This is a genomic window from Acidovorax radicis N35 (assembly GCF_000204195.1).
Classification (GTDB): Bacteria; Pseudomonadota; Gammaproteobacteria; order Burkholderiales; family Burkholderiaceae_C; genus Acidovorax; species Acidovorax radicis.
On sequence record NZ_AFBG01000008.1, the window covers coordinates 57,672 to 115,342 of the forward strand.

46 protein-coding genes (2 of these 46 cut by a window edge) are annotated in these 57,671 nt (G+C 64.8%); 25 read left to right on the top strand and 21 right to left on the bottom strand.

The window, feature by feature from the left end:
* Positions 1–2,211, top strand: the 3' portion of a protein-coding gene (locus ARADN35_RS0103215) for a phytanoyl-CoA dioxygenase family protein (protein WP_081474559.1). It extends 339 nt beyond the left edge of the window; only the last 2,211 of its 2,550 coding nucleotides appear in the window; its start codon lies off the left edge, out of view; the stop codon is at positions 2,209–2,211.
* Positions 2,212–2,238: 27 nt separating this feature from the next.
* Here the strand turns inward: ARADN35_RS0103215 and ARADN35_RS0103220 are convergent, their stop codons facing one another.
* Entirely contained in the window at positions 2,239–3,729 is a 1,491-nt protein-coding gene (locus ARADN35_RS0103220; RefSeq protein WP_029413095.1) for a methyl-accepting chemotaxis protein, read from the bottom strand.
* A 178-nt stretch (positions 3,730–3,907) separates the two neighbouring features.
* Here ARADN35_RS0103220 and dapC point away from each other — a divergent pair, with 178 nt between their 5' ends.
* The 6 genes from dapC to ARADN35_RS0103250 all read left to right on the top strand — a co-directional run bounded on the left by dapC (position 3,908) and on the right by ARADN35_RS0103250 (position 11,546).
* A complete protein-coding gene (dapC, locus tag ARADN35_RS0103225) occupies positions 3,908–5,113 on the top strand; it encodes a succinyldiaminopimelate transaminase (RefSeq protein ID WP_010458908.1) in 1,206 nt (401 codons plus the stop codon).
* A gap of 31 nt (positions 5,114–5,144) precedes the next feature.
* Positions 5,145–5,978, top strand: a complete 834-nt coding sequence (gene dapD / locus ARADN35_RS0103230) for a 2,3,4,5-tetrahydropyridine-2,6-dicarboxylate N-succinyltransferase (RefSeq protein WP_010458910.1) — start codon at positions 5,145–5,147, stop codon at positions 5,976–5,978.
* Positions 5,979–6,046: 68 nt separating this feature from the next.
* On the top strand, positions 6,047–7,210 hold the full coding sequence (locus ARADN35_RS0103235) for a PilT/PilU family type 4a pilus ATPase (protein WP_010458912.1): 1,164 nt from the start codon (positions 6,047–6,049) through the stop codon (positions 7,208–7,210).
* Positions 7,211–7,260: 50 nt separating this feature from the next.
* Positions 7,261–8,454: a succinyl-diaminopimelate desuccinylase gene (gene dapE / locus ARADN35_RS0103240; RefSeq protein ID WP_010458914.1), complete on the top strand. Its 1,194-nt coding sequence runs from the start codon at positions 7,261–7,263 to the stop codon at positions 8,452–8,454.
* A complete protein-coding gene (prmB, locus tag ARADN35_RS0103245) occupies positions 8,451–9,386 on the top strand; it encodes a 50S ribosomal protein L3 N(5)-glutamine methyltransferase (RefSeq protein ID WP_010458916.1) in 936 nt (311 codons plus the stop codon). Before dapE ends, prmB begins: the two co-directional genes overlap by 4 nt.
* A 111-nt stretch (positions 9,387–9,497) precedes the next feature.
* Positions 9,498–11,546 (top strand): ABC-F family ATP-binding cassette domain-containing protein, encoded by a 2,049-nt coding sequence (locus ARADN35_RS0103250; RefSeq protein WP_029413097.1) that lies wholly within the window; start codon positions 9,498–9,500, stop codon positions 11,544–11,546.
* A 176-nt stretch (positions 11,547–11,722) separates the two neighbouring features.
* On the opposite strand, the gene ARADN35_RS27780 is transcribed toward ARADN35_RS0103250, so the two are convergent.
* The 4 genes from ARADN35_RS27780 to ARADN35_RS0103265 all read right to left on the bottom strand — a co-directional run bounded on the left by ARADN35_RS27780 (position 11,723) and on the right by ARADN35_RS0103265 (position 16,050).
* Positions 11,723–11,923, bottom strand: a complete 201-nt coding sequence (locus ARADN35_RS27780) for a hypothetical protein (RefSeq protein ID WP_139019160.1) — start codon at positions 11,921–11,923, stop codon at positions 11,723–11,725.
* Positions 11,924–12,029: 106 nt separating this feature from the next.
* Positions 12,030–12,767 (bottom strand): acetoacetyl-CoA reductase, encoded by a 738-nt coding sequence (gene phbB, locus ARADN35_RS0103255; RefSeq protein ID WP_010458920.1) that lies wholly within the window; start codon positions 12,765–12,767, stop codon positions 12,030–12,032.
* Between the two features lie 329 nt (positions 12,768–13,096).
* On the bottom strand, positions 13,097–14,275 hold the full coding sequence (locus ARADN35_RS0103260; RefSeq protein ID WP_010458922.1) for an acetyl-CoA C-acetyltransferase: 1,179 nt from the start codon (positions 14,273–14,275) through the stop codon (positions 13,097–13,099).
* A 74-nt stretch (positions 14,276–14,349) separates the two neighbouring features.
* Entirely contained in the window at positions 14,350–16,050 is a 1,701-nt protein-coding gene (locus ARADN35_RS0103265; protein WP_010458924.1) for a PHA/PHB synthase family protein, read from the bottom strand.
* A 124-nt stretch (positions 16,051–16,174) separates the two neighbouring features.
* Here ARADN35_RS0103265 and ARADN35_RS0103270 point away from each other — a divergent pair, with 124 nt between their 5' ends.
* The gene (locus ARADN35_RS0103270) at positions 16,175–16,513 is read left to right on the top strand and encodes a hypothetical protein (RefSeq protein ID WP_010458925.1); all 339 of its coding nucleotides are present in this window, start codon (positions 16,175–16,177) and stop codon (positions 16,511–16,513) included.
* Here ARADN35_RS0103270 and ARADN35_RS0103275 read toward each other — a convergent pair.
* The 3 genes from ARADN35_RS0103275 to ARADN35_RS0103285 form a co-directional block, all read right to left on the bottom strand.
* Complete coding sequence (locus ARADN35_RS0103275; RefSeq protein ID WP_010458927.1) at positions 16,433–17,308, bottom strand: purine nucleoside phosphorylase YfiH/LACC1 family protein; 876 nt, start codon at positions 17,306–17,308, stop codon at positions 16,433–16,435. The genes ARADN35_RS0103270 and ARADN35_RS0103275 overlap by 81 nt on opposite strands.
* Positions 17,305–17,973 (bottom strand): maleylacetoacetate isomerase, encoded by a 669-nt coding sequence (gene maiA / locus ARADN35_RS0103280; RefSeq protein WP_010458928.1) that lies wholly within the window; start codon positions 17,971–17,973, stop codon positions 17,305–17,307. Before maiA ends, ARADN35_RS0103275 begins: the two co-directional genes overlap by 4 nt.
* A 109-nt stretch (positions 17,974–18,082) precedes the next feature.
* Positions 18,083–18,538, bottom strand: coding sequence for a MarR family winged helix-turn-helix transcriptional regulator (locus ARADN35_RS0103285; protein WP_029413102.1), 456 nt, complete (start codon positions 18,536–18,538; stop codon positions 18,083–18,085).
* Between the two features lie 169 nt (positions 18,539–18,707).
* Here ARADN35_RS0103285 and ARADN35_RS0103290 point away from each other — a divergent pair, with 169 nt between their 5' ends.
* The 3 genes from ARADN35_RS0103290 to ARADN35_RS0103300 all read left to right on the top strand — a co-directional run bounded on the left by ARADN35_RS0103290 (position 18,708) and on the right by ARADN35_RS0103300 (position 20,311).
* Entirely contained in the window at positions 18,708–19,403 is a 696-nt protein-coding gene (locus tag ARADN35_RS0103290) for a fumarylacetoacetate hydrolase family protein (protein WP_010458932.1), read from the top strand.
* A gap of 123 nt (positions 19,404–19,526) precedes the next feature.
* Positions 19,527–20,078 carry an NUDIX hydrolase gene (locus ARADN35_RS0103295; protein ID WP_010458934.1) on the top strand — a complete coding sequence of 184 codons (552 nt, stop codon included), beginning with the start codon at positions 19,527–19,529 and terminating at the stop codon, positions 20,076–20,078.
* 8 nt (positions 20,079–20,086) lie between these two features.
* A complete protein-coding gene (locus ARADN35_RS0103300) occupies positions 20,087–20,311 on the top strand; it encodes a DUF1737 domain-containing protein (RefSeq protein WP_010458935.1) in 225 nt (74 codons plus the stop codon).
* A gap of 57 nt (positions 20,312–20,368) precedes the next feature.
* Here the strand turns inward: ARADN35_RS0103300 and ARADN35_RS0103305 are convergent, their stop codons facing one another.
* From ARADN35_RS0103305 to ARADN35_RS0103340, 8 genes are all read right to left on the bottom strand, one after another.
* Positions 20,369–20,740 carry a collagen-like domain-containing protein gene (locus ARADN35_RS0103305; protein ID WP_010458936.1) on the bottom strand — a complete coding sequence of 124 codons (372 nt, stop codon included), beginning with the start codon at positions 20,738–20,740 and terminating at the stop codon, positions 20,369–20,371.
* 236 nt (positions 20,741–20,976) lie between these two features.
* The gene (locus tag ARADN35_RS0103310) at positions 20,977–23,310 is read right to left on the bottom strand and encodes a penicillin-binding protein 1A (RefSeq protein ID WP_010458937.1); all 2,334 of its coding nucleotides are present in this window, start codon (positions 23,308–23,310) and stop codon (positions 20,977–20,979) included.
* A 28-nt stretch (positions 23,311–23,338) separates the two neighbouring features.
* Positions 23,339–25,426, bottom strand: coding sequence for an NAD-dependent DNA ligase LigA (gene ligA / locus ARADN35_RS0103315; protein WP_010458938.1), 2,088 nt, complete (start codon positions 25,424–25,426; stop codon positions 23,339–23,341).
* Positions 25,419–25,886 carry a GNAT family N-acetyltransferase gene (locus ARADN35_RS0103320; protein ID WP_010458940.1) on the bottom strand — a complete coding sequence of 156 codons (468 nt, stop codon included), beginning with the start codon at positions 25,884–25,886 and terminating at the stop codon, positions 25,419–25,421. Before ARADN35_RS0103320 ends, ligA begins: the two co-directional genes overlap by 8 nt.
* Positions 25,887–25,894: 8 nt before the next feature.
* On the bottom strand, positions 25,895–27,013 hold the full coding sequence (locus ARADN35_RS0103325) for a cell division protein FtsZ (RefSeq protein ID WP_010458942.1): 1,119 nt from the start codon (positions 27,011–27,013) through the stop codon (positions 25,895–25,897).
* A gap of 16 nt (positions 27,014–27,029) precedes the next feature.
* Positions 27,030–30,554, bottom strand: a complete 3,525-nt coding sequence (gene smc, locus ARADN35_RS0103330; RefSeq protein WP_010458943.1) for a chromosome segregation protein SMC — start codon at positions 30,552–30,554, stop codon at positions 27,030–27,032.
* Positions 30,555–30,840: 286 nt separating this feature from the next.
* Positions 30,841–34,005 carry a bifunctional diguanylate cyclase/phosphodiesterase gene (locus ARADN35_RS0103335; RefSeq protein WP_035198023.1) on the bottom strand — a complete coding sequence of 1,055 codons (3,165 nt, stop codon included), beginning with the start codon at positions 34,003–34,005 and terminating at the stop codon, positions 30,841–30,843.
* A 249-nt stretch (positions 34,006–34,254) separates the two neighbouring features.
* Positions 34,255–35,721, bottom strand: a complete 1,467-nt coding sequence (locus tag ARADN35_RS0103340; protein WP_010458947.1) for a short-chain fatty acyl-CoA regulator family protein — start codon at positions 35,719–35,721, stop codon at positions 34,255–34,257.
* A gap of 134 nt (positions 35,722–35,855) precedes the next feature.
* On the opposite strand from ARADN35_RS0103340, the gene ARADN35_RS0103345 reads away from it, so the two are divergent.
* The 9 genes from ARADN35_RS0103345 (at position 35,856) to ARADN35_RS0103385 (ending at position 45,222) form a co-directional block, all read left to right on the top strand.
* Positions 35,856–36,251: an acyl-CoA thioesterase gene (locus ARADN35_RS0103345; RefSeq protein ID WP_010458949.1), complete on the top strand. Its 396-nt coding sequence runs from the start codon at positions 35,856–35,858 to the stop codon at positions 36,249–36,251.
* Positions 36,248–37,405, top strand: coding sequence for a bifunctional 2-methylcitrate synthase/citrate synthase (gene prpC / locus ARADN35_RS0103350; protein ID WP_010458951.1), 1,158 nt, complete (start codon positions 36,248–36,250; stop codon positions 37,403–37,405). The genes ARADN35_RS0103345 and prpC overlap by 4 nt, the downstream gene beginning before the upstream one ends.
* Before the next feature lie 33 nt (positions 37,406–37,438).
* Positions 37,439–40,108: a Fe/S-dependent 2-methylisocitrate dehydratase AcnD gene (gene acnD / locus ARADN35_RS25775; protein WP_010458953.1), complete on the top strand. Its 2,670-nt coding sequence runs from the start codon at positions 37,439–37,441 to the stop codon at positions 40,106–40,108.
* A complete protein-coding gene (locus ARADN35_RS27150; RefSeq protein ID WP_010458955.1) occupies positions 40,080–40,637 on the top strand; it encodes a hypothetical protein in 558 nt (185 codons plus the stop codon). Before acnD ends, ARADN35_RS27150 begins: the two co-directional genes overlap by 29 nt.
* A gap of 51 nt (positions 40,638–40,688) precedes the next feature.
* Positions 40,689–41,873: a 2-methylaconitate cis-trans isomerase PrpF gene (prpF, locus tag ARADN35_RS0103365; protein ID WP_010458957.1), complete on the top strand. Its 1,185-nt coding sequence runs from the start codon at positions 40,689–40,691 to the stop codon at positions 41,871–41,873.
* 66 nt (positions 41,874–41,939) lie between these two features.
* Positions 41,940–42,803 (top strand): isocitrate lyase/PEP mutase family protein, encoded by an 864-nt coding sequence (locus ARADN35_RS0103370; protein ID WP_010458959.1) that lies wholly within the window; start codon positions 41,940–41,942, stop codon positions 42,801–42,803.
* Positions 42,804–42,969: 166 nt separating this feature from the next.
* On the top strand, positions 42,970–44,361 hold the full coding sequence (locus ARADN35_RS0103375; protein WP_010458961.1) for a sensor domain-containing protein: 1,392 nt from the start codon (positions 42,970–42,972) through the stop codon (positions 44,359–44,361).
* Positions 44,358–44,702 (top strand): hypothetical protein, encoded by a 345-nt coding sequence (locus ARADN35_RS0103380; protein WP_139019161.1) that lies wholly within the window; start codon positions 44,358–44,360, stop codon positions 44,700–44,702. The genes ARADN35_RS0103375 and ARADN35_RS0103380 overlap by 4 nt, the downstream gene beginning before the upstream one ends.
* A 52-nt stretch (positions 44,703–44,754) precedes the next feature.
* Positions 44,755–45,222 carry a CopD family protein gene (locus tag ARADN35_RS0103385; RefSeq protein ID WP_010458966.1) on the top strand — a complete coding sequence of 156 codons (468 nt, stop codon included), beginning with the start codon at positions 44,755–44,757 and terminating at the stop codon, positions 45,220–45,222.
* A 59-nt stretch (positions 45,223–45,281) separates the two neighbouring features.
* On the opposite strand, the gene ARADN35_RS0103390 is transcribed toward ARADN35_RS0103385, so the two are convergent.
* Positions 45,282–46,286 (bottom strand): zinc-dependent alcohol dehydrogenase family protein, encoded by a 1,005-nt coding sequence (locus tag ARADN35_RS0103390; RefSeq protein ID WP_010458968.1) that lies wholly within the window; start codon positions 46,284–46,286, stop codon positions 45,282–45,284.
* Between the two features lie 152 nt (positions 46,287–46,438).
* On the opposite strand from ARADN35_RS0103390, the gene ARADN35_RS0103395 reads away from it, so the two are divergent.
* The 3 genes from ARADN35_RS0103395 to ARADN35_RS0103405 all read left to right on the top strand — a co-directional run bounded on the left by ARADN35_RS0103395 (position 46,439) and on the right by ARADN35_RS0103405 (position 49,743).
* A complete protein-coding gene (locus tag ARADN35_RS0103395; RefSeq protein ID WP_010458970.1) occupies positions 46,439–47,317 on the top strand; it encodes a LysR family transcriptional regulator in 879 nt (292 codons plus the stop codon).
* A 140-nt stretch (positions 47,318–47,457) separates the two neighbouring features.
* Complete coding sequence (locus ARADN35_RS0103400) at positions 47,458–49,302, top strand: ABC transporter ATP-binding protein (RefSeq protein ID WP_010458972.1); 1,845 nt, start codon at positions 47,458–47,460, stop codon at positions 49,300–49,302.
* Between the two features lie 114 nt (positions 49,303–49,416).
* Entirely contained in the window at positions 49,417–49,743 is a 327-nt protein-coding gene (locus ARADN35_RS0103405; RefSeq protein WP_010458973.1) for an EthD family reductase, read from the top strand.
* A gap of 28 nt (positions 49,744–49,771) precedes the next feature.
* Here the strand turns inward: ARADN35_RS0103405 and ARADN35_RS0103410 are convergent, their stop codons facing one another.
* Positions 49,772–51,757 carry a tetratricopeptide repeat protein gene (locus ARADN35_RS0103410; protein ID WP_010458975.1) on the bottom strand — a complete coding sequence of 662 codons (1,986 nt, stop codon included), beginning with the start codon at positions 51,755–51,757 and terminating at the stop codon, positions 49,772–49,774.
* A 212-nt stretch (positions 51,758–51,969) separates the two neighbouring features.
* Between ARADN35_RS0103410 and ARADN35_RS0103415 the strand changes: the two genes are divergently transcribed.
* Complete coding sequence (locus tag ARADN35_RS0103415) at positions 51,970–52,278, top strand: helix-turn-helix domain-containing protein (protein ID WP_010458977.1); 309 nt, start codon at positions 51,970–51,972, stop codon at positions 52,276–52,278.
* Between the two features lie 112 nt (positions 52,279–52,390).
* On the opposite strand, the gene ARADN35_RS27155 is transcribed toward ARADN35_RS0103415, so the two are convergent.
* The 3 genes from ARADN35_RS27155 to ARADN35_RS0103430 all read right to left on the bottom strand — a co-directional run bounded on the left by ARADN35_RS27155 (position 52,391) and on the right by ARADN35_RS0103430 (position 56,779).
* Complete coding sequence (locus tag ARADN35_RS27155; RefSeq protein WP_010458979.1) at positions 52,391–54,328, bottom strand: cadherin-like beta sandwich domain-containing protein; 1,938 nt, start codon at positions 54,326–54,328, stop codon at positions 52,391–52,393.
* Between the two features lie 279 nt (positions 54,329–54,607).
* Positions 54,608–55,600 carry a Bug family tripartite tricarboxylate transporter substrate binding protein gene (locus ARADN35_RS0103425; protein ID WP_010458981.1) on the bottom strand — a complete coding sequence of 331 codons (993 nt, stop codon included), beginning with the start codon at positions 55,598–55,600 and terminating at the stop codon, positions 54,608–54,610.
* An 81-nt stretch (positions 55,601–55,681) separates the two neighbouring features.
* Positions 55,682–56,779 carry a lactonase family protein gene (locus ARADN35_RS0103430; RefSeq protein ID WP_010458983.1) on the bottom strand — a complete coding sequence of 366 codons (1,098 nt, stop codon included), beginning with the start codon at positions 56,777–56,779 and terminating at the stop codon, positions 55,682–55,684.
* A gap of 370 nt (positions 56,780–57,149) precedes the next feature.
* On the opposite strand from ARADN35_RS0103430, the gene ARADN35_RS0103435 reads away from it, so the two are divergent.
* Positions 57,150–57,671, top strand: partial view of a Bug family tripartite tricarboxylate transporter substrate binding protein gene (locus ARADN35_RS0103435; RefSeq protein ID WP_010458985.1) — the 5' portion only. Its footprint extends 450 nt past the window's final position; only the first 522 of its 972 coding nucleotides appear in the window; its start codon is at positions 57,150–57,152; its stop codon lies beyond the right edge, outside the window.

A 57,671-nucleotide genomic window follows, 5' to 3' on the forward strand; every position in this document is an offset into this window, starting at 1 on the left:
GATGATTTTTCCAACCAGGCAGAAGCCATTTTGCATACGCTGGAAGCGGGTATCCAGCTTGGCAAGCCGGCAATTATTCTGAGCTGTGGATTTGAACCTCTCAGCGTTCGCAGCCTTTCTCAGAAGATGGTGGGCGTATTTCCTCTTCTGAGTCTGGTCGTGTGCCGAGAATCCCAGCAAAGTCCGATGGTGGCGAGATCCCACGGTGTTCCAGAACAACGCTTGATCGTGGCCGCAGACGAGGCGATTGAACTGGCGTTTGACTTGCGCCCTTCCATGTTGGGCGAATCTCTGGGTATCAATGTCCGCCAAGCGGACTACGCTGGTGTTGATGCCAGTACCCTTTTGCGTCTGCGCGAAGGGTTGGGCCTTGCCATTGCACGCCTGGGTGTGCCCATTACCGGTGTGCCCATTTCGCTTTCCGGGCCTTCAGACCCTGACGCCATTGCCTCTCTCCTCCAGGGCATTGCAGGTATCCAATACGTCCCCAGCCTCGTCTCGACGCCGCAGGACGTGGTGCGGGAGATCGGTGCATGCCGAATGGTCATTACCGGCAGTTACCACGCAGCGGTGTTCGCGCTATCGCAAGGCGTTTCGGTGATCGCGCTGGTGGCGTCTCCGCACTACCGGTCGAAAATGCAAGGGCTTCAAGCCCAGTTTGGCGCCGCCTGCCGCATCGTATTTCTGGATCGGGAGAACACTGCTGCGCACCTGGCCACCGCCATACAGGATGTGTGGGGTGCAGCCGTGTCCGAACGGCCGCGATTGCTGGAAGCGGCGCGGCAGCAGGTCAGTGTGGGGCGGGCCGCCTACGCGCGATTGGCCGAGCTGATGGAGCGCGTTCCTGCCAACCAGCAAGACAGCGCGACGCCGCAATTGACTGACATTTCTACGCAAGCACCCATGAACAAAGACACTGCTGAAGTCTCTTTCTCTTTGTCTCCCGAAGAAATTGAGCAATTCCGGACACAGGGCTATGTGGGGCCGTTCACGGCATTCACGCCCCACGAAATGGAACAATTCCGCAAAACGGTGTCTGAGCGGGTGTTGCCGACACCTACGCCCTATTGCCCGTTTGGCCTGCGCGTGCGGCATCTCGACAGCGAGGCGGTCTATGCAATGTGCTCGGCTCCGGCCATTGTGGAGCGCATGGCTTCTCTCTATGGGCCGGATCTCGTTCTGTGGAATTCCAACCTGTTCAACAAGCCTCCTGCCCGGCCAGAACAGCAAGAGGAATACCCATGGCACCAGGATCACTACAACTGGAACATGGAACCCATCCTGAACATTTCAGCCTGGCTGGCGATTACGCCGGCAACGCTGGAAAATGGGTGTGTGGAAATCATCCCGGGTTCACACCGGCAGATCATCCCTCCGGCCGTCGATATCGATCCTGCCAAAAGCCTTCGGTTCGGAGGCATCGCTTCAGACCCGGCCTACGTGGACGAGACCAGCAAGTTGGCCATGGTGCTGGAACCCGGTCAGTTTTTTCTCTTCAACGAACGGCTGCTGCATCACTCCAACCCCAACCGGACTACGGAACACAGGCTTGGATTGGCTGTCAGAGTCACGGTCCCCATCGCAAAGGTCAGCGAACCTTTTCCCTGCGTCATGTTGCGGGGCGAAGACCGCATGGGCTTCAACCGGTACCTTCAAGCGCCCTTGGACGAACCCGATTCCCATTGGCTCGATTCATTGCCACCAGGGCAAGACTACCTCTTTGACCGCCCCATCCCTGGAAGGGGCTGGCATGTGCGCGAGGCCGAGGGGCAACGCCACTTCGCTTGGACAGGTCTGGAGCCCGAGGCGTGGATTGACTTCCGCCCCACGGCTGGCGGCGATCATTGGCTGCGGCTAGAGGTCATTCACATGCTGACGATGGCGGCCGTCAGCGAGCTTCAGTTGATGGTGAATGGGCAAGCGATTGCCCTCAGGCACGAACAGGTGGGTGATACGCTCGTCCTGGAGGCACACGTTCCCGACGCCATCTTGCGAAGCCGTACCGACCGGGTGCGGGTGGCACTCCTGGGTTCATCCCTGGTACGACCCTGCGATCTGAATCCGGAGAGCACGGACAAGCGCTCTCTTGGATTGGGAATTCACCGAATAGCGCTCATGCCCATTGATACACCCAAAGTGGCTCCTGAGGCGCCCAGCGCAACAAACCCTGTGCCGCCACCTGCAGCCTGGTATCGCAGGCTGCTTGGGTGAATTTGTCCGTGCCAAAGACCCGGCAACTCAGCGTGCCGCAAGTGCCTTGTACACCCCGCATCCCACATACAGATCGCCTGCGCGGCTGACATAAGACATCTTCGTCTGCACCACGCCTGTGGAGGGATTGGTGATGTCGTATTCCACCCATCCCGGCTCACGGTCCGCCTGGGAAACAATGTCACTCACGAGCCGGTCGCCCGCAATGCCGGGGATGTCCTGCACACGCGTCCCCACCTTGGCGGTGTTGCCCCCAAAGGCAAGGTAGGTACCTGCCGTGTCGAGCACAAACACGTACATATCCCGGTCGTGGTACGGCTGGTTCTTGTCAGTAACGCTGCGCAGGAACTGATCCCGCGAGCTGCTCTTGTGCAATGCCACGGCCTTGCCCACCAACACCACGGCCTCCTCGGCTGTGCCCTGCTGCAAACGGAATGCGGAGACCGCACGCGACAAGGTGGATGCGCGGTTTTCGAGGGCCTCGGCCTGTTGCACGGCATGGCCCACCATCTGGGCGTTGTGCTGGGTGATCTGGTCCAGTTGCTGCACCGCAGCACTTACCTCGCGCAGCCCCGTGCTTTGCTCGGCGCTCGATCCGGAGATCTCGCTCATGCTGGCCGCAACGCTGCGAATGCCCCCGGCCATGTCGGAGATGCCCTCCCCGGCTGACCGGATCAGGCCGGCACTGGTTTCGACCTGGCTGACTGAGGCACCAATCAACTCGCGGATTTCGTGCGCTGCGTCACTGGATCGTTTGGCCAGCGTGCGCACCTCTGCCGCCACCACGGCAAAACCACGGCCCTGCTCTCCTGCGCGCGCAGCCTCGACTGCAGCGTTCAAGGCAAGGATATTGGTCTGAAACGCAATGCTGTCGATCACGCCGATGATTTCGGTCATGCGGCGCGCGCCTTGCTGAATGGCTTCGACCGACTGCACAGCGCGCGCCATGGCCTGGGCGCCCACGTCGGCCGCGTCCCGCACCTGCGCGGCCCGTGCATCCGCACTGTGGGCGGTCTGGGCGTTGTTCTGCACCGCAGATGACAGTTGCTCCACACTGGCTGCGGTCTGCTCCAGGTTGGCGGCCTGTTGCTCGGTGCGGTCGGCCAGCGAGCGGTTGCCCTCGGCCAGGCTCTGCCCAGCATGGGCGACCAGCGCTGCATTGCTGCGGATATCGGCCACCATCGACGAAAGGGTGATCACCATGCGCTCAAGCGACTGCGCCATATCGCCCACCTCGTCTTGTCCGTAGTCTCGGCGGGGCTGCGCACGCAGATCTCCGACCTGGGTCAACTCAATGGTTTGTGCCAAGCCTGCGAGGTCTGTCGAAAGGCTGATGTAAAGCACCAACAGCGCATACGCCACGACGAACCCACCCAGCGCAAGCAACCACCAGGGCGCCCCAAACGCAGCAATGGCCAGCGCAGCCCCTACCAGGAGGCTCAGCGAGAGCAGCTTGCCAGGCAAATGCCACCTGCGCATCCACCAGAGCCCCGGACGCAGCGGTAGGAATCCTGACATCGTGTCTCCTCTTATCGTTCTTGCCAAATGGCACGAATCCTAGGTGCATGCACTTACGGCGGATTGACAGACCAAAAGGTGTATCGCCGCTGCGGGGGTTCCTGTCGGCCAACCCATGCAGGCCACACCCGCTCCAGCGCCGGACTGATCGGGGGACCATCGCCCATAATGGCGCCCCATGAATCCCCTGCTTTCCCATCTCCAGCCCTACCCTTTCGAGCGGCTGCGACAGCTCTTTGCGGGGGTCACGCCCCCGGCCGCCTTCAGCCCCATCAGTCTGGGCATGGGCGAGCCACGCCATCCTACACCGCAGTTCATCAAGGATGCACTCAGTAACAACCTCAGTGGACTGGCGAGCTACCCCGCCACGGCAGGTGAACTGGGGTTGCGCGAGGCCTTCACCCGCTGGCTGGATCTGCGGTATGCCATTGCGCTGGACCCAGCCACCCAGGTGCTGCCCGTGAATGGTTCACGCGAAGCGCTTTTCTCCTTTGCCCAGACCGTCATCGACCCTTCGCGGGGCCGACCACTGGTGGTCTGCCCCAATCCGTTCTACCAGATCTATGAAGGCGCAGCCCTGCTGGCGGGCGCCGAACCCTACTACGCGGCCAGCGATCCGGAACGCAACTTCGCCGTGGACTGGGACGCAGTGCCGGAGACGGTGTGGCAGCGGACCCAGTTGCTCTTCGTATGTTCGCCCGGCAACCCTACCGGCGCCGTCATGCCGCTGAGTGAGTGGAAGAAGCTGTTTGAACTGAGCGACCTCCATGGCTTTGTCATCGCTTCGGACGAGTGCTACAGCGAAATCTACTTCCGCGATGAACCACCGCTGGGGGGCCTGCAGGCTGCAGACCAGCTCGGCCGCAGCGACTACAAAAACCTGATCTCCTTCACCAGCCTCTCCAAACGCAGCAACGTTCCCGGCATGCGCAGCGGTTTTGTGGCAGGCGACGCTGCGTTGATCAAGTCCTTTCTGCTGTATCGCACGTACCACGGCAGCGCAATGAGCCCCATCGTGCAGGCAGCCAGCATTGCCGCGTGGGGTGATGAGCAGCATGTGGTGGAAAACCGCATGCGCTACCGCAAGAAGTTCGCCCAGGTCACCCCCCTGCTGGCGGGCGTGATGGAAGTCGCCCTTCCGGATGCCGGCTTCTACCTGTGGGCCAAGGTTCCCGACGCGCTGGGCATGGATGACGCCGAGTTCGCGCGAGCCCTTCTGGCTCAATACAATGTCACGGTGCTCCCTGGCAGCTACCTGGCCCGCGAGGCCCAGGGCAGCAACCCCGGTGCCCAACGCATTCGCATGGCCCTCGTGGCAGAAACCGAAGAATGCGCGGAAGCCGCGCTGCGCATCGTGCAATTCATCCAATCCCGTACTGCCTGACCGACAGACCTAGAGACTGACTGACAACAACATGACCCAACAACTGCAAACCCTTATCGACAACGCCTGGGACAACCGTGCCAGCCTCTCGCCCGCCGCCGCCCCCAAGGAGATCCAGGACGCTGTCGAGCATGTGATCGCCGAGCTGAACAACGGCACCCTGCGCGTGGCCACGCGCGAGGGCGTGGGCCAATGGACAGTGCACCAGTGGATCAAGAAGGCCGTGCTGCTGTCGTTCCGCCTCAAGGACAACGAAGTGGTCAAGGCCGGTGACCTGGGCTTCTACGACAAGGTGCAGACCAAGTTCGCCCACCTGACCGAAGAAGAAATGAAGGCCACTGGCGTGCGTGTGGTGCCACCCGCCGTGGCCCGCCGCGGCAGCTTCATCGCCAAAGGCGCTATCCTGATGCCGTCTTACGTGAACATCGGCGCCTATGTGGGCGAAGGCACCATGGTTGATACCTGGGCCACTGTGGGCTCGTGCGCACAGATCGGCTCCAACGTGCACCTCTCGGGTGGTGTGGGCATTGGCGGCGTGCTGGAGCCCCTGCAGGCCGGCCCCACCATCATTGAAGACAACTGCTTCATCGGGGCCCGCTCCGAAGTGGTCGAAGGCGTGGTCGTCGAAGAAAACTCGGTGCTGGGCATGGGCGTATACCTGGGCCAGAGCACCCCCATCTTCAACCGCGCCACAGGCGAAATCAGCTATGGCCGCGTGCCATCGGGTTCGGTGGTGGTCAGCGGAAACCTGCCCAAGACCGCCGCCAACGGCACGCCGTACAGCATGTACGCTGCCATCATTGTCAAGCAGGTGGACGCGCAGACCCGCTCCAAGACCAGCATCAACGACCTGCTGCGCGACTGACAGCGTACCCTGGGGGCAGGCCCTCCCGCCTGCCCGCCGACAGATACCGACAACAAGAGGGAAACACCATGAGCACGATGGAGCGGATTCTTCGCCTGATGAGCGAAAAAAAGGCATCAGACGTCTACCTGTCGGCCAATGCCCCGGCGCTGATCAAGATCAACGGCGAGTGCGTGCCGATCAACAACCAGATCCTGCCGCCCGACGCGCCGCGCAACCTGCTCTCCGAGGTGGTTCCCCCGGACCGCATTGAGGAGCTGGAAGAAACAGGCGAACTCAACATGGGGGTTCCGCTCAGTGGTGTGGGCCGCTTCCGTGTGAGCGCCATGCGCCAACGTGGCAGCTATGCGGTGGTGATCCGTTTCATCTCGCAGCAGATTCCCGAATTCGACTCCCTGGGCCTGCCGCCCGTGCTGCGCGAACTGATCCTCGAAAAACGTGGCCTGATCCTGATGGTCGGCGCCACGGGCTCGGGCAAGAGCACGTCGCTGGCGTCGATGATCGATACCCGCAACGAAGCGCTCACGGGCCACATCCTCACCATTGAAGACCCGGTCGAATACCAGTTCAGGAACAAGAAGTCCATCGTCAACCAGCGCGAAATTGGCAGCGACACGCAGTCGCTGCAAACAGCGCTGAAGAACGCGCTGCGCCAGGCGCCCGACGTGATCCTGATCGGCGAAATCCGCGACCGCGAAACCATGTCGGCCGCCATTGCCTACGCCCAGTCGGGTCACCTGTGCCTGGCCACGCTGCACGGCAACAACAGCTACCACGCGCTCAACCGGATCTTGTCGTTCTATCCCGTCGAAGTCCGCCCCACCATGTTGGGTGACCTGGCATCCGCCATGAAGGCCATCATCTCCCAGCGGCTGGTGCGCACCATCGACGGGAGCCGCGCACCTGCGGTGGAGGTCATGCTCAACACCAAGCTCGTTTCCGACCTGATCGAAAAAGGCGATTTCTCCGGCGTGAAGGAAGCCATGGAAAAATCCATGGCGGAAGGCTCGCAGACCTTTGAGGAAGCGCTGGCCCGACTCATCATGGATGCCAAGATCGACCGCAAGGAAGGTATGTCGTATGCCGATTCGCCCACCAACCTGATGTGGCGCCTGCAAAACGACTTCTCCCTGGCCGCCAACGCTGCCAAGGCCCAGAAGGAAGCGCGGGACACACCCGACGATGCACCTTCGTTCACCGAGATCGTGCTGGATGTCAAGCCCGCAGCGTGACTCCCTGAGTCGCCTTCGGCACCTCCCTCCCCCTTTTTTCGACGCCTCTGATGTCCCGCACCCTGCACCTCGCCGAACAGCTCATCTCCCTGCCCTCCATCACCCCGGAGGATGCGGGTTGCCTCGACCTGCTGGCGGCGCGACTGGTGCCACTGGGTTTTGTGTGTGAACGGCTGGACAGTGGCCCGGCAGACTTCCGGGTCAGCAATTTATGGGCAAAAAGGCCCGTAGCGCTTGATGGAAAAGCGCAAATAGCTATCAAAAACATAGTATTTGCAGGACACACCGATGTGGTCCCCACGGGCCCCCTGACCCAATGGAGCAGCGACCCGTTCATCCCCACCCACAAAGACGGCAAGCTCTATGGCCGGGGCGCCAGCGACATGAAAACCTCCATCGCTGCCTTCGTCGTGGCCGTGGAGGAGTTTTTGGCGGCCACGCCCGATCCGCAGATCGAGCTGGCCTTCCTTCTGACCAGTGACGAGGAAGGACCCTCGGTGGATGGCACCAAGGTCGTGATCGAGCAGCTCAAGGCACGCGGCGAAAAGCTCGACTACTGCATCGTGGGGGAACCCACCTCTGTCGAAAAAACCGGCGACATGATCAAGAACGGACGGCGCGGCACGCTCAGCGGCAAGCTCACCGTGCGCGGCATCCAGGGGCACATCGCCTACCCGCAACTGGCGCGCAACCCCATCCACCAGGCCCTGCCCGCCTTGGCGGAGTTGGCGGCTACCGTGTGGGACCAAGGCAACGCGTTTTTCCCGCCCACCAGTTGGCAGATCAGCAACATACATGGCGGTACCGGCGCCACCAATGTGATTCCAGGCGATGTGGTGGTGGACTTCAACTTCCGCTTCTCCACCGAATCCACGGCGGAAGGCCTGCAGCAGCGTGTACACGCATTGCTGGACCGCCATAGTCTCGAATACGACCTGCGCTGGACGCTGGGCGGGCAACCCTTCCTGACCACCCCGGGCGAGCTGGTCACTGCCGTGCAGCAGGCCATCACGGCAGAGACCGGTCTGACCACCGAACTCTCTACCACCGGCGGAACCAGCGACGGCCGCTTCATCGCCCAGGTGTGCCCCCAGGTGATTGAGCTCGGCCCCCCCAACGCCAGCATCCACAAGATTGATGAGCACATCGTCGTGGCCGACATCGAACCGCTCAAGAACATCTACCGCCGCACGCTAGAGAACCTGCAGGCCCAGGCCCTTGCATTGGGCAAGGTGTCGGCATGAGCGTGCAGCAGCAACCCCTCATTCCGGCGGGCAATACCGTGGGTGCCCTGGTGGAATCCGGTGCGCAATGCCTGGTGGCAGCAGGCGTCTCCTTCGGCCACGGCACAACCAACGCGCACGATGAAGCCGCCTGGCTCGTCTTGTGGCGCCTGGGCCTGCCGCTGGACAGTGACCTGTCGGACGCCCCTGATTCCATCAAAAATCAGCCCGTAGCGCCCGCCGATCAAGCGCGAGTAGCTATACTTTTTGAAGAGCGTATCCGCACCCGCAAACCCGCCGCCTACCTCACGCAGGAGGCCTGGCTGCAAGGCGTGCCCTTTTACGTCGATGAGCGCGCCATTGTCCCGCGCAGCTTCATCGCAGAGTTGCTGGTCGATGGTGGTGCGGACGAGTACCTGAGCGACCACACCCACCGGGTGTTGGACCTTTGCACCGGCAACGGCAGCCTGGCCGTGCTGGCGGCCATGGCCTGGCCGGAGGTTCAGGTGACGGGCGCTGACATTTCAGCCGATGCGCTGGCCGTGGCACGCATCAATGTGGACAGACACAGCCTGCAAGACCGCATCCAGCTGCAACTCTCCGATGGTCTCACTGCACTGCCGGGGCCCTGGGATCTGATCCTGTGCAATCCGCCCTACGTGAACGCGGCCAGCATGGCAGCGTTGCCCGCCGAATACCGCGCAGAACCCGAGCTGGCCCTGGCCGGTGGCAACGATGGCATGGACTTCGTGCGCCAGCTGTTCGCTGCGGCTCCGGCCTGCATGAGCGAAGATGCGGTGATCATTCTGGAGATCGGCAACGAGCGCGCCTACTTCGAAGCCGCGTTCCCCCAACTGCCTGTTTTCTGGCTCGATACCAGCGCTGGCGAAGACCAGGTTTTACTGGTGACCCGGCAGGCTTTGACCGCCCAATCCCGGCTCACGGCACAATAGAGGGTTGCGCGCCACCGCCTTTTGCATCGGTTGCACCGTTTGCAACGGCCCTGGCCCCCTGCTTTTTCATGCCACCCGCCCAGCGCGGGTGCGCTTTTTTCTGAGCTCCGGATGATCACCCTTAAGAACGTTACCTTGCGACGCGGCGCCAAAGTCGTGCTCGACAGCGTTTCCGCCACCATCAACCCTGGCGAAAACGTTGGACTTGTGGGCCGCAATGGCGCGGGCAAGTCCAGCCTGTTCGCCTTGCTCAGCGGCAAGCTGCACGAAGACGGGGGGGATTTCTACATCCCCACCAGCTGGCGCATGGCCGAGGTTGCGCAGAACATGCCCGAAACCGACCAGCCAGCCACCGAGTTTGTGCTGGAGGGAGACACGCGCCTGGCCGAGGTGCAACGCCAACTGGTAGAAGCCGAGGCCAGCGATGACGGCATGGCCATTGCCCACGCCTATTCAGACCTGCACGATGCCGGCGCGCACGATGCAGTCGCACGCGCACAGGCGCTGATCCTGGGCCTGGGCTTTCGGGTCAGCGAGCTGGACCAGCCGGTCAACAGCTTCTCTGGCGGCTGGCGCATGCGCCTGCAGCTGGCACGCGCGCTGATGTGCCCCAGCGACCTGCTGCTGCTGGATGAACCCACCAATCACTTGGACTTAGATGCCCTGGTCTGGCTCGAAGCCTGGCTCAAGCGTTACGCAGGCACCATGATCGTGATCAGCCATGACCGCGAATTTCTCGATGCCATCACCAACGTCACCCTGCAGATCCAGCAAGGCGAATTGAACCGCTACGGCGGCAACTACAGCAAATTCGAAGAATTGCGCGCGCAGCAACTTGAACTGCAACAGGCCAGCTTCTCCAAGCAGCAGGAGAAGATGGCCCACCTGCAGAAGTTCATCGACCGCTTCAAGGCCAAGGCCAGCAAGGCCAAGCAGGCGCAAAGCCGCGTCAAGCAGCTCGAACGCATGGAGAAGATTGGACCGGTGCTGGCCGAGGCCGACTTCACGTTCGAATTCAAGGAACCCGCCAACCTGCCCAACCCGATGCTGGCCATCAGCGATGCATCGTTCGGCTATGTGGACGACGAAGGCACGCCCACCACCATCCTCACGGGCGTCAACCGCTCGGTGCTGGCCGGCCAGCGCATCGGCATCCTGGGGGCCAACGGCCAGGGCAAGTCCACCCTGGTCAAAACCATCGCCCGCACCATGAAAGCCCTGGGCGGCAGCGTGACCGAGGGCAAGGGACTGAACATCGGCTACTTTGCGCAGCAGGAACTCGACGTGCTGCGTCCTGCAGAAAATCCGCTGGAGCACATGATCCGCCTCGCCAAGGAGCTAGGCCCCGACCTCAAACAGCCGAGCCGCGAACAGGACCTGCGCAGCTATCTGGGCACGTTCAATTTCACGGGCGACATGGTCAAGCAGGCCGTGGGCACCATGAGCGGTGGCGAAAAGGCCCGCCTGGTGTTGGCCATGATCGTCTGGCAGCGCCCCAACCTGCTGCTGCTCGACGAGCCTACCAACCACTTGGATCTGGCCACCCGCGAGGCGTTGGCCATGGCGCTCAACGACTTCGACGGCACCGTCATGCTGGTCAGCCACGACCGCTCGCTGCTGCGCTCGGTCTGCGAGGACTTCTGGATGGTGGGACGAGGTGTTGTAGGCCCCTTCGATGGCGATCTGGACGACTACCAGCGCTACCTGCTCGAAGAGTCCAAGCGCCTGCGCGAAGAGGCACGCCTGGCCGAGCAGGCACAGACCTCGGTGGCGAGTTCTGCGCCTCCATTGGCCGCTGCACCGTCACCTACTGCCAATCCAGCCCCTGTCGCCGCACCGGTGCCTGCGCCAGCTCCGGCCGCATTACCGTCGCGGGATGGACGAGAGCAGCGCAAGCTCGATGCCCAGGCGCGCCAACAGCAGGCGGAAGTAACCCGGCCCCTCAAAAAAGAGCTGGAACACATCGACAAGCGCCTGATTGCCTTGGCGGCTGAGCGCACCGCTTTGGAGCACAAGCTCACCCAAGCCCTTGCCCCTGCCGAGATCGCAGAATGTGGCCGCGCCCTCAAGGCGGGAAATGACGAGACGGCCCAACTGGAGGAGCGGTGGCTGGAAATTTCTTCTGCACTGGAAGAAATTTCGGCGTCGGTTGCGGGATAAAAATGTAATTCGATGTAATTGAAAGGGCCACATTTTGTGGCCCTTTCGCTTATGCAGAAACAATTTTATGCTTCTTTTTTGATAGCAAACTACATTCTCAATGTGCGGGCACTTGCGGTTGCATTTTTTTGCGAAGCGCTGTCAACGGACTGTGGATTGACCGCGTTGTTGGTACATCACAGGAGTTTTTCAGCATGAATACCACCGCAATCTTGTCCGCTTGGCCCGAAGACGAACGCGATCGCAAGCGCGCTCCAGCCCGCTTCTGAAGGCGTGGCAGCCAATTCTCGAAATTCGTAGGCCAACCCAATGCCCGCCACCAAAGTGAAGCACAAAACGTACCAAGGCACGGTATGTGTTTCCACCGAATGGCCCATTTCATAGGCCCATCGAAGCAAGATACCCGGCAGCCCCTTCCCTCTTGCTCCTTTCAACAAAAAACCCCGCAATGCGGGGTTTTTGTTTTTCTGAAGCCTCAGGGCATCAACCCATGTGCAGACCGCCGTTGACCGAGAAATCGGCACCGGTCGCGTAGCCACCTTCTTCCGAAGCCAGCCACGCAATGATCGAAGCGATTTCGCTGGGTTCACCCAGGCGCTTGACAGGAACAGTGGCCACGATCTTTTCGAGCACGTCAGGACGGATCGCCTTGACCATGTCAGTGCCGATGTAGCCAGGGCTCACCGTATTGACCGTCACACCCTTCGTGGCCAGTTCTTGTGCCAGGGCCATCGAGAAGCCATGCATACCGGCCTTGGCTGCCGAGTAGTTGGTCTGGCCCGCCTGGCCCTTTTCGCCATTCACCGAGCTGATGTTGACGATGCGGCCCCAGCCCTTTTCCACCATGTCGGCCACGACCTGCTTGGTGACGTTGAACATGCTGTTGAGGTTGGTTTCAATCACTGCATCCCAGTCTTCGCGCGACATCTTGAGGAACATGCGATCACGGGTGATGCCAGCATTGTTCACCAGCACGTCGATGGTGCCGTGCTCGGCCTTGGTCTTGCCGAAAGCCTCCACCGTGGAGTCCCAATCGCCCACATTGCCCACCGACGCATAGAAGGTGTAGCCCAGGGCTTTTTGCTCCGCCAGCCATTTGGCATGGTCACGGGTAGGGCCACAACCTGCGATGACCTTGAAGCCCTCCTTGTGCAGGCGCTGGCAAATGGCAGTCCCGATGCCGCCCATGCCGCCGGTGACGTATGCAACTTTCTGGCTCATGTGATTTCTCCTTGTTGGTGATTTGCTCAGCAGCCACTCTACCGAAGAAATTCACCACTGCCGTGAAGGAAAACACTGAAGCCCTTTTCTTTTTGGCATATCGCCATGCACCGCACACCTGACGTACCAGGCCCCTTTTCCAATCACGGTTTTGGTGCAGGCTGCAGCCTGCAGTTCATCGGAAAGAAAAGAGAAACATCTTGCGACAACGTTCTCCCCTGAAGTTGGGGCTGCCGCCAGCAGGAACAAAAAAGCCGCGTCGCAACGCGGCTTTGATTTTGGCCTTGCACCCGAGAAACAGCTAAACCACAGGTGCGAAAAGGCGCGTGTTAACGCTCCAAGGCCAGTGACACACCCATGCCGCCACCAATACACAGCGCCGCCAGACCCTTCTTGGCATCGCGGCGCTGCATTTCGTGCAACAGCGTCACCAAGATACGGCAACCCGAGGCGCCGATGGGGTGACCGATGGCGATGGCACCACCATTCACATTGACCTTGGCCGGATCAATCGCCAGCTCCTTGTTCACGGCGCAGGCTTGCGCAGCAAAGGCTTCATTCAGTTCGAAAAGATCCACATCGGCAGCGTTCCAGCCCGCGCGTTGCAAGGCCTTGCGCGATGCGGGCACGGGGCCCATGCCCATGGTGGCGGGGTCCAGGCCGCTGGTGCCAAAGGCTGCGATGCGGGCCAGAGGCTTGAGGCCCAGGGCGGCAGCCTTCTTCGCGCTCATCACCACCACGGCGGCTGCGCCATCGTTCAGGCCCGATGCGTTGCCAGCAGTCACGCTGCCCGCCTTGTCAAACGCGGGACGCAGGCCTGCCAGCGCTTCAGCGTTGGTCTTGCGGTTCAGGTATTCATCCGCGTTGAACAGGATGGGGTCGCCCTTCTTCTGCGCCAGGCTCACACCCACGATTTCATCCACGAACTTACCGGCGTCTTGCGCGGCGGCGGCCTTTTGCTGGCTGCCCAATGCCAGGGCGTCCTGCATTTCGCGCGTGATGCCATGGGCCTTGGCCACGTTTTCAGCCGTGATGCCCATGTGGTACTGGTTGTACACGTCCCACAGGCCGTCCACGATCATGGTGTCGATCAGCTTCCAGTCGCCCATGCGCTGGCCGTCACGCGAGCCTGGCAGCACGTGCGGTGCCAGGCTCATGCTTTCCTGGCCACCGGCCACCACAATCTCGCTGTCGCCCCAGGCCACAGCCTGGGCGGCGAGCATCACGGCCTTGAGGCCGGAGCCGCACACTGCGTTGATCGTGAGCGCCGGGGTTTCCTTGGCCACACCGGCCTTCATCGAGGCCTGGCGTGCAGGGTTCTGGCCCACGCCAGCCGCCAGCACCTGGCCCATGATGACCTCACCAATCTGGTCGGACGAGAGGCCCGCGCGCGCGATGGCTTCGCGGATCACGATGGCGCCCAGTTCGGTCGCAGGCGTCTTGGCCAGCGCACCACCAAACTTGCCCACAGCGGTGCGGGCGGCCGAAACGATGACGATGTCTTCCATGGAATGTCCTTGTGGTTGGAGGTTGTTGGTTGCTTGGTAATTCTCGCAGTGCTGAAAGTCAGGACTTTTGCGTATCAGGATTTCTGCTTCACATAGCTGCCAGGTGCGGGCTCAATGGCCTTGAATTTGGTGCCCTTGCCATAGCCCTTGGGCGCTGCAATCTGCTTGCCTGCATGGCCTTTGAGCCAGCCGGCCCAGTCGGTCCACCAGCTGCCGGAGTGTTCGGTGGCGCCGTCCAGCCATTGGTCGAGCGTGGCGGGCAGCTTGCCATCGGCGCGGATCCAGTGGCTGCGCTTGCCTTTGGCGGGTGGGTTGATGACGCCCGCGATGTGGCCCGAGGCCCCCATCACAAAACGCTTCTTGCCGGGCAGCACCTGGGTGGAGGCATAGGCGGCATTGATGGGCACGATGTGGTCCTCGCGCGAGCCGTAGATGTAGACGGGCAGCGTGAGGTTGCCAAGGTCCATCTTCTCGCCGCACACCGTGAGCTTGCCGGGTTTTACCAGGCTGTTTTCCAGGTAGAAATTGCGCAGGTACCACGCATAGAACGGGCCCGGCAGGTTGGTGCTGTCGCTGTTCCAGTACAGCAGGTCGAAAGGGGGTGGCGTTTCGCCCTTGAGGTAGTTGCCCACCACGTAGTTCCACACCAGGTCATTGGGCCGCAGAAAGCTGAAGGTCGAGGCCAGGTCCTGCCCCTTCATGAGGCCGCCTTTGCCCATCTGCATCTCTCGGAACTTCACGAAAGCCTCGTCGATGAACACGTCGAGGATGCCGGTGTCGGTGAAGTCGATCAGCGTGGTCAAGAACGTTGCGCTGGCCACGGGCTCATCGCCACGCGCTGCCAGCACGGCCAGCGCATTGCTCAGAATGGTGCCGCCCACGCAAAAGCCCAGCGCGTTGATCTGATCGGCGCCCGTGATGTTCTGCACCACGTCGATGGCGGCCATGGCGCCGTCTTCCACGTAATCGTCCCAGGTCTTGTGGGCCAGGCTGTCGTCGGGGTTTCGCCAGCTCACCACAAAGGTGCGGTGGCCCTGGTCGACGGCGTAGCGAATCAGCGAGTTCTCGGGCTGCAGGTCGAGGATGTAGAACTTGTTGATGCACGGCGGCACCAGCAGAAACGGGCGCTCGTAGACCTTGGCGGTGAGAGGCTTGTATTCGAGCAGCTGGAACAATTCGTTCTCGAACACCACGGCACCTTCGGTGGTGGCCACGTTGCGGCCCACCTCGAACAGGCTTTCGTCGGTCATCGACACGTGGCCCTGGGTGATGTCGTGCAGCAGGTTCTGCATGCCCTTGGCAATGCTTTCGCCCTTGGTCTCGATGGCTTTCTTCTGCGCTTCGGCGTTGAAGGCCAGGAAGTTGCTGGGTGCCATGGCGGCCATCCACTGCTCCACGCCAAAGCGGATGCGGGCCTTGGTTTTTTCATCGGACTCCACCGCATCGGCCAGGCCCATGAGGGTGCGGGCATTGAGCAGGTAGGCTGCGGCCGAGAACGCGGCAACGGGGTTGCTGGCCCAGCCCTCACCGGAGAAGCGGCGGTCCTTGACTTCAGGAGCGCCCTGCAGGCCCTGGGCCCAGAGTTCCTGCGCATCTTTCAGATACTGCTGCTGCAGGGACTGCAGCTTGGTGAGCGAAAATTTCAGGGGTGGTGCTGCAGGTACCTGGGTACCCATGTCCAGCTTCTGGAACGACTGCAGCGCCTGCGACCAGCTTTGCCCGAAAATCTTCTGGAACTGCTCGGCGCTCTCGGCCCAGGGTGATTCAGAATTCATGCTCTTTCCTCAGTGATTGGTCGCTCGCAGCGGCAAAGCTTCTGGTTTTTTATCTCTCGGGTTCATTGTTGCCGAGCCCTTTGCACATGGCAACGGATTCAACCCTTCCAGTGAACACAAACCAATGTACCTCATCGTCATCGCCTGGACGTACGTCACCCTCATGATGGCGGTGGCCGAAGCCACCAGCCCCAACGGCACGGTGCTGGGCGCCGTGATCACCTTTGCGCTGTATGGCCTGCTGCCCATGGGCATTCTGGTGTACATCCTTGGCACACCTTCACGCAAGCGGGCAATCAAGGCACGTGAGGCTGCGGAACAAGCGGCCTACGATGCCGGGCAGGCCGCCGCTGCTGCCGCAACCAGCCCTGAATTACTTGGTTCAGCTGCGCCAGATGCAGGCGGCGAAGCGCCCGCTACCGCCGAGGGCAGCGCTGTCGCGGCGGTGCGAAAAGAACCGTGAGGCGTTGGTCACGGTGCACCAGGATGATGTGCCGTCGTTGCCATGGATGTGGGTGATTCCCAGGGCCTGCAGCCGCAGCCGTGCCAGTCCGGCCAGGTCGCACAGGTATTTGCCCCAGACATCGCCGCTCGGCATAAAACACGTCTCTGAAGCCGGATTCGCCTCGCAAAATGCTGCGCGCACTTCGGGCCCCACTTCGAAGGCCTGGGGGCCAATGCAGGGCCCCAGCCAGACCAGCATGTCCTGGGCGAGCGTTGGGGAAAGATTGATTGCTCCATTTTTGGTAGCACCCAGCGCTTTCCCATCCAGCGCCAGAGCCTCAAAACGCTTGAAAACTGCTTCCAGCACACCCTGCCCGCCCACTCCTGCAAGCCCGCGCCACCCTGCATGCGCTGCCGCCACCATCTGGCCCGAGCGGTGGGCCCACAGCACCGGCAGGCAGTCGGCCACCATGATGGTGCAGGCCACTCCGGGCGCAGTGGCCACGCAGGCATCGGCGTCGATGCCGTCAGGCGTGCTGCCATCCAGGTGCACCACGCCATCGCCGTGCACCTGGTTCAGAAACACTGGCCGTGCGCTCGTCGGCGCAGTGCCCACCGTGGATTGCAGCCGCAGGCGGTTGGTGTGTACCGCAGCGGGGTTGTCCCCCACATGGGTACCCAGGTTCAGGCTGTCATAGGGCGGCAGGCTCACTCCACCCGCACGGGTGGTGCACAGTGCGCGCACGCCCGGGGGTACGGGCCAGTCGGGCACCAGGCAATCGGCCGCAGCCAAAGGGCCTTCGTGGGGGCTCAAGCTTCGTGGTCCGGGCAAGCGGAAGGCTGCGCCTTCTGGAAGGCGGGCAGCGCCATGCAGGCGTCGAATGCGCCCATCGTGAGTGGCAAGCCCTCCAGGTTCACGTTGAAGCGCCGGCCATTGAAGATCTGCGGCACGAGGCAGCAATCGGCCAGCGTGGGGGTGTCGCCCCAGCACAGCACAGAAGGGGCCAGGCCCTGGGCCGCACGCGCTTGTGCCAGCAGCGCCAGCTGGCGCTCAAAGGCCTCGAGCCCGTTGCGCACCCAGTGGCGGTACCACGCGTTCTTGGCGTCTTCCTCCACCTTCAGCTCACGCACCAGGTACTTGAGCACACGCGGATTGTTCAGGGGATGGATCTCGCACGCCACCATCTGGGCCAGCGCACGCACACGCGCACGCGCCAGCGGGGTCGGGGGCAGCAGGGCTGGCGCGGGATGGGTTTCTTCCAGGTACTCGATGATGGCCATCGACTGCGACAGCGCCGCGCCGTCGTCCGTCACCATCAAGGGCACCAGCGCATCGCCGACGCGGCTTGCGTATTCGGGGGCATGGTGCTCGCCCTTGAGGAGGTGCACGGGGATGTAGTCATAAGACAGGCCCTTGATCTGCAGCGCAATGCGCACGCGGAACGAGGCGGAAGAACGGAAGTAGTTGTAGAGCTGCATGCAAGAAATCCGTTGTTGAATGGAAGGGTCAAAAACGTGGCGGGCGGGGCACCGCAGCTACAGCTGGCGCGCAGTACGCTGGCCTTGGCGCCGCCCCGCGCTTGGTCCGTCAGGCGCCCGACGCTCCCGCAGGGTCCTGGTGGTTGTAGACAACTTTGGACAGGATGGACATCAGATCGACGCGCTCCTGCGCATTGAGCGGAGCCATCAACCGCTCCTGCACGCGCTGGGCGGCATCACGCATCTGCAGCGCGGCCACTTCGCCCTCCGGAGTGATCCACAGCAGCTTGCGGCGGCGGTCGCCGGTATCAGGCTCTCGGCGAATCCAGCCGCGCTTTTCAAGCCGCCCGATCACCGAGCCCGACGTGGCCGCATCAAACGCCACGCGGGAGGCCAGCGTGACCTGGTCTTCACCGGGCCGGGCCAGCAATTCATGCAGGATGGCGAACTGTACCGGCGTCACGTCAAACCCCGCAGTTTCTTCCATGAAAAGCGCCACGGTTCGCTGGTGGGCACGGCGCACCAGGTGGCCTGGCGTGTTGTGGAAATCGAAGCTCTTTGCCATGGGCGCGAGTGTAGCGCCCCACAGCAGACGGCCCGCGCCCATGGCACACTGCCACACCGAGGCCGCGCCGGGTCCAACCCGGGGTTTTTGCGACACAGTCCATGCCCTGGCATCCGCGCCGTCGGGCAATCATTCATTTCCATTGAACCCAGAAATTCGAGAGGCTGACATGAGCTACGTGTTTTCTCCCGCCCCCGTGGCCAGCGTGCCCGTGGTGGGCAGCGGCGACCGCTTTCCCGTGCACCGCATTTATTGCGTGGGCCGTAACTACGAAGAGCATGCCAAGGAAATGGGCTTCACCGGCCGCGAGCCACCCTTCTTCTTCATGAAGCCCGCCGATGCCATTGTGGTGGTCAACGCGGGCGAAACCGGCCAGCTGCCCTACCCCAGCCTGACGGCCAACCTGCACCACGAGATCGAACTGGTCGTGGCCATCGGCAAGGGTGGCAAAAACATCGCTGCCGCCGATGCGTTCACACACATCTATGGCTACGCAGTGGGCCTGGACATGACGCGCCGCGACCTGCAGAACGACATGAAGAAACAGGGCCGCCCCTGGTGCATCGGCAAGGGCTTTGACGCCAGCGCGCCCATTGGCCCCATCACCCCCGCGGCGCAGGCTGGCGACGTGGCCAAGGCGGCCATCTGGCTGCAGGTCAACGGAGCGGACAAGCAACGCAGCACCGTGGCGCAGCTGATCTGGAACATTGCCGAAACCATCGAGCACCTTTCGGCCGCGTGGGAGCTGCAGCCCGGCGACCTGATCTACACCGGCACCCCCGAAGGCGTGGGCGCGGTGGTGCGCGGCGATGTACTGGAGGGTGGCGTCGAGGGCCTGGGCACGTTGCGGCTGAGCGTGGTGTGACGCCCCCGGCCAGGGCGCCACGCGACCCTGGCCCGGGTGCGCAGCCCCTACACTATGCTTTTCATAGCTGCCAGCGCTTATACGACAAGCGCTGGTAGCCTATTTGACCCAGAAAATCCTCCGATGACCTTCCGCAGCCCTATCAAACACTGCCGCGCCTGTGGCACCGCCGTGGTCTACCGCCTGCCGGACGATGGCGACACCAAGCAGCGCGCGGTGTGCCCCGTCTGCAACACGGTGCACTACGAGAACCCGCTCAACGTGGTGGGCACCGTGCCCGCGCTGCCCGATGGCCGCATCCTGCTGTGCAAGCGCAACATCGAGCCGCGCTGGGGCAAATGGACGCTGCCCGCAGGCTTCATGGAGCTGGACGAAACCACGGCCCAGGGCGCCGCGCGCGAGACCGATGAAGAGGCTGGCGCACAGATTGAAATGGGCCCGCTGTTCAGCCTGCTCAACGTGCGCCGCGTGGGCCAGGTGCACCTGTTCTACCGCGCCACGCTGCTGAGCGACCAGTTCAACCCCGGCTACGAAACCATCGAGGCCCGGCTGTTTACCGAAGACGAGGTACCGTGGGACGAACTCGCGTTTCGCACCGTGAAGGAAACGCTGGAGTGTTACTTTGCCGACCGCAAGGCGGGCACCATGGGTATGCACTTCATTGATATCGAATAGGCCGCGCCATGACTGTCTTCACAGCGCCTGCATCGCCCGCCCCGTCCAGTACACCACCGGACGGCCTGCCCGTCTACCGCCTGCTCACCGGCCCCGACGACGCCAGCTTTTGCCGCCGCGTGAGCGATGCGCTGGCCCTGGGCTATCGCTTGTACGGGTCTCCAGCCGCCACGTTCAATGGCCAGTCCGTGATCGTGGCGCAGGCCATCGTCTGGTCTGGCACGGTGGCCTGACTTCGGCCGTTCAGCAGATCGGCTGTTGCGGCGCCGTGAGCAGCCGCACGCAGATCGTCAAGGCTTGGCGGGTATCACGATGACCGTGCTGCCGTCGCCCGAGGTGCCGGTATTCCCGGTGTTGCCCTTGCTTCCGGTGTTGCCCGTATTGCCCTTGGCACCCGTGGCGCCTGTGTCCCCCTGGTAGCCCGTCGCGCCCTGCATGCCCGTGGCACCGGTGCTGCCCTGCCCGCCAGTGGCCCCTGTGGACCCCATGCTGCCTGTGGCACCGGTGTAGCCCGTGTTGCCCGTGGCTCCTGTGTCACCGGTCTTGCCGGTATATCCCGTGTTGCCGGTATTGCCCTGTGCTCCCGGGGGGCCCATAGGGCCCGTGCAGGCGCCCAGGGTGAGGGTGGCCAGCACAAGCAAGGTGGTGGTAATCGTTTTCATGGTGAGTCCTTTGGCGTTGCATGCAGCCCAACAACGGCTGCATGGACCAATGTGCGGGACGCACCCTGGAGGGTCTGTTCGGTTGCGCGCATAAGGCAGGCGGCGCCCGCACTGTGCAATGACTGGCGACGCCGTCCTACAACGTCGAGGTCTGCTCAAGATCGGCCCGCAGCGCGCAACGTCTCTGTGGCGGCGGTGTGCGGAGGTTCGCCCGCCGCCCACCCGCCGGTTCGGACTTACCCGCCCACCCGCTCCTCGGGCGGCACAGGCGGCCTCGATGAACCGGCTGGGTCTGTCGTCACCGGTGGCAGGCCATCGCTGCCGAGCCGGGGCGGAGTACCAGGCCAGGGTGCCGGAACAGGCGGGGATTGCGGATTGCCCCCGAACAGCCCGCGGATCCAGTCGCGCATGGCGCCCAGCGATCCATCGGCGGGGGGTGGTGGGGCATCCACAAACTCGTCCACAAAACGGTCGTTGCCGTTGATCACCTTGGCACGGATCGCCTGCTGCATGAATTCGCCCACCATGGGCAGCGCACTGCGGGCGCCCTGCCCCCAGTGGTCGCTGCGCAGCGTGATGCGGCCGTCGTTGAAGCCCGCCCAGGCACCGGCCACAACGCGCGCATGCATCAGGATGAACCAGCCATCGGTGTTGTCCTGCGTGGTGCCGGTCTTGCCTGCCACATCGGCCTGGATGCCATAGCGGCTGCGGATCGCGGTGGCCGTGCCCTTGTCGATGGCGCCGCGCATGGCGTTGCGCAGGGTCTGCGCTGCGCGCGGCTCGAAAACTTCTTCAGGGGCTGAGGGGGCAAACGTCTCCAGCACCTTGCCGTGGCGGTCCTCGATGCGGGTGATCAACACCGGCTCCACATAGCGGCCCAGGTTGGCGATGGAGCTGTAGGCCGTCACCATTTCTTTCAGGGTGACCGGGCTGGTGCCCAGCGCCAGGGACGGCACCTCTTCCAGCGGCGACTGGCGCACCCCCAGGGCCCGCGCCACCTCGGCCACACGGGCGGGGCCCACCTGCTGCATGACCTGCGCGGTGATGGTGTTCTTGGAGAACGCCAGGCCATCGCCCAGCGTCATGGGCTGGTCGCTGGGCGCACCCCCATCGGTGGGGCGCCACACGCGGCCCCCGCCAAGGGGGATTTCCACGGCCGCGTCCATCAGCGTGTCGTCGGGCGACGCGCCGCTGGCAAACGCCGCGCCATACACAAAGGGCTTGAACGTGGAGCCGGGCTGGCGCCGCGCCGCCTGCACATGGTCAAACGGGTCTTGCGCAAAATCGCGGCTGCCCACCCAGGCCAGCACGTGGCCGGTGACCGGGTCCTGCGCCAGGAACCCGGCCTGCACGCGTGTCTTCTCGGCGCGCAGCTTTTGCAGGAAGGCGGTGTCATCCAGCAACGCCTGCAACGCTTCTTCGGGGGCCTGGCCCTTGTCCACAGCGGCGCGGTATTCGGCGCTTTCGCGCACCAGTGTCTGCACCAGTTCGCTCTTCGGACCCCAGCCATTGCGCTGGGACCAGGCGGTGTCGGCCACCCCCTGCAGCTGGCGCCCCTGGCGCGCTACCGCCTGGTTGGCGATGGCCTGCAGGCGCGAGTCGATGGTGGTGCGGATCACCAGGCCATCGGAGTACAGGTTGTAGCCGTTGCTGTCGGCCCAGGCGATGAGCTGCTTGCGCAGTTGCATCGCAAAGTGCGGTGCGGGGCCCATGACCTCGGTCTGCCGCTCGAAATTGACGCGCAGCGGACGTTTTTGCAGCGCCTCCAGCTGCTTTTCCTCCAGTTTGCCGCGCTTGACCATTTGCGACAGCACGGTGTTGCGCCGTGCTTGGGCACGCTCGGGGTTGAGCACGGGGTTGTAGTAGGCCGTGCCCTTGAGCATGCCAATCAGCGTGGCGCTTTCCAGCACATTGAGCTTGTCGGCCGATTTGTCGAAATAGGTGCGTGCCGCCATCTCGATGCCGAACGCGTTGTACAGGAACGGCACGGTATTGAGGTAGGTCTCCAGGATCTCGTCCTTGGTGTACGAAACCTCGATCTTGACCGCCGTGATCGCCTCTTTGAGCTTGCGCGTGAGGGCCTGCGGGAAAACGCGCGAGCGCCCGATTTCCTCTGGGAACAGGTTGCGCGCCAGCTGCTGCGTGATGGTGGAGCCGCCCTGTGGGTCGCCGCGCAGCGTGTGCACCACCGACGACGCCGTGCGCCGCCAGTCGAGCCCGAAGTGGTCGTAGAAACGGTGGTCTTCGGTGGCGATGAGCGCATTCACCACGTTGGGTGATATCTGGTTGAGCTCCACCCATTCACGGTTGGCCCAGCGGTATTCGGCCAGCAGCTTGCCGTCCACCGACATGAGCTGCGCGGGCAGCTCGCTCTTGGCCTTGCGGATGTCGCTGATGGAGGGGGTAAACGGGATCAACGCCAGTGTGTACACCAGCACGGTGGCAGGCAGCGCCAGGGCGCCCCACATCAGCGCGCGGCGCAGCGGGCGGGGCATCCAGGCAAACAGGCCGGCCAGCCAGCGGAACAGGGCCGCGGCGCGGGCCTGGAAGGAAAGCAGCAAGGTGCGCATCAAAAACTCAGAGAAAGGGGAGAGTGCCTCAGGCGCCCGTGCCCGACAGCAATGCCAGCATGCCGGCTTCGTCCAGCACGGGCACGCCGAGCTCTTCGGCTTTGGCCAGCTTGCTGCCGGCTTCTTCGCCCGCCACCACATAGCTGGTCTTCTTGCTGACCGAACCGGCCACCTTGGCGCCGGCAGCTTCGAGCATGTCCTTGGCCGCGTCGCGGCTCAAGGTCGGCAGGGTGCCGGTCAGCACCACGGTCTTGCCCGCGAGGATCTGCGGGGCGCGTTCGGCCACAGGGCCTTCGGGCCAGGTCACGCCGCAGGCGCGCAGTTGTTCGACCACCTCGCGGTTGTGCGGCTGCTGGAAGAAGGTGTGCAGGCTCTGTGCCACCACGGGGCCCACATCGTTCACCTCCAGCAACTGCTCCACGCTCGCATCCATGATGGCGTCCAGCGTGCCAAAGTGCCGTGCGAGGTCCTTGGCCGTGGCCTCGCCCACATGGCGCAGCCCCAGGCCGAACAGAAAACGTGGCAAGGTGGTCTGCTTGGATTTTTCGAGCGCCGCCAGCACGTTCTGGGCCGATTTTTCGGCCATGCGCTCCAGCGCGATGAGGGAGGTCAGGCCCAGCCGGTACAGGTCGGGCAGCGTACGGATCACGTTGGCGTCCACCAGCTGGTCCACCAGCTTGTCGCCCAGGCCCTCGATGTCCATGGCGCGGCGCGCGGCAAAGTGCAGGATGGCCTCCTTACGCTGTGCGGCGCAGAACAGGCCACCCGTGCAGCGGTGGTTGGCCTCGCCTTTTTCGCGCACCACGTCGCTGCCGCACACCGGGCAGGCCTTGGGCATCTGGAAGTTGGGCACATAGCCCATGCGGTTGCCAGGCATCACGCCCACCACCTCAGGAATCACATCGCCCGCACGGCGCACGATGACGGTGTCGCCCACGCGCACACCCTTCTTGCGGATCTCGAACAGGTTGTGCAACGTAGCATTGGTAACGGTGACGCCCCCCACAAACACGGGCGCGAGGCGCGCGACCGGCGTGATCTTGCCGGTGCGGCCCACCTGCACATCGATGCCTTCGATCTTCGTGGCCATCTCCTGTGCTGGGTACTTGTGCGCCACGGCCCAGCGCGGCTCGCGGGTCTTGAAACCCAGGTCGCGCTGCAGCTGCAGCGAGTTGACCTTGTAGACCACACCGTCAATGTCGTAGGGCAACGCATCGCGGCTGGCGCCCACCTGCTGGTGAAACGCTACCAATTCCGTAGCGCCTGTCGCAATCTGCACCTGCGCCGCGACCGGAAAACCCCATGATTTGAGGGTCAACAGCATCTCGTAGTGCGTGCGGAACACCGGCCCACCCTCGCCGGGCGGCGTGATGGCGCCCAGGCCATAGGCAAAAAAACTCAAGGGGCGCTGGGCGGTGATGCCGGAGTCGAGCTGGCGCACCGCCCCCGCAGCCGCATTGCGCGGGTTCACAAAGGTCTTGCCGCCCTGCTCCCGCTGGCGCTCATTGAGCGCGTCGAAGTCGGCGCGGCGCATGTAGACCTCGCCGCGTACTTCCAGCAGCGGCGGCACGCCGTCGGGCAAGGTCAGCGGAATCTGCCGGATGGTGCGGATGTTGTGCGTCACGTCCTCGCCCACTTCACCATCACCCCGTGTGGCGGCCTGCACCAGGCGGCCGTTTTCATAGCGCAGGCTCATGGCCAGGCCATCGAACTTGGGCTCGGCCACGTATTCAATGGCGGGGTCAGCGTCGGTCAGGCCCAGCTCGCGCCGCACGCGGGCATCAAACGCCTGCGCGCCCGTGGCCTCGGTGTCGGTCTCGGTGTGGATGCTGAGCATGGGCACCGCGTGGCGCACCGAGGCCAAGCCCTCCATCACCGCGCCAATCACGCGCTGCGTGGGTGAATCGGGGGTAACCAGATCAGGGTGCGCGGCCTCCAGCCCCTGCAGTTCGCGGAACACGCGGTCGTATTCAGCGTCGGGCACCGTGGGTTCGTCCAGCACGTAGTACTGGTGCGCCCACTGGTTGAGCTGGTCGCGCAGCGCTTTGATTTTGATAGCCGGTTGCGCTTGATCTGCGGGCGCTGGGGCCGAAAAAAGATCTGATTGTTCAGTCATGGTGGCCCAAGCTGGGATTCTTTTTGACAAACCCCAGTTCCCTGCCGCCCGCGAAGCCTACGGATTCATAGAGCCTGTGGGCATCCGCGCGCTGCGCACCCGACAGCAGGAAAACCTTGCAGCAGTTCAGGGCCCAGGCTGCGTCCAGCGCGAACTCCAGCGCTGCCCGGGCCAGTCCCTGGCGTCGGAAGCGCCCACCCGTGATGACATGCTCGACGACACCAATAGGCATCCCGGCGCTGGCGAAATTGGGCAGGAGCACCAGCATGCAGGTCGCGCCGACCTCGCCATGCCACAGCGCCACCACCAGCCGCACGGTAGGGGACTGCAGCACGGCGCGAAAGTTGTCCAGCGATGCATCGTCGCCCAGCACAGGGTCCTGGGGCCGCAATTCGCGGTACAGCGCCCTGACGGCGCTGTGATCGACCTCATGCGCCAGCCGTACCAGCGTTGCGCTCATGCGGAGGCCTAGCTAAAAAGCCGGCGCGCCAGCACCGATCCCGCCGACAGATCGCGTCCGTCGAGCTGGTCGTACAGCAGCTCCAGGTCCGCAGCAATGGGGTCCATGGCCATCGTGGGCAGCGGCTGGCCGTTCTGGTCGCAGAGCACCCCGTCCATCGCGTCGCACAGCGCGGCCCCTACGTCGCGCAGGCGCGCAAAAGGCTGTTCGGTGCGGTGCACCTGGGCCACGTCCAGGCTCAGGGTGATGTCGCGGATGGCGGACTGGTCGGGGTCTTCGGCCAGCGCAGCCTGGGTGTCGTAGCCCAGCGTGAGCAGCGGTGGCAGGCCCTGTGCGCTGGCGGGCAGTACCAGGCGGCCTGGCATGGCACCGGGCACAAAACCCAAGCGGGCGGCGTTCTGCTGCACGTAGCCGGGGCTCCAGGCGGCCTGGCGGGCGCGCAGCATGAACATCAGCTGAGCGTCGTGGTCGCTGGCGAACTGGTCCAGCTCACGCGCTCGGGCCACTTCCTGCAGCATGTCGGGGAAGTCGGGCGCGGCGTTCACGGTGTCGGCAAAGGCCTGGGCCTTGACGACAAACTCCGAAAACTCGATCTCGTTGAGCGCCCCCATGCGGTTGGCCAGTTGCACGCCGGCCTGAAAGCTCTGATAGCGCTGGCCAGGTGCAGGGGTTTCCCACTGCTGGGTCGCTTCGTTGAGCCCTTCGATGGCAAACGGCTTGCTGCCTGCGCGGCGCGTGGGCGGCAGCGCAGCCAGGGCAGCGTCGCCCGAGACCACATGCTCAGGCTGCAGTGATGCAATCACATCAATGAGCGGATCGAGCCCGGGGCGGCGCTCCAGCGAGAACGGCGGCACGGGCAGCTGCAGGGCATCGCCCGGGTCCACGGCGTGCTCCGAGGGATCGGGGCCACGGTCCAGGCCGTGGTATTCACCCGGCGGCACGGCGACGGTAGCCCCCGCGTCGAAGCCGGGCTCCTGGCGCTGGGCCGGTTCACCGGCAGGGTCCACGGGGTCTTGCGGCAGGGCGCGCTTGGGCGCATTGCGGCGCGAGGTCCAGGTGTTGTAGGCCACGATGAGGGCCAGCACCAGACCGCCGATGATGGCCAGACTCAGTTGCAATGTGCTCATGGTTGGGTGGGTTGTTTCAAGCGTCTGCCATGGAGAGGGCCGATTCCATATCGACGGCCACGATGCGCGACACGCCCTGCTCCTGCATGGTCACGCCGATCAGTTGCTCGGCCATTTCCATCGCGATCTTGTTGTGGCTGATGAACAAGAACTGCGTGCCCTTGCTCATGCTGGAGACCAGCTTGGCGTAGCGCTCGGTGTTGGCGTCGTCCAGCGGCGCATCCACCTCGTCCAGCAGGCAGAACGGCGCGGGGTTGAGCTGGAAGATGGCAAACACCAGCGCAATCGCCGTGAGGGCTTTTTCGCCACCCGACAGCAGGTGGATGGTCTGGTTCTTCTTGCCGGGCGGCTGGGCCATCACCTGCACGCCGGAGTCGAGGATTTCGTCGCCGGTGATGATCAACTTGGCCTGCCCACCGCCAAACAGCTCGGGGAACATGCGCCCAAAATGCCCGTTGACGGTGTCGAAGGTGCCCGAGAGCAGCTGGCGTGTTTCACCGTCGATCTTGCGGATCGCGTCTTCCAGCGTGTTCATGGCCTCGGTCAGGTCGGCCGTCTGTGCGTCCAGGAAAATCTTGCGCTCGCTGGCCAGCTTGAGTTCGTCCAGCGCGGCCAGATTGACGGCGCCCAGGGCGGCGATTTCACGGTGCAGGCGGTCGATTTCGCTTTGCAGGCCGGTCACGCGCACGTTGCCGTCGGTGATCGACTGGGCCACGGCCTCCAGATCCGCCTGCGCGTCTGCCAGCAAGGTGGTGTACTGCTCCAGGCCCAGGCGCGCGGCCTGTTCCTTGAGCTGGAATTCGGTGATGCGGGCGCGCAGCGGGTCCAGCGCGCGTTCGAGCTGCATGCGGCGTTCATCGCTGGCCCGCAGCTTGGTGGTGAGGTCGTCGTATTCGCTTCGCTGGGCGCCAAGCGCTTTTTCGCGCTCCATTTTCACTTCCAGTGCGGCCTGCAGGCCGCCTTGCGCGGCCGCATCCGACAGGCGGGCAAGCTCATCGCGCGCGCGCTGCTCTTCGTCGGCCAAGGCCTTGGCCTGCTGGGTGGCAGTTTCGATGGAGCGGTTGAGTTCGGCGCGGCGCGCCTCCAGGCTGCGTTGCGAGAAGGTGGCCTCTTGCGCCTGGCGCTCCAGCGTGCGCTGCTGCTCGCGGCAAGCGGTGAGCTTGCGCTCGGCTTCGATGACCTTGTCGCCCAGCTGGGCCTCGCGCTCCTGGCTGTCGGCCAGTTGCATGTCCAGTTCTTCAAAGCGCGCTTCGGCCGCCACGCGGCGTTCCTGCAGATCGGCCAACTGGGCCTCCACCTCGGCCAGGTCGCCGTCGATTTGCTGGCTGCGCGCGCGGGTCTGTTCGGCCAACTGCGTGAGGCGCAGGGTTTCGACCTGCAGCTCGTGGGCACGGCTCTGGGTTTCGGTGGCTTCGCGGCGGGCGGCCACCAAGCGCTGGGAGGCATCGGCATACGCGGCCTCGGCGCGGACCAGGGCGGTGCGCGATTCTTCGGCGATCAGTGCCTGCGCGCGCAATTCTTTTTCGAGGTGCTCGATCTCCTGCGCGCGGGCCAGCATGCCGGACTGCTCGGAGTCCTGCGCGTAAAAGCTCACGCTGTGGGCGCTGACCGCATGGCCGGTAGGAACAAACACCACCTCCCCGGGTTGCAGCGTGCTGCGGCGGGCCAGGGCGTCGTCCAGCGTGGGGGCGGTGTAGCAGCCTTGCAGCCAGTCCACCATCACGGCACGCAGGCCGGCATCGTTCAGGCGCAGCAGGTCGGACAAGCGGGCATGGGGTGACGATGGCTCGGGGTGGCCTGCTGCGGGGGCGCTGTAGAAGGCCAGCCGAGCTGGGGGCGCATCGTTGCCGCCGGAGCCGAGGAAGCCACGCACCATGTCCAGGCGCCCTACTTCCAGCGCGGCCAGTCGCTCGCGCAATGCAGCTTCCAGCGCGTTTTCCCAGCCGGGTTCGATGTGGATGCGGCTCCACAGACCTTGCAGGCCGTCGAGGCCATGTTTGGCCAGCCAGGGACGCAGCTTGCCGTCGGTCTTGACCTTTTCCTGCAGCGCCTTCAGGGCCTCCATGCGCGCCGACAGGTCGGCCTGGCGGGCACTTTCGGTGTTGACGGCCTGCTGGCGGGTGCGGCGGTCGTCGTCGAGCTGGGGCACGGACTCCTGCAGTTCGTGCAGTCGGGCTTCGGTGGTCTCGGCAATCTCTTGCGCTTCTTCGAGCTGCTCACGCAGGTTCGTCAGGCGGGCTTCATCGGGCGCGGCCAGCGCATTGCGGTCGGTGCGCAGGCGCTCGAAGCGGCTGTCGAGCTGGCGGCTTTGTTCGTCGATGCTGCGCTGCTCGGCGGCCAGCACGCCAATCTGCTGCTGCACCTGCACCACGCTGCTGCGCTGCTCGGCCGTGCGGCTTTGGGCCTGGCGCAGGGCTTCTTCCAGGTCGGGCAGCTGCATGGCCTGCTCTTCGACCTGGGCGGCCAGCATCTCGGCGCGTTCTTCGGCGTCCACGCCGGCACCGGCCAGGTTTTCGAGCTCGATGTCAGCCTCTTCCTTGCGGGCCTGCCACTGGGCGATCTGCTCGGCCAGCGTGACCAGGCGCTGCTCCACGCGCTGGCGGCCTTCGATCACGTAGCGGATCTCGGCTTCGAGCTTGCCGACCTCGGCCGTGGCTTCATAAAGCTTGCCCTGGGCCTGGTTCACCTGGTCGCCCGCCGCATAGTGGGCCTGCCGGATGGTTTCGAGATCGGACTCGACGGCGCGCAGGTCGGCCATGCGCGATTCAAGGTCGTTGACGGCTTGCAGGCCGTCCAGGCGCACCTTGTTCTGCTGCTCTTCGGCCTCGGCGCGCTTCAAAAACCACTGCTGGTACTGCTTGAGCGTGGCGTCGGCCTGCAGCGTGTTGTATTTGGCGGCCACCTCGGCCTGCTTTTCGAGTTTTTCGAGGTTGGCGTTCAGCTCGCGCAGGATGTCTTCGACCCGCGTGAGGTTCTCGCGCGTGTCCGAAAGGCGGTTTTCCGTCTCGCGGCGGCGCTCTTTGTACTTGGAGACACCGGCGGCCTCTTCGAGAAACAGGCGCAGCTCTTCGGGGCGCGATTCGATGATGCGGCTGATGGTGCCCTGGCCGATGATGGCGTAGGCCCGCGGCCCCAGGCCCGTACCCAGGAACACGTCCTGCACGTCACGGCGGCGCACCGGCTGATTGTTCAGGTAGTAGCTGCTGGTGCCGTCGCGCGTAAGCACGCGGCGCACCGCGACCTCGCCGTACTGGCCCCACTGGCCGCCGGCGCGGTGGTCGGAGTTGTCGAACACCAGCTCCACACTGGCGCGGCTCGCCTGCTTGCGCGTGGTGGTGCCGCTGAAGATCACGTCCTGCATGGACTCGCCGCGCAGCTCGCTGGCCTTGCTCTCACCCAGCACCCAGCGCACCGCGTCCATGATGTTGGACTTGCCGCAGCCGTTCGGCCCCACAACGCCCACCAGTTGCCCGGGCAGCATGAAGTTGGTGGGTTCAGCGAACGACTTGAATCCGGAAAGCTTGATCGAGGTGAGACGCACGGGTCAGGGGGCGGGCAAAAATAGGATGGAGGCAGGGATGCAAAGTGGCGCCGGATGGACGTTCCGGGCCGGAACACGCAGGTCGCACAAGGGCGGAATGATACCGCGCCGCCTGACAGCCACCGGTCCTCGGCGGCACGGTAGCGCCCCACAGCCAGGGCACAACGGAAACATTTGGAAAAAATGGGGGCTTCCGCTTATCCAGCAACGATTCATTGCTACCAATATTGATACTCCCCGCAGTACCAGCAAGGCCCCGGGGCCGGATTGGAGCAGCGTTCCCGGGCTACGCGTCCTGTGCGTCTTGCGCGTCCACCCCATTGGTTTTGCGCACCAGCGCCTCGAACTCCGCCACCGGCACGGGCGGGCTGAAGAGGTAACCCTGCCAGGCGTGGCAGTTGTGGCGCTCCAGAAACTCGCGCTGGGCCTCGGTTTCCACCCCTTCGGCAATCACGCGCAGGCCCAGGCTGGTGCCCAGCGCCACCACGGTGCGGGCGATGGCGGCGTCGTTGGGGTCGGTAAGCACGTCGCGCACGAAGCTCTGGTCGATCTTGAGCTGGTCCAGCGGCAGGCGCTTGAGATAGGCCAGCGACGAATATCCAGTACCAAAGTCGTCCAGCGAGAAGCCCACGCCATACCCTTTGAGCTGGCCCATCTTCTCGATCGTGTCCTCCACGTCCTGCAGCAGCAGGCCTTCGGTCATCTCCAGCTTGAGCTGGGGCCCCTGCGCCCCCGAGCTGGCCAGTGCCGCCAGCACCTGGGCCACAAAACCGCTCTGGTGGAACTGGCGCGGGCTCACGTTCACGGCCATGCCCAGCACCGCCAGGTCGGGGTGTTGCGCCCAACGCGCCAACTGTGCGCAGGCCGCCTGGAGCACCCATTCACCCAGCGGAAGGATGAGGCCGGTCTCCTCCGCCAGCGGGATGAAATGTGCGGGCGAGACAAACCCATCGCGCGGGTGGCGCCAGCGCAGCAATGCCTCGGCCCCGGTGATGCGGCCCCGGTCGATCTGTGGCTGGTAGTACAGCTCGAACTGGCCCTGCGCCAGGCCAATGCGCATGTCCAGTTCCAGTGCGGCGCGCGCGCTGACGGCCGCCTGCATCTGGGGGTCGTAAAAGCGCAAGGTGTCACGGCCCGCATTCTTGGCCTGGTAGAGGGCCAGGTCGGCCCGCTTGAGCAGCTCGTCCACCGTCTCGCGCATCCCGCTGAAAATGGTGACCCCCATGCTCAGCGAGCTGTGGTGCGCGGCGCCGTTGAGCAGGTAAGGCTCCCGCAGTGCGGTCAGGATGCGCTGGCCGACTTCTTCGCTGCGGGCTGCGGCATCCTCCGGGTTGTCACCCAGGTCTTCCAGCACCACCACAAACTCATCGCCCCCCTGGCGGGCCACGGTGTCGTCTTCGTGCACACAGCTGCGCAGCCGGTGCGCCACCTGCAGCAGCAGGTTGTCGCCGCTGTCATGGCCCCGGGTTTCGTTGAGTGTCTTGAAATTGTCCAGATCCAGCAGCAGCAAGGCGCCGCTGCGCTGGTGGCGGGCACTCGTGGCCAGCGCCTGTTGCAGGCGGTCCATGAGCAGGCGGCGGTTGGGCAGGCGGGTGAGCGGGTCGTAGTAGGCCAGGTAGTTGATCTCTTCCTCGGCCGCCTTGCGCTGGCTCAGGTCCTGCATGGTCACAAGGTGCCCGCCCTCCACCACCACGCCGGACACCTCGACCGGGCGCCGCGTGCCATCGGCGCAGCGGATGGTGTATTCGCTGGCGGCTATCACCCCGTCGCCCGCCAGCGCCTGCTGTGCGGCCCTGCGCCAGGCCCCGTGGACAGCGGTGCGTTCGGCTTCGTCGGGGTAAGCGCGCTGCCACCAGGTTTCCACGTCCGGCACGTCTTCCGCCGTGTAGCCACAGATCTGGACATAACGCGCGTTGCGAAAACTGATGCGCCCGTCGGGCTGGACCAGGCACAGCCCCATGGGCAGGTGCTCCAGGATGCCGCGCAGCCGGTGCTCGTTGCTGCGCAGGGTGTCTTCCATGCGCTTGCGCGCCGTGATGTCCTGCACCACCGCGATGTGGTGGTCGGGCTTGGCCCCCGGCACCCACATGGGCGACACCGTGAGGTCTACCCACACCACTTGCCCGTTCTTGTGGAGGTAGCGCTTTTCCAGCCGGTATTCGGGCACATCCCCCTTCTTCAGGCGCTCCAGATGCTGCGCGTCTGTCTCCAGGTCGTCTGGGTGGATGAGGGCCTGGACCTGGAGCGCCCGCATTTCCTCGGGGCTGTAGCCCACGATGTCGCAATAGCGCTGGTTGGCGCGCAGAAATTGGCCGGTGGAGGTATCGAGCAGCGCCACGCCCACGCTGGCCTGGTTGAACAGGGCATGAAAGCGCTCTTCACTCTCGTGCCGGGCTTCGTCGGACGCCTGGGCCCGCGCAAGGGCCAGCGTGCGCTGGCGCATCAGCAGGCCCACGGTAGATGCCAGCAGCAGCGAGACCAGGGCGCCGCCCAGGCCGACCAGCACGGGCAGCCGCGCCTCGGACGGCGACAGGAACGAGCGCGAAGGGTGGAAGGTGAGGCGCCAGCGCCGGTCATGCACCTGCAACTCGCGCACAAAGGGCGGCGCGCCCGGAAGCGCCGCCGAGGACTGCGCGAGCAAGGGCCGCACCGTGGTGTCGGTGGAGCCCGCCCGGACCGAGCCGTAGTCTTCCATGGACACCACAATCCCATTGAGCAGCCCCTGGCTGCCCAGCGCCTGCACCAGGTCGAACACCCGGATGGTCGATGCCACGGCACCGATGAAACGCGGCTCTGGCGTGCCCGCCGTGTAATCAAACACCGGCACGCGGATCACGAAACCGGGGCGGTGGGTTTCCTCCTGCAGCAAATCGAACGGTGCCGAGGCCACCGTGTGGCCACTGTCCCGGCTGTACTGCATGGCGGCCAGGTTGGTGGGCTGGGCGCTGATGTCCAGGCCCAGCACACTTTCGTTGCCGGCCATGGGCCACAGGTATTCCGCCACAAAATACTCAGCCCGCTCGCCCGGCGGCCGGATGGCAAAGTTGGGGTAGCCCTGGGTCGTCAGCGATGTGTCGGCGCGCACGCGGGTTTCATAGGCCGCCCGTTCGGCCCCGGGCACCCAGCGGGTGAACGACAGATTGCGCACACCGGGATACCGCTGGCCCACCTCAAGGTCGCTGGCTGCACGCTCAAACTCCAGGCGCGTGAGGTGGGGATTGGCTGTGAACAGGCCACGCAGGCCGTTGACGACTTCGGTATGACCTTCGATGCGCTGGCTCAGCGCATCGGCAAACGCGCGCGCCTCCTGCATGAACCGCGCCCGTCCGACCTGGGCCACGGAATCGGCCTGCTGCCATGCCAGCCAGAGGCTCATCGTCACCCCGAGCACGGCCACGCTCAATCCGGCCATCCAGTGCCGGTATCGACCGTTTTGCGTCAGAGGGGCCATGGCGTGGGGCGGGTTGGCATTCGGTATCAGAACAGAGCCTGGGCAGTGGTACTGGCGTTATGGGTATACGCGGCGGCAGCCGCACCAGGGCGCCGGGCAAAACGCAGGATAGCGGCAATCCGCCAGGCTTTGGAGCAACCTTCGGCATAACAACTGGTTACCAACCAGTTATTTGGTGGAAAGTGCCGTCAGCGCAACAGCCCCATGCGTCTTCAGCTATGAATTGATGAGTGATTTTTATAGTCTGGGTCAAGACGGCCTCGGTGCGTGGCTCACGGCCACCGGATACGGCGCGAACCGGCTGCGGTTCTCGTTCACATCCAGCGCCCGCCCGATGGGCGGGAAGGCTCGCTGCGGGCAGGCGTCCCGCTCGCACACCTTGCAGCCCATGCCAATCGGCACGGCGGCCTCGGGGTTGGCCAGGTCCAGCCCACGGGAATACACCAGCTGCGGTGCATGCCGGATGTCGCAGCCCAGTGCCACCGAGAACTCCTTGCCGGGCACGCCCCACCCGCCCCCGCTGCGCGACACCGCGCGGGCCACCCACAGGTAGGCGCGGCCATCGGGCATGCGCGCCACCTGCGGCACGGTGCGGCCTGGCTGGGCGAAGGCCTCGTACACATTCCAAAGTGGGCAGGTGCCGCCGATCTTGCTGAAGTGAAAGTGCGTGGCCGACTGCCGCTTGCTGATGTTGCCCGCGCGGTCCACGCGGATGAAGAAGAACGGCACGCCGCGCGCGTTGGGGCGTTGCAAGGTGGACAGGCGGTGGCACACCGTCTCGAAGCCCACGCCAAACTGGTGGCCCAGCCGGTCGATGTCGTAGCGCGCCGCTTCGGCCGCCCGCAAAAAGGCCGTGTAGGGCAGCACCAGCGCCCCCGCAAAGTAGTTGGCCAGGCCAATGCGTGCCAGCGCCCGGGCCTGGTCGCTCGACAGCGCGGCGCCGTCGGCAATGCGCTGCAGCGCGTCACCCTGCTCCAGAAACGCCAGCTGCGTCGCCATCTGGAAGGCACGCTGCCCCCGTTCGAGACCGGCCGCCAGTTGCAGCACCCCCGTGTCGGCATGGAATACGCGCTGCGCCTGCCCTGGCAGTTCGGTCACGTCCACCACACGCACTCCGTGGGCCACGAGCAGGCGTTGGGCCAGCGCCTCATCGGCCCGGCCGGGCAGCAGGCCCCAGTCGGCGGCGCATCGTTCGGCCGCGTCGTCCAGCTCGGCAATGTGGTTCTGGCGCGCAAAGAAGAAGTCGCGCACCTCTTCATAGGCCATGGGCGGGTGGCTGGGCAGTGGGGCCACCCCACTGCGGTCGTCACCCAGGCTGCCCAGCGCCTCTAGCCGTTCCAGCACCTGGCGGTGCCGCTGGTGCAACGCTAACAGCGTGCGCGCCACAGCGGGCATGCCGGCGGCCAGCTCTCGGATCTCGGCCAGGGACACGGCATCGCCCGCGCCCTCCCTGCCCACACCGGCAGGCAGGTCCGCCAGCACCTCGCGCAGGCCGGTGATGAGGCGCGCCTCGTCGTCGTCCGAAAAGCGCTGCACGTCCACACCGAACACAGCATTGATCTTGAGCAGCACAGGCACCGTGAGTGGGCGCTGGTTCTGCTCCAGCTGGTTGAGGTAGCTGGCCGACAGGTCCAGCGCCCGGGCCAGCGCCACCTGGGTCATGCCGCGCTCTTCGCGCAGGCGGCGCAGGCGCACACCCATGAAGGTTTTTTTCATTCCATCTTTCTCAGTGGTGCTTGGTAGCACCTTCACCATCATTCGCAATATTTGCAAATTGACGGTTTTGCATTCGCAATCATTCGCCAATTCAGGACTTACAGAGGGATGCCATTGTGCGTAAATTGCGAAGCATGACAACCCCCACTGGCACCGTCGAGCTGACGGAGATTGTGTTCCCCACCCTGGCCAACCACTACGGCACGCTGTTTGGCGGCAACGCCCTGCAACTCATGGCCAAGGCGGCGTTTCTGGCCGCACGCGGTGCCGCAGCGCGCGACGTGGTGATGGCGGGCGTGACCGATGTGTGCTTTCTGGCCCCGGTGCCCGTGGGCCATGTGCTCACGCTGCGCGCCTGGGTCACCCGCGTCGGCCGCAGCTCGCTCACCGTGTGCGTGACCGGTCTGGCCGCCACGCTGGGCTCGCCCCAGGACGAAGTGCTGAAGGGGATTTTTGAAATGGTGGCGGTGGATGGCAAAGGCCGCCCCGCTGCCATCACCAACACATATGTAAACCAGGAGACCGCATGACTACCACCGTTGAAACCCCGGGCTTCAAGCCCAAGAAGTCCGTCGCGCTCTCGGGCGTGGCGGCGGGCAACACCGCCCTGTGCACCGTAGGCCGCACGGGCAACGACCTGCACTACCGGGGCTACGACATCCTCGACATTGCGGAGGTCTGCGAATTCGAAGAAATCGCCCACCTGCTGGTACACGGCAAGCTGCCCACGCGCGCCGAACTGCGCGCCTACAAGGCCAAGCTCAAGGCCCTGCGCGGCCTGCCGATGAGTGTGAAGCAGGCGCTGGAGCAACTGCCCGCCGCCAGCCACCCCATGGACGTGATGCGCACGGGCGTCTCGGCCCTGGGCTGTGCGCTGCCTGAAAAGGACGACCACAACCTGCCGGGTGCTCGCGACATTGCCGACCGGCTCATGGCATCACTGGGCTCCATGCTGCTCTATTGGCACCACTGGGCCAGTTCGGGCCGTCGCATCGAGGTGGAGACGGATGACGACTCGATCGGTGCGCACTTCTTGCACCTGCTGCACGGCTCCAAACCCGGCGCTGCCTGGGAGCGTGCCATGCACACTTCGCTCAATCTCTATGCAGAACACGAGTTCAACGCCAGCACCTTCACCGCCCGCGTGGTGGCGGGCACGGGCAGCGACATGTATTCGGCCATCACCGGCGCCATCGGCGCGCTGCGGGGCCCCAAGCATGGCGGCGCGAACGAGGTGGCTTTCGAGATCCAGAAACGCTACGACAGCCCGGACGAAGCCGAGGCCGACATCCGCCGCCGCGTGGAGGCCAAGGAGGTGGTCATTGGCTTCGGCCACCCGGTCTACACCGTGAGCGACCCGCGCAATGTGGTCATCAAAGGCGTGGCGCACAACTTGTCGCAAGAGGCTGGCAGCACCAAGATGTATGACATTGCCGAGCGGCTGGAGACCGTGATGTGGGAGGTGAAAAAGATGTTCCCCAACCTCGACTGGTTCAGCGCCGTGAGCTACCACATGATGGGTGTGCCCACCGCCATGTTCACGCCGCTGTTCGTCATCGCACGCACCAGCGGCTGGGCAGCGCACATCATCGAGCAGCGGCAGGACAACAAGATCATCCGGCCGAGTGCGAACTACACCGGGCCCGAAGACCTGGCGTTCGTACCAATCCAGGACCGCAAGTAAAACCAAACGGCCGAAGCCCCCTGCCCCACGCTCATGAACACTCTGTATCGCAAGAAGCTGCCCGGCACGCAGCTCGACTACTTTGATGCCCGCGAGGCTGTCGAATCTCTGCAACCGGGCGCCTGGGCCACCCTGCCCTACACCGCCCGGGTCCACGCCGAAAACATCGTGCGCCGCGCCGATCCGGCCACCATCAACGACTGCCTGCGCCAGCTCGTCGAGCGGCGCAGCGACCGCGACTTCCCCTGGTACCCGGCACGCGTGGTGTGCCACGACATCCTGGGCCAGACGGCGCTGGTGGATCTGGCGGGCCTGCGCGATGCGATTGCCAAGGAGGGCGGCGACCCGGCCCAGGTGAACCCTGTGGTGCCAGTGCAGCTCATCGTGGACCACTCGCTGGCCGTGGAGTGTGGCGGGTTCGACCCCGACGCTTTCACCAAGAACCGCGCCATCGAAGACCGCCGCAACGAAGACCGCTTCCACTTCATCGAGTGGACCAAAAAAGCCTTTGCCAATGTGGATGTGATCCCGGCGGGGAACGGGATCATGCACCAGATCAATCTGGAAAAAATGTCGCCCGTGGTCCATGCCGACCGGGGCGTGGCCTACCCCGACACCTGCGTGGGCACCGACAGCCACACACCGCATGTGGACGCCCTGGGCGTGATCGCCATTGGCGTGGGCGGCCTGGAGGCCGAGAACGTGATGTTGGGGCGTGCATCGATGATGCGGCTGCCCGAGATGGTGGGCGTGGAGCTGACCGGCCAGCGCCAGGACGGCATTACCGCCACCGACGTGGTGCTGGCGCTCACCGAGTTTTTGCGCAAGGCCAAGGTGGTGGGCGCCTACCTGGAGTTTTTTGGCGAAGGCGCCGCCAAACTCACGATTGGCGACCGCGCCACCATCTCGAACATGGCGCCCGAATACGGCGCCACGGCGGCCCTGTTCAGCATCGACGAACAGACGTTGGAGTATCTGACGCTGACGGGCCGCGAGGCGGAGCAAGTGAAGCTGGTCGCGACCTATGCCAAGGCAGCGGGATTGTGGTCCGACACCCTCAAAGATGCGGTCTACGCGCGCAACCTGGTGTTCGACCTGTCGAGCGTGGTGCGCAACCTGGCCGGCCCCTCCAACCCGCATGCGCGCGTGGCCACGTCCGACCTGGCGACCCAAGGCATCGCAGGCCCCTGGGCCATGCCCGCACCACAGGACGGCACGATGCCCGATGGCGCCGTGGTCATTGCCGCCATCACCAGCTGCACTAACACCTCCAACCCGCGCAACGTGATCGCCGCCGCGCTGCTGGCGCGCAACGCCAACCGGCTGGGCCTCACGCGCAAGCCCTGGGTCAAGACCTCGCTGGCGCCCGGCTCCAAGGCGGTGGAGCTCTATTTGAAGGAATCGGGTTTGCTGGCCGACCTGGAAAAGCTCGGCTTTGGCATCGTGGCCTTTGCCTGCACCACCTGCAATGGCATGAGTGGCGCGCTGGACCCTGCCATTCAGCAGGAGATCATTGACCGCGACCTGTACGCCACCGCCGTGCTCTCGGGCAACCGCAATTTCGACGGGCGCATCCACCCCTATGCCAAGCAGGCCTTCCTGGCCTCGCCCCCGCTGGTCGTGGCCTATGCGATTGCGGGCACGGTGCGTTTTGACATCGAAAAGGACGTGCTGGCGGTGGTGGACGGCCAGGCGATTCGCCTCAAGGACCTGTGGCCCAGTGACGAAGAAATCGACGCCGTGGTGAAAACTGCCGTGAAGCCCGCGCAATACCGCGCCGTGTACGAACCCATGTTCGCCATCCGACACGACGATGGCCAGCGCGTGTCGCCGCAGTACGAGTGGCGCCCGCAGTCCACCTACATCCGCCGCCCGCCCTACTGGGACACCGAGGGCATCGGTGCACTCGCCGCCCACCCGCGCACGTTGAAAGGCATGCGTCCGCTGGCCATCCTGCCCGACAACATCACCACCGACCACCTGTCGCCATCGAACGCCATCCTGCCGGACAGCGCAGCGGGCGAATACCTGGCCCACATGGGCGTGCCCGAGGAGGACTTCAACTCCTACGCCACGCACCGGGGTGACCACCTCACCGCCATGCGCGCCACGTTTGCCAACCCGCAGCTCGTCAACGAGATGGCCGTGGTGGATGGCAAAGTGAAAAAGGGATCGCTCGCCCGCGTGGAGCCCGAAGGCCGGGTCATGCGCATGTGGGAGGCCATGGAAACCTATCTGAACCGCCGCCAGCCGCTCATCATCATTGCCGGTGCCGACTACGGCCAGGGGTCCAGCCGCGACTGGGCCGCCAAGGGCGTCCGGCTGGCGGGTGTGGAGGTGGTGGTGGCCGAGGGCTTCGAGCGCATCCACCGCACCAACCTGATTGGCATGGGGGTGTTGCCGCTGGAGTTTGAGGCGGGGGTCAATCGGATCACGCTGGGGTTGGATGGGACGGAGACCTACGACGTGGAAGGCCACCGCGCGCCAGGCGCCTGCCTCACGCTGGTCATCCGCCGTCAAAATGGGGGATGCGCCAAAGTACCTGTGACTTGCCGCCTGGATACGGCCGAAGAGGTTTCCATCTACGAAGCCGGTGGCGTCCTGCAGCGCTTTGCGCAGGACTTCCTGGCCGTCAGCCATGCGGAGCGAGGCACAGGCCATGAAAGGCCCCCGATTGATCTTCGTGGCCAAGCCACCGCCTGAAGTGGCCGCAGCGATGTGGAGGACCGTTGCACGCAATGGGCTGGACAGCAGCACCCTGTCCCCCCAGGACAACTGGCACCAGACCCTGTCAGACCGCTATGGGGACACCCCGGAGGTGCGCCAGAAAATGCTGCGCGCGGGCGCATGCGTGAGGGCGCAGGCCTGCACATTGGTGCTCAACCGGATCCGCGACGGGGTGCACAAAGAACAGGGCAAAAACACAATCCACTGGTCCTTTAGGGCTCGTGGAAGGCCGCACTGCTTCGATGCTTTGCTTGTTGCCGTCCGACAAGCGTTGTACGAAGAAGGACTGGCAACAGAAACGGGCCACACACCACACAGCACGATCAGCTACTGGGCGCCAACCCGCCTGGGCCCCACCCGGATGGACCCGATTGCCTGGACCCTCGATGAACTTCTGCTGGTCGTGGGCGGCAACGGCAAAAGCTACAGCTACGAAACCATTGGCCGCTGGCCATTGCAGCCCGTACCGCCAGATCCCTCCAACACACAACTGCGGCTGTTTTGAACCGCCGTCACCCACCATCCGGCTGCACCGGCCTGCTCCTTCTTGCCCCCAATGCTTCCATCTCCTCAAATTCGAGTCCCGGCCACCTACCTGCGTGGCGGCACCAGCAAAGGCGTGTTCTTCCAACTGCAGGACCTGCCCGCCCCCGCCCAACAACCCGGCCCCGCCCGCGACGCCTTGCTGCTGCGCGTGCTGGGCAGCCCGGACCCGTATGGCAAGCAGATCGACGGAATGGGCAATGCCTCGTCGAGCACCAGCAAGGCCGTGATCCTGAGCCGCAGCACACGCCCAGGCCATGACGTGGACTACCTTTTCGGCCAGGTGTCCATCGACAAGCCCTTCGTGGACTGGAGCGGCAATTGCGGCAACCTCTCGGCCGCCGTGGGGCCGTGCGCCATCCACATGGGGCTGATCGATGCCGCACGCATTCCGCTGAATGGCAACCTCACCGTGCGGATTTGGCAGGCCAACATTGGCAAGACCATCGTGGCGCACGTGCCGATCACCCACGGGCAGGTGCAGGAGACGGGCGACTTTGAGCTGGACGGCGTGACCTTTGCAGCCGCCGAGGTGGCGCTGGAGTTCCTGGACCCGGCCGACGAAGGAGACGCGGGCGGATCGATGTTCCCGACCGGCAACGTGGTGGATACGCTGGAGGTTCCCGGCGTAGGCAGTTTTGCCGCCACGCTGATCAATGCGGGCATCCCCACCATCTTCCTGAATGCCCGGGACATCGGCTGCGCAGGCACCGAACTGCAAGGCGACCTCAACGAGGACCAGGTGGCGCTTGCACGCTTTGAAGCCATCCGCGCCCACGGAGCCCTGCGCATGGGCCTGATCCAGAACCTGGGCGAAGCCGCCACCCGCCAGCACACCCCCAAGATCGCCTTTGTGGCACCCCCGGCTGGCTACACCGCCTCCAGCGGCAAACGCATCGAGGCGCAAGACATCGACCTGCTGGTGCGCGCGCTCTCCATGGGCAAGCTGCACCACGCGATGATGGGCACGGCAGCCGTGGCCATTGGCACTGCCGCTGCCATACCAGGCACGCTGGTCAACCTGGCGGCGGGCGGTGGCGTGCGAAGCAGCGTGCGATTCGGCCACCCCTCGGGCACCCTGCGCGTGGGTGCCGAGGCCCGGCAGAACGACGCCGGCGATTGGCAAGTCACCAAAGCCCTCATGAGCCGCAGCGCCCGCATCCTCATGGAAGGCTGGATCAGGGTGCCATCCCCCTGAGCGGCTGCGCCAGTTTCAGCAACACGAGCCACACCCGCTCAGTGCATCAAACCACAAGGAAACGCCATGCAAACCACCAGACAACAACTCAAAGCCCTGGCCCACGCCCGCCGGGGCGTCATCGTGCCCGGCGCCTTCAACGCCCTCTCGGCCCGCGTGGTGGCCGACCTGGGGTTTGAAGCCCTCTACATCACCGGCGCAGGTGTCACCAACATGTGGTTCGGCCTGCCAGACCAGGCCTTCATGGGCCTGACCGACATTGCTGACCACACAGCCCGCATCCGCGACGCCGTGGAGCTGCCGCTCATCGTGGATGCCGACACCGGCTTTGGCAACGCCCTCAATACCTACCACGCCGTGCGCACGCTGGAGCGCGCCGGGGCCGACTGCATCCAGCTCGAAGACCAGGTCAGCCCCAAGCGCTGCGGGCACTTCAATGGCAAGGAAGTGATCAGCACCAACGAGATGCTGGGCAAGATCAAGGCCGCCGTGGATGCGCGCCGCGACCCGGACACTCTCATCCTGGCGCGCACGGATGCCTGCGCCACGCAGGGTTTCGAGGCCGCCGTGGAGCGCGCCCAGCGCTTTCAGGAAGCGGGCGCCGACATCCTGTTTGTCGAGGCCGTCACCTCGCTGCAAGAGATCCGCGCCCTGCCCAAGCGGCTGGCGGCGCCGCAACTGATGAATATGGTGATCGGCGGCAAGACGCCCATCACCAGTGCCGAAGAACTGGCGGGGCTGGGCTATGGCCTGGTGCTGTACGCCAACGCGGCGCTGCAGGGCGCGGTGGCCGGCATGCAAAAGGCACTGACCGTGCTGCGCGACACCCAACGCATCGATGAGGACCCGGCCCTGGTGGCGCCGTTCGCGGAGCGCCAGCGGCTGGTGCGCAAGAGCGCCTGGGACGGGCTGGAAGAAAAATACAGATAAAAAGTGCCACTAGCGCATTAACTGCAAGCGCCAATAGCTATCAATTACATAGCAATCAGCATATCTCTCCGGGATAGCCCTTGGATTGCGGCCTGCATCCGTGCCGCACAAGAACGGAGCACACGGCACAATGGGTCTTCCCAGCACCTTGTGCGCGCTACCCCCCATGCAAAGCATTCCTTCCCAGAACGTGGTGGACCTGCTGCTCGACGCGGTCTGCGTCGTCCATGTGGACAGCACCATTGAGTTTGTGAGCCCGGCGTTCGAGCGCATCTTTGGCTACGCCCCCCAGGAAGTCATCGGCAAGCGCATGCTCGACATGGTGCACCCCGAAGATCTGGCGATCACCCAGCGCCAGGCACAGCGCGTGATGGAAGGCCACCTGCAGCTGCAGTTTGAAAACCGCTATGTGCGCAAGGACGGCTCCATCGCCCACATTCGCTGGACAGCGCGCTGGCTGCCCGACAAGCAGCTGCGGCTGGCCGTGGCGCACGACATCACCGAGCGCAAGTTCACCGAGTCCATGCAGGCGGTGATCTATGCGATTTCCGAGGCTGCCCACACCACCCAGAATCTTCAGGCACTGTTCCAGCACATCCACCAGATCATCGGACGGCTTTTGCCTGCCACCGACTTCGCGGTCGCGCTCTACGACGCCTGCAGTGATTCGTTGAGTTTTCCGTACCACGTCAACGAACCGGGGCCCGCCCCCACGCCGACGACCCTGGTGCAGGATGCGCTGTGTGCCGAGGTGATCCGCAGCGGCCGCACCCTGCTGCTGACCCCCGACAACCCACCGCCCTCCGACAACACCGGAACCCTGGAGGCGCTGCTCCATCAGCAGCTGCCACACGAACGCGCGCCGCTGTACTGGCTGGGCGTGCCGTTGCAAACGCAGAAAGGTGCCATTGGTGCGCTGGTGCTCCAAAGCTACAACGAGCAGGGCCGCTACACCGAAAAAGACAAGGAACTGCTGCAGTTTGTCTCCACCCAGGTCGCAGCCGCCATCGAGCGCAAGCAGATGCACGAGCGCCTGGAGCACATGGCGCAGTACGACCAGCTCACGCACCTGCCCAACCGCCAGCTGTTTCTGGACCGCCTCAAGACGGCGCTGGCCCGCGCGCGGCGCGATCAAAGCCTGTTGTCACTGCTCTTCCTCGACCTGGACAGATTCAAGCAAGTCAACGACACGCTGGGCCATGCCATGGGCGACCTGCTGCTGCAGCGTGTGGCCCAGCGGCTGCTGGAATGCGTGCGTGGCTCCGACACCGTCGCCCGCCTGGGCGGCGACGAATTTGTGGTGCTGCTCGAAAGCGGCCATGCCCGTGAGCACGCTGCGGCCGCCGCCGAGAAGATCCTGGCGGCCTTTGGCCAGCCCTTTGACCTGGAAGGCATCCACCTGACCATCCAGCCCAGCATCGGCGTGTCCATCTACCCTGAGCATGGGGGCGAGGAACACCACCTGCTGGGGCATGCGGACGAGGCGATGTACCTGTCCAAGAAAAACGGTGGCAACCAGGTGCGGGTGGCTTCGCCCCAGGGCGGACTGCCACCATGACGCAACCCGCAGCCCCAGCCAATCACACCTCCCCCCCACAAACGCCCCCGCAAAGCACCACACCACGCGGGCACGGGCTGCGCATGCTGGCCACCAGCCTGGGCGTCATGGCGCTGGCCTTGCCGTTGGCGTTCATGGTGACGGTGCTGCTGCACCCTTTCTGGTCCTGGCTGGAAACCACGACGGGCCTGGAGAGCATGGGCCGCCATGGCCCGGCCAGCTGGTGTTATGGGACCATCTGGGGGTTGATCGTGCTGGCTGTGTTCCTGCCCGTTGGCCTGCGCAGGGCGCGCACCCTGTTCGCTCCCGCAAAAAACTACCCTGGCAAGCGCCTTTCCTGACCCCTCAGTGCTCCATCCCATTCCATCCATGTCCTCCTCGTTCTCCAGCACCATGTTCTACAACGCACTCCAGCTCGCCCATGTCCTGTCCGTCATCGTGTGGATCGGCGGCATGGTGTTTGCCCATTTCTTCCTGCGCCCTGCTGCGCAGTCGCTGGAGCCACCGCTGCGTGTGCGGCTCATGCACGATGTGTTGCAGCGTTTTCTGGCTGCGGTGAGTGTGGCGGTGGTGGTGGTACTGGGCAGCGGGCTGTGGATGATCGGCCGCGTGGCCAAACAGGCCGTGCAGGCAGGGGGCAGCTTTGCCATGCCGCTGGACTGGACCATCATGGCCACGCTGGGTCTGGCCATGATGGCCATCTTCGGCCACATCCGGTTTGCACTGTTCAAGCGCCTGCAGCGGGCGGTGGCTGCGTCGGACTGGCCCGCCGGGGGCGAGGCCCTGGGCAGCATCCGCAGCTGGGTGGGTGTGAACCTGGCGCTGGGCGTGGTGATTGTGGTCGTCACCGTGCTGCTGTAGCGCGGCGCCACGCCGAATCGGCCGACGGCAGGGCGTTGTAGCCCCCTGCCTGTGCCGCGTCAATGCACGATGGCCAACTTGCCAAAATGCCGCCCGCCCGCGCTGAGTTCGGCATACGCGGCCTGCGTTTCATCGATGCCGAACACGCGGTCGATGGCGGGCACGATGCGGTGCGCCGCAATGGCCTGCGTGGCTTGCGCAAGGTCGGCCACCGACCCCGTGTTGTTGCCCACGATGCGCAAGGCTTTCACGATGACCGGCAGCATGTCGATGGAAGCCACCGATCCCGTGACGAAGCCCACCGTGAACACCGTGCCGCCGAACGCAGCCGCCTGCAGCGAGCGTGCCAGGGTAGCGGCGCCCACGGTTTCCACCACCAGGTCGGTACCGCGCCCCTTGGTGAGCCGCAGCACCTCCTCGTCCCAAGCGGGGGTGGCGCGGTAGTTGATCAGGTGGTCCGCGCCAAGCTGGCGCGCACGCTCCAGCTTGTCGTCGGACGATGAAGCCAGAATCACCGTGGCACCGCTCGCCTTGGCAAACTGCAGCGCAAAAATGCTAACGCCGCCTGTGCCCAGCAGCACCACGACGGACCCTGGACGCACCGATGCCGACCGCACCGCATTCCAGGCGGTGGTGGCCGCAATCGGCAGCGCCGCACCGTGCACAAAATCCAGGTGCGGCGGCAAGGCCACCAGGCTGGCAGCCGGCACGGCCACGTATTCGGCCAGCGAACCCGGCAGGGTCACGCCCCGCAACGCCGCCACATGGCCAGGGGTGATGGCGCCAGCCAGCCAACCCGGCATGAAATGCGGAATCACCCGGTCGCCCACAGCGACGCCCTCCACCCCCTCGCCCAGGGCAGCCACCTCGCCCGCGCCGTCGGCCACCGGCACCATCGGAAAGCCCGCCACCGGGAACCCCCCCGTAGCGATGGCCACATCCAGGTAGTTGAGAGAGGCAGCCCGCAGCCGCACCACCACCTCGCCCCTGGCGGGCTCGGGGTCTGGGAGCTGAGTGGTTCGGAACGCGGTGAGCGAAGGCGCGGTGAGTTCAACGGCTTTCATGGGAGGCAGGTCCTTGTGATGTGGGAAAGAAAAAAAACGAAAACGGATGGGGTGCCGCCCCGCCGGGGCAACACCTGCCGCGCCAGTGTGATTCACCATCATTGACAGATAAACTTCGATTCACTGCAATCATTTAAAATCAGGAGTTGCAAATGGACATGCTGGACAGCATGAAGGTCTATGTGCTGACCGTGGAACAAGGCAGCCTCAGTGCCGCCGCCGTGGCCACCGGCATCTCGGCCACCATGGCGGGCAACCACCTGCGCACGCTGGAGAAGCGGCTGGGCACGCAGCTGCTGCACCGCACCACCCGGCGCCAGCACCTCACGGCCTTTGGCGAGGATTACTACGCGCGCTGCAAGGAAATCCTGCGCCTGGTGGCCGAGACCGATGCCCTGGCGCAGAACCAGCAGTTGGCCCCGGCAGGCAAGCTGCGCATCAGCGCACCGGTCACCTTTGGTGCCGAGGCGCTGATGCCCGCCCTGTCCACCTACCTTGACCGCTACCCCGACGTCAGCGTGGACATCGCGCTGAATGACCGCGTCGTGGACCTGCTGGAAGAAGGCTTTGAAGCCGCGATCCGCATCGGCCACCTGCCGGACTCCGCACTGATCGCCAGGCCCCTGGCGCCTTACCGGCTGATGGTCTGCGCATCTCCCGCCTACCTCGCGCGGCTTGGCACCCCCCAAAGGCCGGGCGACCTCACCGGCCACGAATGCCTGTCGTTCAGCCCTTCCGCCCTGATGCAATGGAGCCTCACAGGCGACGATGGTGTGTGCCGCGTGCCCGTGTCGGGGCGGCTGCAGGTCAACAACGGGCAGGCGCTGCGGGTGGCGGCGCTGCACGGCCTGGGCATCGTCCTGCAGCCGGCCATCCTGCTCGAAGCCGATGTGCGCGCGGGCCGCCTGGTGCAGCTGTTTGCAAGCTATGAACTCCCGAGCCGCCCCATGAGCGTGGTGTACCCGCCAGACCGTTACCGCTCGCCCAAGCTGCGCAGCTTCGTGGATTTTTTGCTGGAACAGTTTTCGTAGCACGCGGCTGCAGCGCGCATAAAAATGCGCTCGCTGCTGGTGGTCCCGCGGTTCACCTACAGAAGTCGCGGACAAGCCCTCTGCTGACAGCACCCCAGCGCGCAGAGCCTCTACCATCGGGCACAGAGGAGCCTTGCTACGTGTTCAAGTATTTCGAAAGCCGCCTTCCCCCCTATCCCCCCGCCGAACCCCATTTGCCCCCGAAGGACTTCATGGCCTTTGTGTGGGATGGCACGCGTGGCCTGCGCGGCTACGTGGTGGCCATGGCCGGTCTGTCTGCGGCCATCGCCTTCTACGAAGCGTTGCTGTTTGCCGTGCTGGGCTACGTGGTGGACTGGATATCCAACACGGCCCCGGGCGCACTGTGGGCCGAGCGCAAAGGTGCGCTGATCGGCATCGCCGCGCTGCTGCTGGCTTCGGTGGCACTGGTGGCGGTGCAGACCAGCATCAAGCACCAGGTGCTGGCCATCAACTTCCCGCTGCGCCTGCGCTGGAACTTTCACCGGTTGATGCTGGGCCAGAGCATGGCCTTTTATGCCGACGAGTTTGCAGGCCGCATCACCACCAAGGTCATGCAGACCGCGCTGGCCGTGCGCGACATGATCTTCACGACGACCGACGTGGTGATTGGCATGGGCATTTACATCGCCACCATCCTGGTGCTGCTCGCGGGGTTCGATGCGCGGTTGATCGTGCCGTTTGCGGTATGGATCGTCGCCTACGGCCTGGCCTGCTGGTACTTTGTGCCGCGCCTGGGCAAGGTGGGCAAGGCGCAGGCCGATGCGCGCTCGGTGATGACCGGGCGCATCACCGACGCCTACACCAACATAGCCACCGTCAAGCTGTTCTCGCACACCCGGCGCGAATCTGAATTTGCCCGTGCCGCCATGGATGCGTTCAAGCTCACCGGCTACGCGCAGATGCGGCTGGTGAGCCGGTTCGAGATCGTGAACCACATCCTGGTGGTGGCGATGATTCTGGGCGCCTGCGGGACCGCGCTGTGGTTGTGGTCGGCGGGCGAAGTGGGCGCCGGGGCCGTGGCCGCCGTCACCGCCATGACGCTGCGCGTGTCGGGCCACGCCCACTGGGTGATGTGGGAGATGACCACCCTGTTCGAGAGCGTGGGCACCATCCAGGACGGCATCAACACGCTGACCAAGCCCCACACCGTGGTCGATGCGCCCGGCGCGGCGCCTCTCAGCGTGACCCAGGGCGAGGTGCGTTTTGACAACATGAGCTTTGCCTACGGCAGCGGCCCCGGTGCCCGCCCGGTCATCGACCGGCTCAACCTGACCATTCGTCCGGGCGAGAAGATCGGGCTCATCGGCCGCTCGGGCGCAGGCAAGTCCACCCTGGTCAACCTGCTGCTGCGTTTTCACGACGTGCAGTCGGGCCGCATCCTTATCGATGGGCAGGACATCGCCCAGGTCACGCAGGACAGCCTGCGCCGCAACATCGGCATGGTCACGCAAGACACCTCGCTCTTGCACCGCTCCATGCGCGACAACATCCTGTACGGCCGCCCCGACGCGAGCGAAGCCGACCTGCACCAGGCCGCCGAGCGCGCGGAAGCGGCGGACTTCATCACCACGCTGACGGATCTGCAGGGCCGCGCAGGCTACGAGGCGCATGTCGGTGAGCGCGGCGTGAAACTCTCGGGGGGCCAGCGCCAGCGCGTGGCCATTGCGCGCGTGATGCTCAAGGACGCGCCCATCCTGCTGCTGGACGAGGCCACCAGCGCGCTCGACTCCGAGGTGGAAGCCGCCATCCAGCAAAGCCTGGACGGCCTCATGCAAGGCAAGACCGTGATCGCGATTGCCCACCGCCTGTCCACGATTGCCGCCATGGACCGCCTCATCGTGATGGACGCGGGCCGCATCGTCGAAGAAGGCACCCATGCGCAACTGCTGGCGCAGGGTGGCGTGTACGCACGGCTGTGGGGTCACCAGAGCGGCGGCTTCCTGGGCGAATCGGAAGAGGATTGACCTGACAGGGACCGGCACCAAGCCGCCTGGGCGACAGGCTGTCGCGCAAGCGGCTGTGCAGCCGACGCGTTGCCCCTACGGTGGCGGTTTTCAACACCTGATGGAAAGGCTTCGATGATCAAAGTCACCGCCCTGTACCGCTGGCGCGAAGGCGCCACCTTCAACCATGACTACTACCACGGCGAACACATGCGCATCGCCCGTTCGGCCCTGCAGCCACTGGGCCTGGTGCGGCTGGAGAGCGACCGCGTGCTCTACCCCGGCGAGCCCCGCCCCGGCCAGGTGGTGGCGCTGACCAATGCTTTTTTCAGCGACCTGAAGCAGGCACAAATCGCAGCCAAACAGACGGCGGCGGCGCTGATGGCCGACATTCCCAACTACACCAACATCGAGCCCGAGTCGTACTTTGCGCAGATGCTGGCACATGAGGTCACTGCCTGAGCGCACGGGCTAGCGCCTGAATTGCAATTCAGCGCTCGCGCACGGCCTTGAACAACAGGCCCAGGCTCACGGCCATGCCCAGCATGGGTACCCCGGCCAGAAGTGCCACCACGGCGCGTGTGACGGGTGACCAGTCGAAATCCCGCGCCGTGCGCCACGCACCATAGGCTGCCACACACCCCAGGATGAGCATTCCCATGCGGAAGCTCGCGCCAGGCTTGAAGAACGCAATCAGCAGCACCGCGTTGGCCACGCCAATGGCCAGGGCCACATGGCCCAGATGCAGGGAGAAGGCGGACCGCGCACCACGGCTGTGCTCCCCCTCCTCGTCATCGTCCACCCCGCTGCGTGAGCGGCTGGGCGCCGGAACCTGGGACGGCTGGACACGCGCGGGCGCTGGCGCGGCTGTGTCGGCCCTACCCCACTCCGATGCGGACAGTCCGGCCGCCACCACACCGGCCGCCGCGGCAGGGGCGGACACCGACCGCGCCTCTGCGCTGGGGGCCAGCCCCCGCTCCTGCAGCACGGCACGCAGACGGCCTGGCGCGCGCAGGGTCGTGACCAATGCACGCACGGGGCCCTGCTCGGCCGGAGAGACTCGCAAGTTTTCGACCCTCAGGGTGCTGCCGCGCACATGGGCCAGCATGAAAAGCGCCTTGCCCACCAGGGCGTCCTTGGGTCCACCCCTACCCTCCTCGACGAAGAGGGCCAGGTTGTAGGTCGCGTCGGCATGGCCCGCCTCGGCCGCCTGGGCATACCACGCGCGGGCCTGGGCCAGGTTCACGGGTCCCCCGTCGCGGCCATGTTGGTCTGATGTGCCCAGGCTGAACGCCGCATGGGGGTCGCCTTCGCGCGCGAACCAGCCCACCAGGTCGCGCGTGACCGAGCCGGTCCACACGACGGGTGCAGAGGAAGACGAGGACGAAGGTGCAGGGGCCATGGGTGCCAGGCTGAGGCCGCCCGGTGAGTCGGACTCTTCCTGGCGTTGCTGCATCTTTTGCGCCTGCTGCCGCTGCGCTTGCGCCGCAGCATTCCATTTGGCGGCCTCTTCCTTGTCCACGGGGCCGCCCCAGCCACGCTCGTGCATCAACGCCAGCAAGCGCTTGGCGGGTTCGTAGTCCCAGTCGGCGGCCCGGTGGCACCAGTAGCGGGCGCTCTCGTAATTGGGCTGTTCCCAGCCGATCACCGTCTCCAGCGCATGCTGAAACGCCGCCACCTCATGGCCCTGCGCAGCCACTGCCATCACGGTGTCGGCGGCTTCGATGCGTTTGCGCGTGAAGAGCGCCATTTGCTCGGCATGCACAAAGGCATCGTCCACGGCCTTGCGCTCATCGTCCACGATCTTGAGCAGCTGCTCACCCGACGCAGAGTTCAGGCGCGCGGACAGCGTCTGCACACGCGCTTTCGCCTCCGCCGGAAAGCGTTCGTAAAAGCCCTTGGCATCCAGTTGGGTCTGGGCATCGTGCGCACCCATTGTCTGCAGCACGGCTGCCAGGTCGAAGTGCCGACGCTGGCCCATCGTGCCAAAGCGCAACGCGCGGCCCATGGCGTAGAGGGCGTGTTTGTTACCGAGCGCCGCCCAGCGCCGGTACTCGGCCCAGGCCGTGGCGTCGTCACCCGCCTTGCGGGCGCTGACCGCATGCCGCACCTGCAGATCCGGCTCTTCGGGCACATCGCCGTTGGCCAGGTAGTGCAGGCCGTTCTGGGGGTCATACAGGTTCAGGCCCAGCCTATGGGCCTGCTCGCAGGCATGGTCAAACGGCGGGCCCCAGTCCGACATGCGGGTGTTCAGACCAAAGCCAAACGTGGGCTCGGTGTCTTCTGGGCCGCCCAGCCAGATGTCCCAGGCCTCGGGGAACCGATCTTCCACCACCCGGGCCCACGCCACGAACTTGGGGTTCAGCGGGCCCCTGGGGCCATCAGCCGCGCGCTCGAACTGTGCTTCGGCCTCCGCCTTGGTAGTGGGCCAGGGCCAATCGGCAGGTTTTTCCCAGAGCTGCAGCGTGTAACTCATTCCATCCCCTCCCGGCGCGGCGTTACTACTTGGTGTGGTTCGCGGATTTTAGGGGGCCCTTTATCCTTGCCACGGCAGCCAGGTGTTGATGCAGCGTGCCCTGCAACGTGGCGGCGGTCTGCTAATTTTTGGTGAAAATAGGCCCTACCGCTTGTTCACATTGCGTTTATAGCTATAAATTTAATAGCAAACAACTTTCAAACCACCTACCCATGTCCACTACCACACCCATTCCGCTCGACATGCCCACCCCCACGGGCGACCAGCTCAAGGCAGCGCGCATTGCCGCAGGGCTCAGCCAGGCGCAGGCGGCGGAGCTGATGGGTTACCCGCTGCAGACGGGCAGCCGAGGCGGTGTGCAGTCGCGCACCTGGCAGGCGCTGGAGAGCACCAGCGACGAGCGCAACATGCAAGGGCCGGTGTTTGCGATGTTTCTGCTGCTCACGGGCCAGCATCCTGCGTTTTGCCTGACCGAAAGATCCGGAGCGAACGGTGGTGCGCACGCCCCCGTGGGCGCCTGAACCCAGCCGGGCGCATGCAGAAGGCGCCCTGCGCGACCCAGAACCCTAGCGGGAGACTGGGGCTCCGGGTTCACTGGGTCGGCCTCAATAGCCCGGAGCTTCCTTCGCGTACTCAGGCGATGTTGACGGTGAGATTCGCCGCGTAGCCGCTCGCCACACTCCCACTGATGGCCACCATCTCCGTGCTGGTGCCGTCGCTGAACACGTTGTCGGCGGCGAAGCTCGCCACCGAACTGTTCTGGCCCTTGGCGCTGTACAGCGTGCTGTTGTAGACCGCCGTCGTCGCGTCCTGGGGGAAGGCCAGTTGGGTGGTGGCCGTGGCGGTGACGCTCAGGTTGTCGTTCAGATAGACCTGGGCGTGGATGTGCGTGATGCGGCCTGCGTACCAGCCGGGGTAGATGGTGGTGAAGGTGACCTGGCCACTGCTGTTGGTCACCTGGATACCGCGCAGATACGTCAGCCCCGCCTGGCCCGCATTGGTGCCGGTGCTGTAACCCGAGTAGAGGCCATCCTTGTCGCAGTGCCAGATGTAGACCGCTGCACCGGACACAGGTGTACAGCCATTGCTCACATCCTGCACCGTCAGCGTGACCGTCAGCGGTACGCCGGTTTTGCCCTCGGTGATGTTGCTGCGCACCATGGCCGAGTTCGACAGGATTGCCAGCAGTGGATAGGGCCCCTGGGTCTCGGTGGCCGTGAGTGTGCAGGTGCCCGTGGCGGCGCGCGTGGCCACCACCGTGTAGGTGCGCGCCGTGACGCCATCTGCAGCCGTCACCACGATGCTCAGTGTGTTGCTCCCCACCGCCAGGGTGATGGCGGATGACGCCGATCCGCTGGCCACCGTGCTGCCGTTGACCGTGACCTTGGCGCCACTGCTTGCAGTGGTCGGCGTAAGGGTCAACGAAGCCACGGTGTTGGAGATGGCCGCCGTATAAGACGTTGTGGCCGCCGCAAAGGATGGTGACAGGCTGCCGGACGACAGGACCAGCGCAGACAGGCTCGCGTCCGTGGACACCGAGGCTGCCGCGCGTGTCACCACCACGGTGGTGGTGCTGCTGGTGCCGCCGTCCTGCGCGGTCACGACGATCTTGACCGTGTTGCTGCCCACCGCCAGCGCGATGGCGCCGGAGTTGCTGCCGTTGGCCACCGCCACGCCATTCACCGAGACCGTGGCCGCCGCGCTGGTGGCCGTGGGCGTCACGGTGACCGAAGCGACGCTGTTGGCGACCGTGGCGGTGTAGCTGCTGGTGGCGGAAGCGAAGGCCGGCGTGAGCGCCCCAGCCGACAGCACGAGTGCTTTGAGCGAGGCATCGCTGGACACCGTGGTGGCGGCCCGCGTGACAACGATGGTGTAGCTGCGCGTGGTGACCTTGTCCTGGGCGGTGACGCGCACGGTGAGCGTGGTGGTGCCTACGGCCAGCGAGATGGCTGCCGACGCGCTGCCGCTGATCACGGCCACGCCATTGATACGGATGCTTGCGGCGCTGCTGGTGGCCGTGGGCGTGAGCGTGACCATCGAGACGGCATTGGCCACCGCCACCGTGTAGGCCGTGGTGCCCGCCGCAAACGTGGGCGACAGCTCGCCCGACGACAGCGTGAGTGCGCGCAGCGACGCATCTGGGGACGCACTGGCCGGCGCCCGCGTGACCCGCACCGTGTAAGTGCGCGCGGTGCTGCCATCGGCCGCAGTGACGACGACCGACAGCGTGTTCGCTCCCTCGGCGAGGGCCACCGTCGCCGTGCTGCTGCCGCTGGCCACCGTGGTGCCGTTGACCTGGACGCTGGCATCGGCGCCCGCAGTGGTTGGCACCAGCTTCAGCGACGCAACGGTGTTGGCCACCGCCAGGTCGTAACTGGTGGTGGCCGCATCAAACGCCGGGCTCAACCCTTCTTCTGACACGCTCAGCCCGGAGAGCGCCGCATTGCTCGACGTGCTGGAACTGCTGCTGCCGCCACCTCCGCACGCGCTCAAGGTCAGCGCCGTGAGCGCGCCCACGGTGCCCAGTGCATTGCGACGCCGGGTGAGAAGAGGATGGGTTGCGTGTGTCATACAGGGGCCTTCAGAAGATTGGGGATAGGGAGTCAAACCATGCAAATGGCAGATGCGCCACCCGCGTTTCTGCCTGCCAATTGGGGAGACAAATGGGAGACGCCGCCCAGCGTTGTCTCACTGCGGCGGCGCCCGGTCCGTTGCACCCTTCCCAGCCATGCCCCTGCTTTTCGTCCGCACCCGTTGCAAGCCTGTTGCAACGACGGGCAAAAAAAAGGGATGGCCCGCTAAGGCCATCCCGCACCCTGCCCAGCAAGGGCAGGTCGACGGATTGCTCGCTCAATCCACCTTGATATTCGCCGCCTTGATGACCTGCGCCCACTTTTCGACTTCAGCCTTCTGGAAGGCGGCAATCTGCGTCACGTTCAGGTCGGCCGGCTCCATGCCAAACCCCTTCAGGCGGTTTTGCATGTCGGGCTGGGCGAGGATCTTGCGGATCTCGTCGTGCAAGCGCGTGACAACGGGTGTGGGGGTGCCGACGGGCACAAAAATCGCCTGCCACGACTGCACCTGGAAGTCGGCCAGGCCATTCACGCCCGATTCGGCCACGGTGGGCACATCGGGCATGGAGGCCAGGCGTTTGGGCGAGGTGACGGCAATGGCGCGCAGCTTGCCGCTCTGGATGTGCGGTGCAGCGACTACCGTGGTGTCGAACATCATGTCCACCTGGCCGCTGATCACGTCCTGGATGGCGGGGCCGCTGCCCTTGTACGGGATGTGCGTGAACTTCACGCCCGACTTGTAGGCCAGCAGTTCCACAGCCAGGTGCTGCGAGCTGCCGGTGCCGGCGGAGGCCGACGACAGGCCGCCCTCCTTGGCTTTGGCGGCGGCCAGCACGTCCTTGAGCGTCTTGTGTGGGCTGTTGGCGGCCACGACCAGCACCACGGGGTTGGTACCGATCAGCGTGACGGGGCTGAATGACTTGATGGGGTCATAGCCCAGCTTCGGGTACAGGCTGATGTTGATGGCGTGGGAGCTGACGGTGCCACCCAGCAGCGTGAAGCCGTCAGGTGCGGCGCGCGCTGCGGCTTCCGAACCAATGCTACCGGCCGCGCCACCCTTGTTCTCGACCACCACGGTGGTCCCCAGGGCGGTGCCCAACTGCTGGCCGATCAGGCGGCCGAGCGTGTCGGTGGTGCCACCAGCGGCAAACGGCACCACGTAGCTGATCGGCTTGCCCGTGGGCCAGGTGCCCTGGGCGGCGGCGGGCAGGCCGATGAAGCCCACGGCCGCGGCAAGGGCCGCTGTGTGAATGAGGGTTCTGCGTTGCATGAAAAGTCTCCTGGTTTATGGATGGTGGATGGATGGACCGAATGGAGGAACCGCTCTGGCGTTTCTACGGTTCAGGCCGTCTCAAGGCAGGTCAACGATCTCGACCCAGTTGGGGTTCTTGCCCGCAGGCACACGCGTTGGGGTGCCCGGGATGCCGGTGGTGGGATCGATGGGATGCAGCGAAACCTGGTGGGACTCTTGCCCCGCCGCGATCAGGAACCGGCCCGACGAATCCACCGCAAAGCCGCGCGGGGTTTTTTCGGTGGGCACCTGGCCCAGCGGTTGCAGCTGGCCCGTGGCCGCGTCGATGCGGAAGCTGCTGAGCGTGCTCGAGGTACGTTCCGACGCATACAGCGTGCGGCCATCGGGCGACAGGTGAATGTCGGCCGCCCAGGGCTTGCCGGTAAAGCCGGCCGGCAGCGCTGTGGTGCGCTGCACCGCGCGCAGCGTGCCGCGCGTGGCGTCGTAGGCCATCACATGGACGGAGGCGTCCAATTCATTCAGCAAATAGACAAAGCGCTGCCCCTTGTCCCACACGAAGTGGCGTGGGCCCGCTTTTTCAGGGGTCACCGTGGTGACTGCCGGCTCGTTGGCGGTGAGCTTGCCGGTCTCGGCATCGAAGCGCCAGGCCGAGAGGTTGTCGCCGCCCAGGCTGGTGGCAAACACGTGGCGGTTGGCGGCATCGGCATGGATGGCGTGCGCGTTGGGCGCCGTGGTGATGAGCTGCTGCACAGCGCCCACCGCCCCATCCTTGCCAATGCTGTTGACCGTGATCTTGTGGCCCGGGTAGGACGCCGCAAACAGCCAGCGCCCCGTGGCATCGGTATCGATATTGGCCATGCTGTCGGCCAGCGGGGCCTCGCCCAGCTTGCGCAGCTTGCCACTGGCGGGGTCGATCGCCAGGCTCACCACCCGAAACGGTTGCGAGCGCAGCGCCACGTACAGCACCTTCTTGTCCGGGCTCACAGCCATGGGCATCGCCATGCCACCCAGCGCCGTGGTGTCCACCGGCTTGAGCGCGGCGGCGCTTCGGTCCAGCTCGAACACCGACACATCCTGGCTGTCTGCGTTGGAGACATAGACCCAGGTGACCGCCCAGGCGCCGGGCGTGGCCAGGCAGGTAGCGGCAGCCAGTGCCAGTTGCGCCGCCCGGGTGCGGATGCGAAGTACAGCGGTCATTGCCATCTCCTGAAGTGATCGGCACGGTGATCGCAGCCACCGCTTGCCATGTGGGTGTTCATCCGCCAGCTACTGACCGGGACTCGGTGTGGTCGGCGGAGTGTCTTGGGTTTTGCCATACGTTATATGTTGTCGTACAACAAGAGTTGCATTGTCGCTATAACTTCCAACTCTTCATGCAGGGATTACCCCAATTTTGCAGACTGCCGCTCGCGGGACTTTGCCGGCGATGCCATAGGGAAATTCGCGTAAAAATGCTGGTAGAAACCCTGATTTTTCACCTAAAAATATCCCAATCCCCACCATTCCTATTGCCATTTTGCAATCTTAGTTGTACGATGACTAACAACTTAATTCACGGAGACATTCCATGACCCTGCGCCGTAGAGCCGCCTTTCTGGCGTGTATCGCCACCCTTGCTGCGGCCTCTGCCACCGCACAGACCGCCGAATGGCCTGCCAAGACCCTGCGCATCGTGGTGCCCTACCCTCCAGGCGGCAGCTCGGACATCATTGCGCGCTCCATCAGCCAAGTGCTGTCCGAATCGCTCAAGCAGACGGTGATCGTCGAGAACAAGCCCGGCGCCAATGGCAACCTGGGTGCCGACTTTGTGACCAAGGCCGAACCCGATGGCTACACCCTGCTGCTGTGCGACGTGGGTGCGCTGGCCATCAGCCCCTCGGTTTACACCAAGCTGTCGTTCGACCCTTCCAAGGACCTGCGTGGCGTGACCATGCTGGCGTACTCCCCCCACCTGTTGGTGGTGCACCCTTCGGTGCCCGTCAACAACTTCAAGGAGTTGGTGGCGTATTCGAAAAAGAACGACCTGAACTTTGCCGTGACGGCCACCGGCAGCGCGCCGCACGTAGCGGGCGTGGCGCTGGAGCGCGCC

Coding starts and splice junctions, on each gene's coding strand:
- ARADN35_RS0103220 (WP_029413095.1), bottom strand. CDS start 3,729: ATGTCAGGATTCCTACCGCTGCGTCCGGGGCTCTGGTGGATGCGCAGG.
- dapC (WP_010458908.1), top strand. CDS start 3,908: ATGAATCCCCTGCTTTCCCATCTCCAGCCCTACCCTTTCGAGCGGCTG.
- dapD (WP_010458910.1), top strand. CDS start 5,145: ATGACCCAACAACTGCAAACCCTTATCGACAACGCCTGGGACAACCGT.
- ARADN35_RS0103235 (WP_010458912.1), top strand. CDS start 6,047: ATGAGCACGATGGAGCGGATTCTTCGCCTGATGAGCGAAAAAAAGGCA.
- dapE (WP_010458914.1), top strand. CDS start 7,261: ATGTCCCGCACCCTGCACCTCGCCGAACAGCTCATCTCCCTGCCCTCC.
- prmB (WP_010458916.1), top strand. CDS start 8,451: ATGAGCGTGCAGCAGCAACCCCTCATTCCGGCGGGCAATACCGTGGGT.
- ARADN35_RS0103250 (WP_029413097.1), top strand. CDS start 9,498: ATGATCACCCTTAAGAACGTTACCTTGCGACGCGGCGCCAAAGTCGTG.
- ARADN35_RS27780 (WP_139019160.1), bottom strand. CDS start 11,923: ATGGGCCATTCGGTGGAAACACATACCGTGCCTTGGTACGTTTTGTGC.
- phbB (WP_010458920.1), bottom strand. CDS start 12,767: ATGAGCCAGAAAGTTGCATACGTCACCGGCGGCATGGGCGGCATCGGG.
- ARADN35_RS0103260 (WP_010458922.1), bottom strand. CDS start 14,275: ATGGAAGACATCGTCATCGTTTCGGCCGCCCGCACCGCTGTGGGCAAG.
- ARADN35_RS0103265 (WP_010458924.1), bottom strand. CDS start 16,050: ATGAATTCTGAATCACCCTGGGCCGAGAGCGCCGAGCAGTTCCAGAAG.
- ARADN35_RS0103270 (WP_010458925.1), top strand. CDS start 16,175: ATGTACCTCATCGTCATCGCCTGGACGTACGTCACCCTCATGATGGCG.
- maiA (WP_010458928.1), bottom strand. CDS start 17,973: ATGCAGCTCTACAACTACTTCCGTTCTTCCGCCTCGTTCCGCGTGCGC.
- ARADN35_RS0103285 (WP_029413102.1), bottom strand. CDS start 18,538: ATGGCAAAGAGCTTCGATTTCCACAACACGCCAGGCCACCTGGTGCGC.
- ARADN35_RS0103290 (WP_010458932.1), top strand. CDS start 18,708: ATGAGCTACGTGTTTTCTCCCGCCCCCGTGGCCAGCGTGCCCGTGGTG.
- ARADN35_RS0103295 (WP_010458934.1), top strand. CDS start 19,527: ATGACCTTCCGCAGCCCTATCAAACACTGCCGCGCCTGTGGCACCGCC.
- ARADN35_RS0103300 (WP_010458935.1), top strand. CDS start 20,087: ATGACTGTCTTCACAGCGCCTGCATCGCCCGCCCCGTCCAGTACACCA.
- ARADN35_RS0103305 (WP_010458936.1), bottom strand. CDS start 20,740: ATGAAAACGATTACCACCACCTTGCTTGTGCTGGCCACCCTCACCCTG.
- ARADN35_RS0103310 (WP_010458937.1), bottom strand. CDS start 23,310: ATGCGCACCTTGCTGCTTTCCTTCCAGGCCCGCGCCGCGGCCCTGTTC.
- ligA (WP_010458938.1), bottom strand. CDS start 25,426: ATGACTGAACAATCAGATCTTTTTTCGGCCCCAGCGCCCGCAGATCAA.
- ARADN35_RS0103320 (WP_010458940.1), bottom strand. CDS start 25,886: ATGAGCGCAACGCTGGTACGGCTGGCGCATGAGGTCGATCACAGCGCC.
- ARADN35_RS0103325 (WP_010458942.1), bottom strand. CDS start 27,013: ATGAGCACATTGCAACTGAGTCTGGCCATCATCGGCGGTCTGGTGCTG.
- ARADN35_RS0103335 (WP_035198023.1), bottom strand. CDS start 34,005: ATGGCCCCTCTGACGCAAAACGGTCGATACCGGCACTGGATGGCCGGA.
- ARADN35_RS0103340 (WP_010458947.1), bottom strand. CDS start 35,721: ATGAAAAAAACCTTCATGGGTGTGCGCCTGCGCCGCCTGCGCGAAGAG.
- ARADN35_RS0103345 (WP_010458949.1), top strand. CDS start 35,856: ATGACAACCCCCACTGGCACCGTCGAGCTGACGGAGATTGTGTTCCCC.
- prpC (WP_010458951.1), top strand. CDS start 36,248: ATGACTACCACCGTTGAAACCCCGGGCTTCAAGCCCAAGAAGTCCGTC.
- acnD (WP_010458953.1), top strand. CDS start 37,439: ATGAACACTCTGTATCGCAAGAAGCTGCCCGGCACGCAGCTCGACTAC.
- prpF (WP_010458957.1), top strand. CDS start 40,689: ATGCTTCCATCTCCTCAAATTCGAGTCCCGGCCACCTACCTGCGTGGC.
- ARADN35_RS0103370 (WP_010458959.1), top strand. CDS start 41,940: ATGCAAACCACCAGACAACAACTCAAAGCCCTGGCCCACGCCCGCCGG.
- ARADN35_RS0103375 (WP_010458961.1), top strand. CDS start 42,970: ATGCAAAGCATTCCTTCCCAGAACGTGGTGGACCTGCTGCTCGACGCG.
- ARADN35_RS0103380 (WP_139019161.1), top strand. CDS start 44,358: ATGACGCAACCCGCAGCCCCAGCCAATCACACCTCCCCCCCACAAACG.
- ARADN35_RS0103385 (WP_010458966.1), top strand. CDS start 44,755: ATGTTCTACAACGCACTCCAGCTCGCCCATGTCCTGTCCGTCATCGTG.
- ARADN35_RS0103390 (WP_010458968.1), bottom strand. CDS start 46,286: ATGAAAGCCGTTGAACTCACCGCGCCTTCGCTCACCGCGTTCCGAACC.
- ARADN35_RS0103395 (WP_010458970.1), top strand. CDS start 46,439: ATGGACATGCTGGACAGCATGAAGGTCTATGTGCTGACCGTGGAACAA.
- ARADN35_RS0103405 (WP_010458973.1), top strand. CDS start 49,417: ATGATCAAAGTCACCGCCCTGTACCGCTGGCGCGAAGGCGCCACCTTC.
- ARADN35_RS0103410 (WP_010458975.1), bottom strand. CDS start 51,757: ATGAGTTACACGCTGCAGCTCTGGGAAAAACCTGCCGATTGGCCCTGG.
- ARADN35_RS0103415 (WP_010458977.1), top strand. CDS start 51,970: ATGTCCACTACCACACCCATTCCGCTCGACATGCCCACCCCCACGGGC.
- ARADN35_RS27155 (WP_010458979.1), bottom strand. CDS start 54,328: ATGACACACGCAACCCATCCTCTTCTCACCCGGCGTCGCAATGCACTG.
- ARADN35_RS0103425 (WP_010458981.1), bottom strand. CDS start 55,600: ATGCAACGCAGAACCCTCATTCACACAGCGGCCCTTGCCGCGGCCGTG.
- ARADN35_RS0103430 (WP_010458983.1), bottom strand. CDS start 56,779: ATGACCGCTGTACTTCGCATCCGCACCCGGGCGGCGCAACTGGCACTG.